General features: G+C 40.3%; 52 protein-coding genes, 1 rRNA gene and 1 pseudogene. 39 read left to right on the plus strand and 15 right to left on the minus strand.

Annotated features, from left to right (window positions below; translation table 11 throughout):
• The 7 genes from rrf to AACQ38_RS09825 form a co-directional block, all read left to right on the plus strand.
• Window positions 1-83, plus strand: a 5S ribosomal RNA gene (gene rrf, locus AACQ38_RS24075); the annotation flags it as partial.
• Window positions 84-298: 215 nt separating this feature from the next.
• Window positions 299-484 carry a hypothetical protein gene (locus AACQ38_RS09800; RefSeq protein WP_158538255.1) on the plus strand — a complete coding sequence of 62 codons (186 nt, stop codon included), beginning with the start codon at window positions 299-301 and terminating at the stop codon, window positions 482-484.
• Window positions 485-1,045: 561 nt separating this feature from the next.
• Complete coding sequence (gene metA, locus AACQ38_RS09805; protein ID WP_011148487.1) at window positions 1,046-1,975, plus strand: homoserine O-acetyltransferase MetA; 930 nt, start codon at window positions 1,046-1,048, stop codon at window positions 1,973-1,975.
• A 299-nt stretch (window positions 1,976-2,274) separates the two neighbouring features.
• Window positions 2,275-3,873 (plus strand): malate synthase A, encoded by a 1,599-nt coding sequence (gene aceB / locus AACQ38_RS09810; RefSeq protein WP_165578010.1) that lies wholly within the window; start codon window positions 2,275-2,277, stop codon window positions 3,871-3,873.
• A 96-nt stretch (window positions 3,874-3,969) separates the two neighbouring features.
• Window positions 3,970-5,277, plus strand: coding sequence for an isocitrate lyase (gene aceA / locus AACQ38_RS09815; protein WP_011148485.1), 1,308 nt, complete (start codon window positions 3,970-3,972; stop codon window positions 5,275-5,277).
• Window positions 5,278-5,328: 51 nt separating this feature from the next.
• The gene (gene aceK / locus AACQ38_RS09820) at window positions 5,329-7,086 is read left to right on the plus strand and encodes a bifunctional isocitrate dehydrogenase kinase/phosphatase (RefSeq protein ID WP_109791874.1); all 1,758 of its coding nucleotides are present in this window, start codon (window positions 5,329-5,331) and stop codon (window positions 7,084-7,086) included.
• Window positions 7,087-7,507: 421 nt separating this feature from the next.
• Complete coding sequence (locus AACQ38_RS09825) at window positions 7,508-8,074, plus strand: hypothetical protein (protein ID WP_011148483.1); 567 nt, start codon at window positions 7,508-7,510, stop codon at window positions 8,072-8,074.
• Window positions 8,075-8,360: 286 nt separating this feature from the next.
• On the opposite strand, the gene iclR is transcribed toward AACQ38_RS09825, so the two are convergent.
• Window positions 8,361-9,191, minus strand: coding sequence for a glyoxylate bypass operon transcriptional repressor IclR (gene iclR / locus AACQ38_RS09830; RefSeq protein ID WP_011148482.1), 831 nt, complete (start codon window positions 9,189-9,191; stop codon window positions 8,361-8,363).
• Window positions 9,192-9,301: 110 nt separating this feature from the next.
• Complete coding sequence (locus tag AACQ38_RS09835; protein ID WP_165578011.1) at window positions 9,302-9,499, minus strand: hypothetical protein; 198 nt, start codon at window positions 9,497-9,499, stop codon at window positions 9,302-9,304.
• Window positions 9,500-9,955: 456 nt separating this feature from the next.
• On the opposite strand from AACQ38_RS09835, the gene AACQ38_RS09840 reads away from it, so the two are divergent.
• The 7 genes from AACQ38_RS09840 to AACQ38_RS09870 all read left to right on the plus strand — a co-directional run bounded on the left by AACQ38_RS09840 (window position 9,956) and on the right by AACQ38_RS09870 (window position 19,189).
• The gene (locus tag AACQ38_RS09840; RefSeq protein WP_058588606.1) at window positions 9,956-11,455 is read left to right on the plus strand and encodes a M28 family metallopeptidase; all 1,500 of its coding nucleotides are present in this window, start codon (window positions 9,956-9,958) and stop codon (window positions 11,453-11,455) included.
• An 801-nt stretch (window positions 11,456-12,256) separates the two neighbouring features.
• Window positions 12,257-13,093, plus strand: coding sequence for an alpha/beta fold hydrolase (locus AACQ38_RS09845; RefSeq protein ID WP_011148480.1), 837 nt, complete (start codon window positions 12,257-12,259; stop codon window positions 13,091-13,093).
• Window positions 13,086-13,469: a membrane protein gene (locus AACQ38_RS09850; protein ID WP_011148479.1), complete on the plus strand. Its 384-nt coding sequence runs from the start codon at window positions 13,086-13,088 to the stop codon at window positions 13,467-13,469. The genes AACQ38_RS09845 and AACQ38_RS09850 overlap by 8 nt, the downstream gene beginning before the upstream one ends.
• 47 nt (window positions 13,470-13,516) lie before the next feature.
• On the plus strand, window positions 13,517-14,413 hold the full coding sequence (locus AACQ38_RS09855; protein WP_165578012.1) for a hypothetical protein: 897 nt from the start codon (window positions 13,517-13,519) through the stop codon (window positions 14,411-14,413).
• Window positions 14,414-14,461: 48 nt separating this feature from the next.
• Window positions 14,462-15,508, plus strand: a complete 1,047-nt coding sequence (locus AACQ38_RS09860) for an acyl-CoA/acyl-ACP dehydrogenase (RefSeq protein ID WP_165578013.1) — start codon at window positions 14,462-14,464, stop codon at window positions 15,506-15,508.
• A gap of 92 nt (window positions 15,509-15,600) precedes the next feature.
• Entirely contained in the window at window positions 15,601-18,168 is a 2,568-nt protein-coding gene (locus tag AACQ38_RS09865) for an aminotransferase class III-fold pyridoxal phosphate-dependent enzyme (RefSeq protein ID WP_011148476.1), read from the plus strand.
• The gene (locus AACQ38_RS09870) at window positions 18,152-19,189 is read left to right on the plus strand and encodes a bifunctional lysylphosphatidylglycerol flippase/synthetase MprF (RefSeq protein ID WP_165578014.1); all 1,038 of its coding nucleotides are present in this window, start codon (window positions 18,152-18,154) and stop codon (window positions 19,187-19,189) included. The genes AACQ38_RS09865 and AACQ38_RS09870 overlap by 17 nt, the downstream gene beginning before the upstream one ends.
• A 39-nt stretch (window positions 19,190-19,228) precedes the next feature.
• Here the strand turns inward: AACQ38_RS09870 and AACQ38_RS09875 are convergent, their stop codons facing one another.
• Window positions 19,229-19,378 (minus strand): hypothetical protein, encoded by a 150-nt coding sequence (locus AACQ38_RS09875; protein WP_165578015.1) that lies wholly within the window; start codon window positions 19,376-19,378, stop codon window positions 19,229-19,231.
• A gap of 575 nt (window positions 19,379-19,953) precedes the next feature.
• Window positions 19,954-21,333: a lysine-sensitive aspartokinase 3 gene (gene lysC / locus AACQ38_RS09880; protein WP_165578016.1), complete on the minus strand. Its 1,380-nt coding sequence runs from the start codon at window positions 21,331-21,333 to the stop codon at window positions 19,954-19,956.
• Window positions 21,334-21,631: 298 nt separating this feature from the next.
• On the opposite strand from lysC, the gene pgi reads away from it, so the two are divergent.
• The 3 genes from pgi to ubiA all read left to right on the plus strand — a co-directional run bounded on the left by pgi (window position 21,632) and on the right by ubiA (window position 24,862).
• Window positions 21,632-23,278, plus strand: a complete 1,647-nt coding sequence (gene pgi, locus AACQ38_RS09885) for a glucose-6-phosphate isomerase (protein WP_165578017.1) — start codon at window positions 21,632-21,634, stop codon at window positions 23,276-23,278.
• A gap of 188 nt (window positions 23,279-23,466) precedes the next feature.
• Window positions 23,467-23,973, plus strand: a complete 507-nt coding sequence (gene ubiC, locus AACQ38_RS09890; RefSeq protein ID WP_011148468.1) for a chorismate lyase — start codon at window positions 23,467-23,469, stop codon at window positions 23,971-23,973.
• A 34-nt stretch (window positions 23,974-24,007) separates the two neighbouring features.
• Window positions 24,008-24,862, plus strand: a complete 855-nt coding sequence (gene ubiA / locus AACQ38_RS09895; protein ID WP_041380401.1) for a 4-hydroxybenzoate octaprenyltransferase — start codon at window positions 24,008-24,010, stop codon at window positions 24,860-24,862.
• Between the two features lie 43 nt (window positions 24,863-24,905).
• On the opposite strand, the gene plsB is transcribed toward ubiA, so the two are convergent.
• Window positions 24,906-27,362 carry a glycerol-3-phosphate 1-O-acyltransferase PlsB gene (plsB, locus tag AACQ38_RS09900; RefSeq protein ID WP_011148466.1) on the minus strand — a complete coding sequence of 819 codons (2,457 nt, stop codon included), beginning with the start codon at window positions 27,360-27,362 and terminating at the stop codon, window positions 24,906-24,908.
• Window positions 27,363-27,491: 129 nt separating this feature from the next.
• On the opposite strand from plsB, the gene AACQ38_RS09905 reads away from it, so the two are divergent.
• Both AACQ38_RS09905 and lexA read left to right on the plus strand, forming a co-directional pair.
• Complete coding sequence (locus tag AACQ38_RS09905; RefSeq protein WP_011148465.1) at window positions 27,492-27,863, plus strand: diacylglycerol kinase; 372 nt, start codon at window positions 27,492-27,494, stop codon at window positions 27,861-27,863.
• 119 nt (window positions 27,864-27,982) lie between these two features.
• Complete coding sequence (gene lexA, locus AACQ38_RS09910; protein ID WP_011148464.1) at window positions 27,983-28,588, plus strand: transcriptional repressor LexA; 606 nt, start codon at window positions 27,983-27,985, stop codon at window positions 28,586-28,588.
• A gap of 159 nt (window positions 28,589-28,747) precedes the next feature.
• On the opposite strand, the gene zur is transcribed toward lexA, so the two are convergent.
• Window positions 28,748-29,260 carry a zinc uptake transcriptional repressor Zur gene (gene zur / locus AACQ38_RS09915; protein WP_011148463.1) on the minus strand — a complete coding sequence of 171 codons (513 nt, stop codon included), beginning with the start codon at window positions 29,258-29,260 and terminating at the stop codon, window positions 28,748-28,750.
• Between the two features lie 219 nt (window positions 29,261-29,479).
• Here zur and AACQ38_RS09920 point away from each other — a divergent pair, with 219 nt between their 5' ends.
• A complete protein-coding gene (locus AACQ38_RS09920) occupies window positions 29,480-30,622 on the plus strand; it encodes a DUF1266 domain-containing protein (RefSeq protein ID WP_011148462.1) in 1,143 nt (380 codons plus the stop codon).
• Here AACQ38_RS09920 and AACQ38_RS09925 read toward each other — a convergent pair.
• Window positions 30,619-30,927 carry a hypothetical protein gene (locus AACQ38_RS09925; RefSeq protein ID WP_165578018.1) on the minus strand — a complete coding sequence of 103 codons (309 nt, stop codon included), beginning with the start codon at window positions 30,925-30,927 and terminating at the stop codon, window positions 30,619-30,621. The genes AACQ38_RS09920 and AACQ38_RS09925 overlap by 4 nt on opposite strands.
• Window positions 30,928-30,965: 38 nt before the next feature.
• On the minus strand, window positions 30,966-32,156 hold the full coding sequence (locus AACQ38_RS09930) for a lactate oxidase (RefSeq protein ID WP_082302926.1): 1,191 nt from the start codon (window positions 32,154-32,156) through the stop codon (window positions 30,966-30,968).
• 499 nt (window positions 32,157-32,655) lie between these two features.
• Between AACQ38_RS09930 and AACQ38_RS09935 the strand changes: the two genes are divergently transcribed.
• The 4 genes from AACQ38_RS09935 (at window position 32,656) to nadS (ending at window position 35,165) form a co-directional block, all read left to right on the plus strand.
• Window positions 32,656-33,492, plus strand: a complete 837-nt coding sequence (locus tag AACQ38_RS09935) for a gp53-like domain-containing protein (protein WP_011148460.1) — start codon at window positions 32,656-32,658, stop codon at window positions 33,490-33,492.
• 2 nt (window positions 33,493-33,494) lie between these two features.
• The gene (locus AACQ38_RS09940; protein WP_041380400.1) at window positions 33,495-33,920 is read left to right on the plus strand and encodes a tail fiber assembly protein; all 426 of its coding nucleotides are present in this window, start codon (window positions 33,495-33,497) and stop codon (window positions 33,918-33,920) included.
• A 167-nt stretch (window positions 33,921-34,087) separates the two neighbouring features.
• Complete coding sequence (locus AACQ38_RS09945) at window positions 34,088-34,666, plus strand: VOC family protein (RefSeq protein ID WP_041380399.1); 579 nt, start codon at window positions 34,088-34,090, stop codon at window positions 34,664-34,666.
• Window positions 34,667-34,868: 202 nt separating this feature from the next.
• Complete coding sequence (gene nadS, locus AACQ38_RS09950; RefSeq protein WP_058589441.1) at window positions 34,869-35,165, plus strand: NadS family protein; 297 nt, start codon at window positions 34,869-34,871, stop codon at window positions 35,163-35,165.
• A gap of 101 nt (window positions 35,166-35,266) precedes the next feature.
• Here the strand turns inward: nadS and AACQ38_RS09955 are convergent.
• Window positions 35,267-35,420: pseudogene (locus AACQ38_RS09955) on the minus strand (helix-turn-helix domain-containing protein); the annotation flags it as partial.
• Between AACQ38_RS09955 and AACQ38_RS09960 the strand changes: the two are divergent.
• The 8 genes from AACQ38_RS09960 (at window position 35,418) to AACQ38_RS09995 (ending at window position 39,589) form a co-directional block, all read left to right on the plus strand.
• Entirely contained in the window at window positions 35,418-35,564 is a 147-nt protein-coding gene (locus tag AACQ38_RS09960) for a type II toxin-antitoxin system RelE/ParE family toxin (RefSeq protein WP_165578019.1), read from the plus strand. The pseudogene AACQ38_RS09955 and the gene AACQ38_RS09960 sit on opposite strands and share 3 nt — an antisense overlap.
• Window positions 35,561-35,845 carry a helix-turn-helix domain-containing protein gene (locus AACQ38_RS09965; RefSeq protein ID WP_065389959.1) on the plus strand — a complete coding sequence of 95 codons (285 nt, stop codon included), beginning with the start codon at window positions 35,561-35,563 and terminating at the stop codon, window positions 35,843-35,845. Before AACQ38_RS09960 ends, AACQ38_RS09965 begins: the two co-directional genes overlap by 4 nt.
• A gap of 125 nt (window positions 35,846-35,970) precedes the next feature.
• Window positions 35,971-36,174, plus strand: coding sequence for a hypothetical protein (locus AACQ38_RS09970; protein WP_158538252.1), 204 nt, complete (start codon window positions 35,971-35,973; stop codon window positions 36,172-36,174).
• Window positions 36,175-36,261: 87 nt separating this feature from the next.
• On the plus strand, window positions 36,262-37,299 hold the full coding sequence (gene dusA, locus AACQ38_RS09975; protein WP_165578020.1) for a tRNA dihydrouridine(20/20a) synthase DusA: 1,038 nt from the start codon (window positions 36,262-36,264) through the stop codon (window positions 37,297-37,299).
• 407 nt (window positions 37,300-37,706) lie between these two features.
• Complete coding sequence (locus AACQ38_RS09980) at window positions 37,707-37,835, plus strand: hypothetical protein (protein ID WP_278249238.1); 129 nt, start codon at window positions 37,707-37,709, stop codon at window positions 37,833-37,835.
• A 175-nt stretch (window positions 37,836-38,010) separates the two neighbouring features.
• Complete coding sequence (locus AACQ38_RS09985) at window positions 38,011-39,066, plus strand: N-acetyltransferase (RefSeq protein ID WP_165578021.1); 1,056 nt, start codon at window positions 38,011-38,013, stop codon at window positions 39,064-39,066.
• Window positions 39,044-39,421, plus strand: coding sequence for an ASCH domain-containing protein (locus AACQ38_RS09990; RefSeq protein ID WP_036778100.1), 378 nt, complete (start codon window positions 39,044-39,046; stop codon window positions 39,419-39,421). Before AACQ38_RS09985 ends, AACQ38_RS09990 begins: the two co-directional genes overlap by 23 nt.
• Before the next feature lie 3 nt (window positions 39,422-39,424).
• Window positions 39,425-39,589 carry a hypothetical protein gene (locus AACQ38_RS09995; RefSeq protein WP_165578022.1) on the plus strand — a complete coding sequence of 55 codons (165 nt, stop codon included), beginning with the start codon at window positions 39,425-39,427 and terminating at the stop codon, window positions 39,587-39,589.
• Window positions 39,590-39,638: 49 nt separating this feature from the next.
• Here AACQ38_RS09995 and AACQ38_RS10000 read toward each other — a convergent pair whose 3' ends face one another.
• Window positions 39,639-40,622 carry a quinone oxidoreductase gene (locus tag AACQ38_RS10000; RefSeq protein ID WP_011148450.1) on the minus strand — a complete coding sequence of 328 codons (984 nt, stop codon included), beginning with the start codon at window positions 40,620-40,622 and terminating at the stop codon, window positions 39,639-39,641.
• Between the two features lie 170 nt (window positions 40,623-40,792).
• Between AACQ38_RS10000 and dnaB the strand changes: the two genes are divergently transcribed.
• The 4 genes from dnaB to AACQ38_RS10020 all read left to right on the plus strand — a co-directional run bounded on the left by dnaB (window position 40,793) and on the right by AACQ38_RS10020 (window position 45,128).
• A complete protein-coding gene (dnaB, locus tag AACQ38_RS10005) occupies window positions 40,793-42,202 on the plus strand; it encodes a replicative DNA helicase (RefSeq protein ID WP_011148449.1) in 1,410 nt (469 codons plus the stop codon).
• 39 nt (window positions 42,203-42,241) lie between these two features.
• The gene (gene alr, locus AACQ38_RS10010; protein ID WP_165578023.1) at window positions 42,242-43,321 is read left to right on the plus strand and encodes an alanine racemase; all 1,080 of its coding nucleotides are present in this window, start codon (window positions 42,242-42,244) and stop codon (window positions 43,319-43,321) included.
• Between the two features lie 49 nt (window positions 43,322-43,370).
• The gene (locus tag AACQ38_RS10015) at window positions 43,371-44,570 is read left to right on the plus strand and encodes an amino acid aminotransferase (protein WP_165578024.1); all 1,200 of its coding nucleotides are present in this window, start codon (window positions 43,371-43,373) and stop codon (window positions 44,568-44,570) included.
• Window positions 44,571-44,873: 303 nt separating this feature from the next.
• Window positions 44,874-45,128, plus strand: a complete 255-nt coding sequence (locus AACQ38_RS10020) for a cloacin immunity family protein (RefSeq protein WP_165578025.1) — start codon at window positions 44,874-44,876, stop codon at window positions 45,126-45,128.
• Between the two features lie 71 nt (window positions 45,129-45,199).
• Here the strand turns inward: AACQ38_RS10020 and AACQ38_RS10025 are convergent, their stop codons facing one another.
• Together AACQ38_RS10025 and AACQ38_RS10030 are read right to left on the minus strand one after the other, a co-directional pair.
• Window positions 45,200-45,607 (minus strand): type II toxin-antitoxin system HicB family antitoxin, encoded by a 408-nt coding sequence (locus AACQ38_RS10025; RefSeq protein ID WP_041380398.1) that lies wholly within the window; start codon window positions 45,605-45,607, stop codon window positions 45,200-45,202.
• Between the two features lie 51 nt (window positions 45,608-45,658).
• Complete coding sequence (locus AACQ38_RS10030; protein ID WP_165578026.1) at window positions 45,659-45,835, minus strand: type II toxin-antitoxin system HicA family toxin; 177 nt, start codon at window positions 45,833-45,835, stop codon at window positions 45,659-45,661.
• Between the two features lie 688 nt (window positions 45,836-46,523).
• Between AACQ38_RS10030 and AACQ38_RS10035 the strand changes: the two genes are divergently transcribed.
• Window positions 46,524-47,609 carry a PfkB family carbohydrate kinase gene (locus AACQ38_RS10035; protein ID WP_165578027.1) on the plus strand — a complete coding sequence of 362 codons (1,086 nt, stop codon included), beginning with the start codon at window positions 46,524-46,526 and terminating at the stop codon, window positions 47,607-47,609.
• Between the two features lie 2 nt (window positions 47,610-47,611).
• Entirely contained in the window at window positions 47,612-48,550 is a 939-nt protein-coding gene (locus AACQ38_RS10040; protein ID WP_165578028.1) for a pseudouridine-5'-phosphate glycosidase, read from the plus strand.
• 60 nt (window positions 48,551-48,610) lie between these two features.
• Here the strand turns inward: AACQ38_RS10040 and uvrA are convergent, their stop codons facing one another.
• Complete coding sequence (gene uvrA / locus AACQ38_RS10045) at window positions 48,611-51,445, minus strand: excinuclease ABC subunit UvrA (protein ID WP_165578029.1); 2,835 nt, start codon at window positions 51,443-51,445, stop codon at window positions 48,611-48,613.
• A 358-nt stretch (window positions 51,446-51,803) separates the two neighbouring features.
• On the opposite strand from uvrA, the gene AACQ38_RS10050 reads away from it, so the two are divergent.
• A complete protein-coding gene (locus AACQ38_RS10050) occupies window positions 51,804-52,340 on the plus strand; it encodes a single-stranded DNA-binding protein (protein ID WP_011148439.1) in 537 nt (178 codons plus the stop codon).
• 286 nt (window positions 52,341-52,626) lie between these two features.
• On the opposite strand, the gene herA is transcribed toward AACQ38_RS10050, so the two are convergent.
• Window positions 52,627-54,342 (minus strand): anti-phage-associated helicase HerA, encoded by a 1,716-nt coding sequence (herA, locus tag AACQ38_RS10055; RefSeq protein WP_165578030.1) that lies wholly within the window; start codon window positions 54,340-54,342, stop codon window positions 52,627-52,629.
• Entirely contained in the window at window positions 54,343-55,530 is a 1,188-nt protein-coding gene (locus AACQ38_RS10060; RefSeq protein WP_165578031.1) for a DUF4297 family anti-phage-associated protein, read from the minus strand.
• Window positions 55,531-57,671 lie beyond the last annotated feature (2,141 nt).

The raw sequence follows: 57,671 nt of genomic DNA on the forward strand, positions 1-57,671 counted from the left end.
CCCATGCCGAACTCAGCAGTGAAACGCCGTAGCGCCGATGGTAGTGTGGGGTCTCCCCATGTGAGAGTAGGACACTGCCAGGCTTTAAATACCGTAGAAACCCTCAGCGAAAGCTGGGGGTTTTTGCGTTTTAAGGTATTATTTATTTACTTATTCCCTTTAAGAAACAGATAGTTTGTTTATCAGTCTTGAATAATTAAAATATATTATAGTAATAGCAGGCATAAAAAATAATTTAAATAACTTTTTGAACTGATGGGAAAGAAAATGAGTCATGTTATCCTAAGCTTAGCCGAGCATGACAAAAATTTCTCTCTATACCCTATGGATTTCAAGTTGCATCGTGACGGCAAGGGAGCGAATCCCCGGGAGCATAGATAACGATATGACCGGGGTAAACGAGCGCAGCCAACAAAGAGGCAACTTGAAAGATAACGGGTATATATTCATAAATATTATCGAGCCAGTTATTAACAGATCTTAATGAGTTCGAATATCTGTTTTGAGTCTGTAAGTTAAATTTAGACTGTAATTTAAATTGTGTAATTGCCTATTTTTTCTCTTTCCATACTTAATATTAGCATTTGATTCAAATTAGCTTATTATTATAAGAAAAGTGCATATTCTAGTATTGAAGATAAATCTTATAACTCAATATTAATAATAAGAATATTTTATCAATTAGTCTTGTTACTTTCTTAGAGTGTATTGTTTTTAATATCGATAGCTTGTAATTTGACTTCTTATAATGTTGCCTTTTTGTTTTGGTCTTTCTCATTTCTACTGAAAATATCATTGATTTTTAATATGTTTATTCCATTTTTAATTTGACTTATTATTTTTTTATATAAAAATATAATTTAAAGTATTTTCTGTTATAAACACTGAAAATTTATTAACTATTATCATGTTGAACATTGTGTGAGACCAAAAATGAAATAATTTCAGCTTACTTGTAAATCCTCGACATTTTGTTAATACTTAGTTAGATTTAGCTATCTAGAAGTCTAAACGTGCAAATGGATAAAAAAATCGAGGTTATAGCATGCCAATTTGTATACCGGATGAATTACCCGCAGTGAATTTTTTACAAAACGAGAATGTGTTTGTGATGACATCTACTCGTGCAAATATTCAAAATATACGTCCACTAAAGGTATTGCTGCTTAACCTGATGCCAAAGAAGATTGAGACTGAAAATCAATTTTTAAGATTACTATCCAATACGCCTTTACAGGTAGATATCCAGCTATTGAGAATAGATAACCGAAAGTGCAGGAATACGCCTGCTGAACATTTGAATAACTTTTATTGTGATTTCGAGCAGATAAAACACCAAAACTTTGATGGCTTAATTGTCACTGGTGCGCCATTGGGATTAGTTGAATTCGAAGATGTGGCATATTGGAAACAGATTGAAAGAATAATTAGTTGGGCAAAGGAACATGTCACTTCTACTCTATTTATTTGTTGGGCTGTACAAGCCGCGTTGAATATTTTGTATGGTTTGCCGAAGTTTACCAGAGAAGTAAAACTATCAGGTGTTTATTATCACTCTACTCTGAACCCTCTAGCATTATTAACTCGTGGCTTTGATGAATCTTTTTTTGCTCCCCATTCTCGTTATGCAGATTTTCCTGAACAGGTTGTTCGTGAACATACTGATCTGGATATTCTTTCCAGTTCTGAAGATGCGGGAGTGTATTTACTGGCGAGTAAAGATAAACGTATGGTATTTGTCACTGGTCATCCGGAATATGATGCTGGAACGTTGGCTAGTGAATATTTACGCGATTTAGCAGCAGGTTTGGCTCCAAAGATCCCAATAAATTATTTTCCAGATAATAATCCAGAAAGAAAACCACTGGCATCATGGCGCAGTCACGGGCATTTATTGTTTTCCAACTGGTTGAATTATTATGTGTACCAAATCACACCATATGATCTCACCTACATGAATCCAACACTGGATTAATATCTTTATAAATGGCTGAAATTCAGCCATTTAACCCTTCTGATTTTTTCTACTCTCCTGTTATTAACACCTGTCAAAATATCGCACTTTTTGTAGTTTATCTTATATAACAAAAACTTAACCAAATTATCTTATGATCTATGGAATCAATTTCTCTAATTTAAAATAGGTAATATTGTGTATAACTTGTTGTTTTTTATTGAGTAAAAATAAATTTATAAAAAAATGGAAATCGTTTTTGATTTATTTTAAATATCTATTACTCTTATTCAGGTGTGCTTTAAAATGAGGATAGATGAATGACGCAGCAAACTTTAGCGACTGAATTATCGTTTATTAAACGATTTGGAGCAGCAGAGCAGGAGGTTTTGATACCTGAAGCGGTAGATTTTCTGAAAGATCTGGTTGTTCGGTTTACTGATGCACGGAAAAAATTGTTAGTCGAGCGGGATATTTGGCAGAAGAAAATTGATGATGGTGAATTGCCTGATTTTATTTCGGAAACCGGTTCCATTCGTGAAAGTGAATGGGAAATTCAAAATATTCCAGCGGATCTCCGTGATCGCAGAGTAGAAATCACTGGACCAGTAGAACGGAAAATGGTTATCAACGCTTTGAATGCTAACGTAAAAGTTTTCATGGCGGATTTCGAAGATTCCTTAGCACCAGCTTGGGATAAGGTGATTGAGGGGCAAATCAACCTGCGTGATGCGGTTAATGGCACAATTTCTTACGTTAATGAGCAGGGTAAACAGTACCAATTGCAACCAGACCCGGCTGTTCTGATCGCACGGGTAAGAGGGCTTCATTTACCGGAAAAACATGTTCTCTATCAGAATGAGCCAATCGCCGGTGGATTGTTTGATTTTGCGCTCTATTTTTACCACAACCATAAACAATTGCTGGCAAAGGGGAGCGGCCCCTATTTCTACTTACCAAAAATTCAGTCTTATCACGAAGCTCAGTGGTGGAGTGATGTATTCAGCTTTGCAGAAGATCGTTTTGATCTGCCGAGAGGCACAATCAAAGCAACGGTATTGATTGAAACTCTGCCTGCTGTATTTCAGATGGATGAGATTCTTTACCATCTTCGGCACCATATCGTTGGCCTTAATTGTGGCCGCTGGGATTATATTTTCAGCTACATTAAAACACTGAAAAATCATAGTGATCGGGTTCTGCCTGATCGTCAGTCTGTCACGATGGATCAACCTTTCCTCAATGCTTATTCCCGTTTGCTGATCAAAACCTGCCATAAGCGCGGAGCATTTGCGATGGGGGGAATGGCAGCTTTTATCCCCAGTAAAGATATTGAGCGCAACAATTGGGTACTAGATAAAGTCCGGGCGGATAAAGAGCTGGAAGCACGCAATGGTCATGATGGTACATGGATTGCCCACCCAGGTCTTGCCGACACGGTAATGGACGTTTTCGATAGGGTCTTGGCAGAGCGGCAAAACCAGTTAGATATTTTCCGTGAAGAAGATGCACCGATTACCGCAGCTCAATTACTGGAACCTTGCCCAGGCGATCGTACTGAAGAAGGTATGCGGGCCAATATTCGTGTAGCGGTTCAATACATTGAAGCGTGGATTTCAGGAAATGGGTGCGTTCCTATTTATGGTTTGATGGAAGATGCTGCGACAGCCGAAATTTCCCGGACATCTATTTGGCAATGGATTCATCACGAAAAATCATTATCTAACGGTAAAAAAGTGACAAAAAGTTTGTTCAAGCAGATGTTGGCAGAGGAAATGGAGGTTATTAAGCAGGAAGTGGGAGAAACACGTTTCAGTCAAGGGCGATTTAGCGATGCGGCCAAGTTGATGGAGCGCATTACAACTCAGGACGAGCTGATAGATTTCCTGACGTTGCCGGGATATCAATTGCTTGATTAGAGCTCATCCCATTAGGGCTACTGAGAGAAGTTTGAGCAACGAATAATAACAAAACACCATATCCGATTAATTTAACAAAGATAGGAAGTAGAAGTTATGACAATCTCCAGAACTCAACAAATCGCTCAACTGGAACAAGAATGGAAAAGTGACCGTTGGAATGGGATTATTCGCCCGTACAGTGCGGAAGATGTGGTTAAATTGCGTGGTTCGGTTAATCCAGAACATACATTGGCACAGCTTGGTGCTAAAAAACTGTGGGAACTACTGCATGGCATGGCAAAGAAAGGCTATGTCAACTCATTAGGTGCATTGACGGGTGGGCAGGCATTACAGCAGGCAAAAGCGGGTATTGAGGCGGTTTATCTTTCTGGTTGGCAGGTTGCGGCTGATGCTAACACTGCATCCAGTATGTATCCTGATCAGTCCCTGTATCCGGTGGATTCCGTCCCGGCGGTGGTAAAACGTATTAATAACAGTTTCCGTCGTGCAGATCAGATTCAGTGGGCAAATGGTATTGGTACTGATCATCAGGAATATATCGATTATTTTCTGCCAATTGTGGCGGATGCGGAAGCCGGATTTGGTGGTGTTCTGAATGCTTTTGAATTGATGAAAGCTATGATTGAAGCGGGTGCTGCGGCTGTTCACTTTGAAGATCAACTGGCTGCGGTGAAAAAATGTGGTCATATGGGCGGTAAAGTTCTGGTTCCGACACAAGAGGCGATTCAAAAATTGGTCGCTGCGCGTTTGGCGGCGGATGTTTCTGGCGTACCGACGCTGTTGATTGCTCGTACAGATGCTGATGCAGCCGATCTGTTAACCTCTGACAGTGACGCATATGACAGTGAATTTATTACCGGAGAACGGACTTTTGAGGGGTTCTTCCGTACCAGAGCGGGTATCGATCAAGCAATTAGTCGTGGTTTGGCTTATGCGCCGTATGCTGACTTGATATGGTGTGAAACATCAACACCTGATATTGAAATGGCCCGTCGTTTTGCTGAGGCGATTCATGCTAAATATCCCGGTAAATTGTTAGCTTACAACTGTTCTCCATCGTTCAATTGGAAAAAGAATCTGGATGATAAGACTATTGCGCGTTTCCAGGATGAACTGTCAGCAATGGGTTATAAATTCCAATTTATTACTCTGGCGGGTATCCACAGTATGTGGTTCAACATGTTCGACTTGGCACATGCTTACGCGCAGGGTGAAGGCATGAAACATTATGTGGAGAAGGTCCAGGAAAGAGAGTTTGAATCCATTAACCGTGGTTATACCTTCTCTTCTCATCAGCAGGAAGTTGGCACAGGTTATTTCGATAAAGTCACAACGATTATTCAAGGGGGAACATCGTCAGTAACCGCATTGACAGGTTCCACAGAAGAGCAGCAGTTCTGATTGTTTCTATTCAGCCTGCTTATTGCAGGCTGAATATATTGAGGAGTTGCGATGGGGATAGATTCAGCACATTTGATAGCACAAACCATTTTACAAGGATTCGATGCACAATATGGTCGCTTTCTGGAAGTGACTTCGGGTGCACAACAACGCTTTGAACAGGCCGACTGGCACGCTGTTCAGCAAGCGATGAAAAAGCGTATTAATCTTTATGATCATCATGTTGGGCTGGTGGTTGAGCAGCTTAAATGTATACATAGTGCTTTCGGATATGATGAAGAGTACATTGCCAAGGTAAAGGTTGTTTATACCGGTTTATTACCGGATTATCCCCGGTTTGAAATTGCCGAGAGTTTTTTTAATTCTGTTTATTGCCGTCTGTTTGAGCATCGTAATTTGACACCGGATAAATTATTTATTTTTACCTCGCAGCCTGCGCGCAGATTTCGGGATATTCCTCGGCCGTTATCGCGTGACTTTTTCCCTAATGATAATCTTGCGTTAATGTTACGGACAATTCTTAATGATCTGCCGCTGCGTTTACCTTGGGAAAATCTGGAAAGAGATATTTATTATATTACTGACTATCTACAACAGACATTTCCAGTCGGAGAATTATTACAGGCAACTTTTCAGATAGCTAATGAACTGTTTTATCGCAACAAAGCCGCTTGGTTAGTCGGTAAGATTCGCATTGGCGGTCAGGTTTATCCTTTCTTATTGCCGATCCATCATAACGAATCTGGTGGGATTTTTATCGATACCTGCCTGACTGATTATGCTGATGCTAGCATTGTATTTGGCTTCGCCCGTTCCTATTTTATGGTTTATGCGCCTTTGCCTGCGGCTTTGGTTGAATGGCTGAGAGAAATTCTGCCCGCCAAATCAACGTCTGAACTTTATATGGCAATCGGCTGCCAGAAGCATGGTAAGACAGAATATTACCGGGAATATCTGGCGTTTATTACCTTCTCTAAAGAGCAACTGATAATTGCTCCCGGTGTTAAAGGGATGGTGATGTTGGTATTTACTTCCCCTTCATTTGATCGCGTCTTCAAGGTAATTAAAGATCAATTTGCGCCGCAGAAAGAGGTGACTCAGGAGCGGGTACAGGAATGTTACCGTCTGGTCAAGGAGCATGATCGTGTGGGGAGGATGGCCGACACACAGGAGTTTGAAAATTTTGTTATTGATAAAGCCCGCATCAGTCCTGAACTAATGGAAGAGTTGCAGAAAGAAGTGCCAGAAAAGCTGGAGGATTTGGGTGATAAAATCCTGATTAAACATCTCTATATGGAACGGCGCATGACCCCGCTGAATATCTATATGGAACAGGTGGAAGAACGGAAGTTGAAAGATGTCATTGAAGAGTACGGTAATGCGATTAAACAACTTGCTGCGGCGAATATTTTTCCTGGAGATATGTTGTTTAAAAACTTTGGTGTGACACGGCATGGACGTGTAGTGTTCTACGACTACGATGAAATCTGTTATATGACAGAGGTTAATTTTCGAGACATACCGCCGCCGCGTTACCCAGAAGATGAGCTTGCCGGCGAACCGTGGTACAGCGTGGCACCAAATGATGTTTTTCCTGAAGAATTCCGACATTTTCTTTGCACTGACAGTCGTATTCGTCGCTATTTTGAAGAGATGCATAGTGATTTATTTAAAGCAGACTACTGGCGGGCGTTACAGGAGCGGATTAGAAGTGGTCATGTGGAAGATGTGTTTGCATATCGCTGCAAACAGCGGTTTAGTCAACGTACTGAGATAGAAACTTATTCTATTGCTAAAGTTTCAGCCTGATTTTATTAGGAATTGGCGATTACTGTCAGCAATCGCCATTTTCACCAATAGCTAATATTATTATCCTCATTAAATTATTTCTCTAAATTAAATACAAATTAATTTCTATTTGTTTTTATTGTGTGAGGTATGAATATTCCTAATAAAAATAAATTTTGGATTCCATATAATATATATTTATTATTAGGAAGGCATAATTGGAATGTGAGTTAAAAACATATATTTAATGGTTTCTTTAAGAAATAAAAATAGATCCACTTATTTGTGGAGGTTCTATAATTTTATAGAGTTTGGTAGTCAAGGATTTTTAGCCATGACTAGTGGTTGTAAAAATAATTGATATTTTTGACTCGTAATTAACTACATGAAAATTCTCATATAACACATATATAACTGCGTAAAAGTATTTAAGGAAACAATAATGGCTAGTGTAATTTTATACGGCGATAACATTTATATTAGAAATAACTACCTTGGAAATGGCGGCTATCTGGATACTAATGGTTATGCAACCGCACAAGGTGCAAAATATAACGTATACACGGCTAATTCGCCGACCCGAGCTCCGGGTACAGGTACGGGTACGTGGCAAATTTTGTCTGCGAGCGGAAAAGCCATAGGGACACAGATTTACAGTGGTGATATAGTCTTTCTTTTCAATCTTTACCAGAATAATGGCGGATATCTCGGCACAAATGGTTATGCGCCATCACCTGAACTCTATAATGTTTATACGGCGGATAAAGCAGCACGTCCGGTTGAGACCCTGACATGGTACATTTTTTCAGATACAACCAGTGGATATGATGGTAAAGTTCGTGAAAGTGATGTTATCCGTTTTCTGAATGGTTATGATAGCGTACGTGGAGGATTTCTCGATACTTGTTTCAATGCTACTGTTCCTAACGAATTATATAATGTATATACTTCACGTCTTTCTAATCGAGGCAATGGCACAGGCACTTGGAATTTATCAAAAGTGATTTAATCAGGATGATATTTATCGATTAGTGTTCCATTAACTCATCCTTCTATAAATCCTTCTATATATGTAGAGTCTGGAAATATAATTATTTCCGGACTCTTTATCTCATTTTCCATTGATATTATTTCTAAACGGGTTAAATAATTTCGTTATTATTCTATTCTATTCTATTCTATTGCCGATAATATTTTTAGCGGGATGATAAATTAAGTTAAATTTATTAGTCTGAAAAGGCAGGGCACGAAAAAATCAATGCCCTGAGAAGAATATGATAATTTATGAAAGAGAATTAACGAATCCCGCCATATTCTTTACTGATCTCTTTGGCTGCCCGGATCACTAAAGCACCAAGTTCGGTGATACGATCATCAGTGATGCGTGAGACTGGGCCGGAAATGGAAATAGCGGCAAAGGCTTGGTGATGCTCATCATAAATACAGGCAGCAATACAGCGCAGACCTAAAGCATGTTCTTCATCATCGAACGAATACCCTTGTTTACGTGCTTGCTCCAGATTTTCTTTTAAATTCGAAGGGGTTGTCTTGGTATGTTGTGTGTAAGAATGAAGCCCTTTCTTATGCAGTAATTGAACCAGTTGGTTATCTGATAATGTTGAAAGGAATGCTTTACCAGCCCCGGAAGCATGCATAGGCAATTTACCCCCGATAGGGGCGGACATTCTCATCAATGCATTACACTGTACCTGATCGACAATAACCGCTTCATATTCACTGTGATCAAGAATAGCTAAATTCACGGTTTCACCGGAATCTTCCATCAAACGGCGGAGGATCGGGTGAATGAGTGCCAATAAATTTCGGCTCTGTAAGAAACTGCTGCCGACAATAAAAGTGTGTGAACCGATAACCCATAACCCTAAATCGCCAATCTGACGGATAAAACCGTGCTGTTGCAAAGTGGTCAAAAGGCGGTGAGTGGTGGAATTTGGTAATCCGGCTTGTTGGGCTAAATCAGTCAGGGCGATACCACCGGGTGACTCGGAAATATATTCCAAAAGTGTCAGGCCGCGACTTAATGACTGTACTTGCCCATTAGCAACAGCATTATTCGCCGTAATCTTGGTTTTTTTTGTTTTTTTACTGGTAACGGCAGTGCTCATCGAAATACCCTCTGAATAATAAGATGGAAGTCATTTTCATTTCTCATTATGGACGATAAACCTGAAAAACACTCATCCGATGTGTGGAAAATGCTACCTGCCATTGGGATTTAAGGAAATCTCAAGGTTAGGTCTCGAATCATCATGATAGTTAACTCACTATAAATGCACAAGATTATTAAGATGGAAATGGTTTCCTGTCTATGGATATAAAGAGGCAACATTTTTGATTCAGCACGATATAAGCCAATATACCCGTCATCTTTCAAGTTGCTTCTTTGTTGGCTGCACTCTCTCACCCCGGTCACATCGTTATCTATGCTCCCGGGGATTCGCTCCCTTGCTGCTGCGATGCATCTTGAAATCCATAGGGTATAAACTTGCTAGTACTTTTTGTGTGTAAATTGGACTCGTCTTATTAAAGTCATCTTCCTAGAATATGAATACTTTTAGGAATTGACTCATTGTATTAATAGTATTCTAGTGGAAATAATTTATAAATAACATCTCTAAATGATATGTATTAAATAATACCTTGAGGAATTTATAGGAAATAGAGTTTTTATCTAATTATTTTTTGATTATATAATTACAAAAGAGCGTCTGTTATTGTTACAAATAATGTTTTATATTGTTTTAAATTAGTCTAAATTATTTGGATTAATTTTTTATATTTTCATTTTAATTATAAAAATATGAAAAAATATTATTAATTATATCAAAGATAATATTTTGTTACTATTTTATCGGAATGGGAGAGTTTAATGAAACGCATTTTTTTGATTATCTGTTTTTTAGCATCTGTAATTGTCGCGATTATTCAGGGTATCGGTTTGGTACTTCCTGATAAAGTCCCGGTTGAATATTTCAAAGAAAGTGGATTCAAGAATGTGATGAGAACGCTTGGTGTTATTGCCGCGGAACCCCATCCTGCGGCTTCAACACAGCAAGCGTTAGTTCGGGCTTACCTGATTAACGAAATGAATGATATGGGATATAGCGTCACTGAACAGACATTTTATTACACGGCGGCTGATTTGGCCGCTCGGCAGAAGAGAATATATTCAAACTTCAATAGTCAACAACGCCGAGCTTTTGATAAAGAGTTTGCCAGGATAAATACAGGCAACTTTGCAAAACAAGTGGAGGAACAATCGGAATTAACTGGAACGAATCTTATCGCAAAATTGGAGGTTCCTGCGCCAGAAGGAACTTTATTATTCGTTTCACATTATGACAGTGTTAGAACTGCGCCAGGAGCCAGTGATAATGGTATAGCCGTCGCCTCGGTACTCCAATTAATGCGGGATCTTGCTGAAAGAACGGATATAAAAAATAACGTTATATTCTTATTCTCTGATGCTGAAGAGTTGGGATTACTCGGCGCGCATCACTTTGTTAAGAATATTAATGAGATCGCGACTCAACCAATAGATGTTGTTTTTAATTTTGATGCTCGGGGAAATAATGGCGTGCCACTCTTATTTGAGACATCAGCAAAAAATCTTGCTCTTGTTTCAGAATGGAATCGGAATGCTTATAAGCCGGTAGCTTTTTCATTTAGTCCCATCGTGTATCAAATGTTGCGGAATAACACAGATTTTAGTGTCTTTCTGGATAGAGGGTTTACCGGGATGAATTTTGCTACGATCTTGGGTTACGAGCATTACCACCGTATGAGTGATACTGTTGAGAATCTTAACCTTGGAACTTTGTGGCGATATCAGCGAACGATTCGGGATTTGGGAGCGCATTTCGCGGTAAAAGATGAGATTAACTTGTTTAAAGAAAGTGTAGATGCAGTTTACTTTCCTGTTCCCTATATTGGGCTTATTATCATATCTATATTTTCCGCTTTCGTTATAGGTATTTTAACATTTTTACTCTCTATCTCATTAGCGATAAGAAATATATGGTTTTCATCTTCACTCCGAACTGTATCAAATATCCAGAGCATTTTAAGGATACTTGCTGGATTATTTAGCCTTGTCGCAGCATTAGTTGTACCCACAGCATCTTATCTTATTACATTACCTGTTTTGTTGTTTTTATTAACGGATTTGATGTTGCGGGAGTTCAATAAATTTAGCGTTGCGTTGATTTTATTAATTATCTGTACTTACATTACATCTATTCTCTATGTTCCAATTATATACCTTGTTTCTATCGGATTACATGCTCCTGTAGTGGGGGGTGTACTCGCTATTCTGCCAATGCTTATTTTAGGATTTGGTATAGCCGGTTTTTGGAAACGAGTGATTTAATTCTATACCCGTTATCTTTCAAGTTGCCTTTTTGTTGGCTGCACTCGTTCACCCCGGTCACATAGTTATCTATGCTCCCGGGGATTCTCTCCCTTGCCGTCGTGATGCATCTTGAAATCCATAAGGTATATAAAATTAGTCGTTATAATTAAAACTAATATAAAACTAGTCATAAAGTAAGATAACAGAATGGCTGGTTCATTTCATAAACTAAATAGTAGTAATGATATAATTCATGAAGATTAATAATTTTGCCATGTAAAGTATATAAGGAAGTAATATAAACGGATTTGTGAAAATAATGTTAGGAAATAATTTTTTGAATATATTTTCAAATTGACTCATGAATAAATTTCATTTTTTTTATGTGTCATTTAAACTAAGATTATCTCTTGTTACTATTAACTGTTTGTTGTTTTATATGGTTATAATTTTCTATCAATATTTTTTCATATAAATTAAATACATTTAAAATTGATATTTTATTATTGATTTATAACTTATCCATTAATATTTTAATGATATAATTTACATTTGAAATTAAATTTTTCTAATGTGTAAAATAATTTTTCCAGCAAATAATTTATAAAATAATATATATTCCTTGCTTTATCTATAGCCTGTTACTAAGAAAGTATAAGGGGCTTTTATATTGGTTAATAACAAATTAGAAAATCACTAATAACCCGGCGATATGGACAAGTATTTGACACCTATCGCACTGAAAATAAAATTTTTTTGGCGGATTTATCGCCAATGCCAGTCACTGGAGCGTGATGTAGTTGTTGGGAGCATATAGATATGAAAAATAATATTAACGGTAATCATTTTAAAGTGGCTGGCAATTTCCTCTGTAATTATAAAGTTTATCAGGGAGATAGTAATGGCAGAGTTGTTATATTGTTACCTGCTATTGGTGTGGAAATCAGGAAATATGACGCTTTAATACAACAACTGGTGAAAGAGGGTTTTCAGGTTGTCACTGCTGATATGCCAGGTTATGGCGACAATCAACCTAAACCAAGTCGAAAAAATGACTATAACTATTCCGATCTGTTGCAGGATTATCTTCCGGCCTTGCTAGATAAGGCTGTTAAATTAAATAGCAATAAAATTCCTATTGTCTTTGGGCACAGTCTTGGGGGGCATATTGCGACGCTCTTTGCCAGCTCAACTGACAGGCCATTTTCTCTGTTTTGTGTGGCAACCGGGAACGTATGGTATAAGAATTGGCAGGGAATGGGGAGGGTACAGATAATAACAGCAGCTATTATTTTTAACATTCTGACTGCGTTATATGGTTATCTCCCTGGGAAAAAGATTGGTTTTGGCATAAGAGAAGCTAAGGGATTAATGCGGGACTGGTCCAGAACTGCTTATACGGGAAATTATTATCATGTTCGTGCTTATAAGGGGAAGGAGAATAAGCATTTATCCAAGGCTGTTTATATCTGTGTTAAAGAAGATAATTGGGCTCCGTTGAAGTCTACTCAAGTATTAGCAAGTCTTATACCTAATGCAGAAGTTAGGGAAATAACATTATCTTTCAAAGGTAATCCTCATAGCGCCTGGATTAAACAGCCAGGAGATATTATTGAAATCATGAAAAAAGAAATGATGGAGAATAGCGATGATTAATACATTTAAAATTCTGCGTTGGGAATTTTTGGGATTGTTTTTTATCACTTTATTTCTGACTTGGCAGCTTGAGAGTTATATAAATTGGTGGCAGTTTATTGTGTTATTTTTTCTGATTGATATTATTGGTTATTACCCAGGGCGGATCTGGAGTTTACTGAATAAAAAAGAAACTCCTCCTCCAGCTTTTTACACCATTTATAATATTTGCCACAATTTATTTACACTCAGTGTGATTAGTTTGCTCTGGATCTGGTTCTTTAAGGACAATTACAGCGTTATTGCACTATTTGTCCATATCTGCCTGGATCGAGGTGTACTGGGAAATTTTCCTAAGTTATCTATTAATATATTTAAACAGCCTACTGTTCATTGAAAAAAATTATTATAGAGAGATAGCTTATTTGAAGAGGAATTTATATTATGAATTTAATTAAACAGGCATCGGAAGTAGAAATGCGGGCAAAAGATTGGGGCTTGGATGAATGGTTCACTGAACAGATAAGTGTTGAACAAAGCAAAAGAACCCATTATGCCAATGATCCTAAATTAACCTATTTGCCGGGTGATTTACGGGAGTCTCTGATCAGGGAACTTTCTTTTAAATCGATTTCGGAATATGAGGCAACGAAAGCATTATTGTTACTTGCAGATAAGGCTCCTGACAATATCAACTTTGATTATATGCTGACTCAGATATTTGATGAAGGTAGACATGCTAAATTATTCAGAGAACATCTGGTCAGAATAGGCTTTGCGGATATCGACAATGTGGCCGGAAAAATGGAAAGCCTCTTACGAGGAAAAATGACCAATATGTTGGAAACATTGAGAACTTATTTCGATAAGTGGGTGGTGTTGAAAAATGACTACATTGCAGGCGTGTTAATCATTACGGTTGTTCTGGAAGGTGTGCTTGCGCCAACGTCAGAGCTCAGCGAAATCAAGTGGCGCCCTTTCGATATTGTTGCCGCCGAGACACAAGCCAGAGCCAATGCTGATGAATTAAGACATCTGACAGTGTGTGCAAATATCGTCAAGATGGCGCTCGAAAATGAGAGTTCTTTAAAGCAATCGGCTCTTGAGTGTATAGAAGAAGGGCTGGCGTTATGGAACCAAGTATCTGTTGATGATTTGTTTGTGGAGCGTGAAATGTTCTATCAACGGGGTATGCAGAACTATTTGCGCTTTATTGAAGGTTATGAATTAACTCCTGGGATGTTGTTGTCCGATTCTACGGTGGAATCTCGCCTTGAGCTCTCTCATTCCTTGGTTGAACAGATGCAGCAGTCACGCCTTAAGTACATGGGTTTAGTGTAGATATGGCCTTATTCAGCAGGTTGTTTGAATAGGCTAAGGAGAATTAAAATGACAAATATTGTTGAAGAACTCAGGAAGAATAGCGGGAAATACCAACATTTGACACCAGATAGATTGAAAAGATTGTTATTGGGTTCTGAGGCTGCTTCACAATGCCTACGTTTGATGGCTCAATCCAATATGGATGGGCTTCATCAAGTCGGTAATACTATCCGTGAAGCCTCTGCATGGCTTCCCGCTGTTGGTATTGCTCTAACAATGCATAATCATATTGTACTGGCTTGCAGTAAATTTCCCGATATATTCGAAGACAGCAACGTATTATTGAATGAAGTTATGACATCAAAAGCGTTGGTTGCTTCCGCTTTTGCGGAGGGACTACCTGGAACGAATATTTTTATACCATCGCTTAAAATGCATTCTAAAGAGGGAAAGTTGTTTGTTAATGGTTCGAAGAAACCTTGTTCCTTATCTTCGGTTGCTGACTATTATGTGTTATCGGTCTGCGATACTGATAATAATAATGATATGAGGATAGTATTGGTTTCTAAATCAGATCAGAACTTTAAAGTTATTCCTTTCTGGCGACTGGGGATTATGGCTGAAAGTGATAATCAAGAAGTTAAATTTTCGGATACCGAAATTTCATTAACACGACTTTCTCATTATAAAGGGCTGGAGCAGCAAATAATTCTTTCCTATGGTTTATCGCTATTTAATTACTTTGCTGCTAATACATACTCAGGTATTCTTGATGGGCTGACTCGTTTTATTCCTGAGAAAGTAGTAGAACAGCAAACAATTAAATATACTCTGACCCAAGCTGATTATAAGATTAATGTTATTCTCGGTCAGATGTTGATTATTGCCTTTTATGCTAGCCAGGATGAAAACGCCGTCCATAAGATTCTCGCGTTACGTTATACTTTGGAAAAGATCCTTGAGGAAACTGCCAGTTTCATATTCCGATGTTGTGGTGGGATTAAGGTAATGACAACACCAGAAATTATGAATTTCTATTTGGCAGTACAGTTATTTAAATTTCATCCGATAGGAGAATTCCAAATGATTAACCAGATCATGCAGCAAGCTTGATTACTTTTAGAATCACCTATTTATAACTCAAGGATTTTCCCATGCTGTTTACAGCATGATTTTATGCACCTAAAAAAAAGAGAGAGAGAACTATGTTTGTTAATCAATATCGTGAGAGTTTATTAAACTCTGTGGGCCTTGAACTGGATATCAAGTCTGCTCAAGATAACCAGCTTACATTATCGGATGGCCGGGTTGTTAAGGATTTTTTGGCTCAATATGGTGCCCTGCCATTTGGGCATAATCCTGATTTCGCTATCGCTGAAATTGACAGATTCACTAAAGATAAAGAGCCTATCTTCTTTCAGCCCAATATTCACAAAAAGGTACGGCTATTGGCTGAAATGCTTGCGGAGCAAATAGATAAGGAAAAATATACCCACTGTACTTTTACTAACAGTGGTGCTGAAACCGTAGAAGCTGCGATTAAATTTACCCGCCTGTTTACTGGTAGAAAGCGTATTTTGAGTTTGCATCGCAGTTTTCACGGAAAAACCTATTCGGCATTATCCGCTACGGGATCAAACCGGTTTAAAGCTGATTTCATTTACGATGATAAATTATATGAGCAGGTTGATAGTGAAGATTTAGATGAAATAAAAAGAAAGCTGGAGAGCCGGGAATTTGCCGCATTTATCATTGAACCGGTGCAAGGAGAAGGTGGAATGAAAGTGATTCCACCAGATACCTTGTCCAATATTTTGGCACTGTGTAAAGACAATGGCACATTGTCAGTCTTTGACGAAGTTCAGACGGGTATCGGTAGGCTTGGGGCATTTTGTGCGGCCACGCTCTACGCTTTGAAACCGGATGTTATCCTGTTTTCTAAAGCGCTGGGGGCAGGTATCTCGCCGATTGGTGCGATGTTATATTCAGATGAGTTTTATTTATCCGAGTTCGACAGGAAACATAGCTCCACTTTTGCCAATAACGTTCTAGCCGCAACGATGGGGATTGCTGTTATCGAGCATCTGACTAAAGAGGAGGGTAAGGCGTTAACCCACGTTCAAGAAGTCAGCCGTTATGTTGATGAATGTCTTGAACAATTGTCTGCTAAATATCCGCAGCATTTTTACTGGCAAGGGGCTGGGTTGATGCGTGGCCTTGAAATACAGGACAGCAAAGCGGCTTCCAACATATTTATCAATTTTAGTCAAAGAAGCGGTGGCCTGGCTTATATCATTTGTAGTTTCTTATTGAAACATTATGGTCTTTTCACCATGCCGTTAATGTCTCGTCCTTGTTCTGTACGTTTTGAGCCACCGCTTAACGTTTCCAAAGAGGATATTAAGACGTTTTTCACCGCTTTTGATGAGGTATGCCAACTAGTTGAAAATGGACGATATGACATTCTTTTTTCACACTTGATAGATGTACCTGTTGCGGATCTCCCACCTGCTTCGGTGAGTTATCCAATTTCAAAAAATAACAACTTGGCTCAGATTAAAGCGCCTATCCCTGGATTAATTGAGGGTAAGAAATTCGCTTTCTTGATTCATACCACTTCGGTTAATGAGCTCGCTCACTCTTATTGCGTGTCAATAAAGGAGAATTACACGCAGGAGCAGCAGAAACAGCTCGGTAATTGGATCACGCAGGTTTCTTCAATTGATTTTAATCCTGATATCGCCGTTGAGTTTGGTGTCGAAAGTTCAACGGCATATGCTAATGGTATGCTCCTTTTCTCACCCATTAGTCCCGAAGATATGATGGCATTGTCAGCGAAAGAACGGGCGGTATTGATGAAGGAATATCTCGATGTGGCAGAGAAAAATGGCGCTGAAATCGTTGGCTTAGGGGCTTATACCTCGGTTATTACTAATGGTGGTACTAGCTTGGTGAATAATCGGCAGGGTCGGATATTGACTAATGGCAACTCTCTGACAGCGGTGGCGGTGATTGAGGGAATACGCTCAATGTTGGTTGAGAATGCATCCCGGCAAACATTGGCGGTAGTGGGTGCCAGAGGCTCCGTAGGCAGACTTTCAGTTATTGGCTTAGCTCATAACTTTGGCCGGATTATCTTGGTTAGCCGCCCTAATAAAGCACGCATATTACTCTCTGAACTGACCAAGGCGCTGCTTTCCGCAGTGTTAAGGACTCATGATGTTATCCAGCCAGATTCGGTCATGGATAAGATGAGAAAATGGCTTTTTAAACAAAATCCGGGTGTGACAGATGCACAAACATTACATCAGCAAGTTCTTGACGTTGTTGATACCTTTGGTTTGGAAGCGATAGAGAGTTATGAATATTCTTTGAGTCAGGCTGATTTTATTGTTTCGGCAACCAGTGAAGGTAAGCCTTTCTTGAATACAAATTATTTGAAAGATTCCGCCATCGTTTTTGATGCGGCCAGACCTTTCGATTTCATTCGTGATGGCAACCATCAAATTTACGAGGGGGGATTAGTCTATCAGCCTGAGAAAGTGACCTATAGCGATTGCAACGTGATCGATGTACCTGCGGGGGTAAATCTCGCCTGTTTATCAGAAACTGTCGCTGTGGCGCTTGAAGGGGTGAGTGTTCATCAAAGCATCGGTAAATCTATTGATTATAACGATGCATTGGCGATTCGGGATATTGCCAGGAAGCATGGGTTCATCCCTGTCCAGTATTCCCGAAATAATCAAGGTGAGCGTTATGAGCATGTTGCTTGATGCTCCCCAGATTATTGCCACCGGGAACGCTCAAGATGTTCTTGGCAACAGTCACCTCAGAAACGTGCTTTGCTATTCAAAGCACCCGTTGAGTAGCCTGTTGTTCAATAGTGAAACATATTGGTTTACTAATCAAAAGGGGGCGATTGGTTTCTTTCAGGACAAAAATCTGCATATGTGTGTAGGCGGTATTTTGGCTCCTGGCGAAGAACGTGCTGCACTTTTGCACTCTTTTCTCAACTTCACCAGAGAAAAGCGGGCTTTCCCGGTTTTTCTGCACGGTGATGAGAGCGATTTTGTATTGTTGAAAAATAGCGGCTTTTCTGTGAACCAGCTTGGTGCAAGTTATTCATTGAGCCTTGATGGATATGACATGAAAGGCAAACGGTTTCAGCAGCTTAGAAATAAAATCAATAAATCTAAAAGAGCGGGGATTTCTGTTCGAGAGATCTGCTCACAAGAGGAATATTATCGATTTAAACCACAACTAGAACAGATTAATCAGCTTTGGCTGAAAGAAAAACATGCGAAGGCCCTGAAAAAATTGGTGATTGATTTCAATACCGTGGAAGTGAATTCAGGCCAGCACAGAGTCTATATTGCAACTCAGGGAGAACAAATTCAGGCATATATTGTTTATAGCTACACTTGGGGGGAAACATCGGGATGGTTTCATAATCTATCTCGAAAAAAACCGGATATACCCGACGGCACGATGCAGTTTATTAATGAAACGGCGATTAATGACTTCCTGAAAGAGGGGGTAGTTTCCTACCTTCATTTGGGCTTCACGCCTTTGGTGGAGTTCGGCGAGGAGGGATACATTAATGACTCGGCAATCTTTTATAAAGTTGCCAAATGGTTGTCATCAAAAGGCGGCATTGTTTATCCTGCTGCTTCGCAACGTCAATATAAAATGAGCTGGCGGCCGTCGTTGATTGAACCGGAATATATTGCTTTCCCCAGAGGAAAGGCCATGAAGGCATTATGGTCAACATTGCGAACGACTAATAGTATCTAAGTTATAAAAAGTCTTCTCTTAATGTTAGATAGCAGGTGATCAGTCGGGGCTAAAAATACTGGGCTGATCACCTATCATGGTTAATAATTGACTGTGTATTGATATGTTTTCTATGGTAAATCTATTTTCACTGTATCCGTCATCTTTCAAGTTGCCTCTTTGTTGGCTGATCTCGCTCACCCCGGTCACATAGTTATCTATACCCGTCATCTTTCAAGTTGCTTCTTTGTTGGCTGCACTCACTCACCCCGGTCACATAGTTTTCTATGCTCCCGGGGATTCGCTCCCTTGCCGTCGCGATGCATCTTGAAATCTATTGGGTATACATATGTTATTAGACAGTATGGAATATTAATGCTTTAGTTTTAATCTTCATGCATACTAATTGATAGCCCTTTTTTTATCAAGATCATATAATTGTTCTACGTATAATTTCCCTAATAAATGAGAAAATAATGTTTTTTTAAAATCTCCCTGTGATTATCCATCCCTCAATATAATTAAATGTGTAAGTGAAAATGCTAACTAATGCACACAAAGATTTACAACATAAACTATTTAAAAAGAGATAGAAAAATTAAAATAAATTTTTCATGATTCTGCCGGTGAATCTGCATTTCCGTACTAAAGAAAATGAAGAAAGAGGGAGTATTACTATTATGAGGATCCATTTAGGCTGGCTGTAGCAGCTATTTTTTATTGTAGTATAAGATTCCGCTCAGTCTTTTGGCTGAGCGAAATATCAAATACCTGAAAAATTATACTTATTCAAACAAACGTTGATGAAGCGTTTGAACAATTTGCTCTGCATCTTTGCCTTGAACAAGCAAGCATAGGTTATGGTTACTGGCACCATGACTGATCATACGAAGATTGAATTTTTCCAGCACACTAAAAACCTTTTTTCCTAATCCGTTGGTTTGAGAAAGCTGATTACCAATAATTGCCACCAGCGCCAGATCTTCTTCCACTTCAACCCGACACAGCGTCGAAAGCTCTGTCATCAGTGCATTGGTCAGCAGGCTGCCATTTGTGCTAGTGGAGCCAGTGGTGTCGAGTGTTAATGCCACATTGACTTCAGAGGTGGTGATCAAATCCACTGAGATATTATGACGTGACAGAATGGTAAATATTTCAGCCAAAAATCCCTGTGCGTGCAGCATTTTCAGGCTGTGTAGTGTCAGTAACGTCTGTTTCTGGCGCAGGGCGATAGCGCGGAACTGTGGTGGAGCTTCTGTGGTATCACAGACCAGCGTACCGCCAGCCTGTGGGTTTTTACTGGAGCCGACGAATACTGGAATGCCACAGCGAATAGCGGGAAACAGCGTTGCCGGATGTAGGATTTTGGCACCAAATGTTGCCATCTCCGCTGCTTCATCAAAGGCAATCTTATCAATTCGTTGGGCGGCTGGAACGACGCGTGGGTCAGTGGTGTAAATGCCCGGAACATCAGTCCAGATATCAACGCGTTTCAGGCCAAGGGCTTCTCCTAAGAGTGCCGCAGTATAATCGCTGCCACCGCGTCCCAGTGTAGTGGTACGGCCGTTCTCTTCACGACCGATAAAACCTTGGGTGACAATCAGGCTATTTTTTAGATGTGGTAAGAGATGTTCCGTTGCCAACGATTGAAGTTGTTCATAGTTTGGTTCTGCACGGCCAAAACTCTCGTCGGTATACATCACTTTGCGTATATCAAACCATTCGGCATCTTTACCGCGTTGGCGAAGCAATTCGGTAAACAATCGTGTGGACATCAATTCACCGTGGCTGACTAGTTCATCTGTCAGAGCCGCTGAGGTTGCCAGAGATGCGGCTTTAGCCAGGGTTTTAATATTTTCCAGTAGACGATCAATCTCTTGACGAATCGTATCGGATTCATCCAAACGATCAATAATTGCGTATTGAATGGAGTGGATCTGTTTCAAGTAGTCAGCCCGCTTATCTGCATCACAGCCTGCCGCTAATGCAACTAATAAGTTGGTTATACCGGCAGAAGCAGACAATACAACCACACGTACTGCTTTATTTGCCAGTACGATATCTGCACTGTTATTCATGGCATCGAAATTTGCCACGCTGGTACCACCAAATTTTGCGACTACATGCCCGCCAATTTCTGGGCATTGGGATGAAACAGCACTCATTGCAATAACCTTCTGTTAACTGGATAGTCTTTTAGAAATATCGGGTTAATGGGTTTGAGTCAACGGAGTGAAGAGTGACATCAATATCTTTCATGACGCGATGAGAATCATAAAATAAATTGAGGATAGTAGAGAGAGGTGACTGTTTTTTGTATGACCCGGCAAATAGAACTAGAAAAACTTAATCGTTTTGACCAATATCAGCGATTAAAGGAAAAGAGACTCGAATCATAGAATTACAGGTTACAATCTTTCTTTACCCCCAATTACTTACAGCCAGTTGATAGAGAGCATAGCTATGAAAAATATCAATCCTAGTCAAACCTCAGCTTGGAAAGCGTTAGAACAACATTTTGCACAGATAAAGGATATTCACCTACGTGAATTGTTTGAACAGGACCCAGATCGTTTTGCTAAGTTCTCAGCGACATTCGATGACCAGATCTTGGTGGATTTTTCAAAAAATCGCATCACAACTGAGACATTAAAAAAGTTACAGGCACTTGCTAAAGAGACGGATGTTGCCGGGGCTATGCGCAGTATGTTTTCGGGTGAGAAAATTAATTGTACTGAAAATCGTGCTGTACTGCATATTGCGCTGCGTAATCGCAGCAACACCCCGATGATGGTTGATGGGGAAGATGTTATGCAGCAGGTCAACGCGGTGTTGGCAAAAATGAAAGATTTCAGTGAGCGTGTGATTCATGGTGAGTGGAAAGGTTATACCGGTAAGGGGATTACTGATGTTGTGAATATCGGTATTGGTGGTTCAGATCTTGGCCCTTATATGGTGACAGAAGCGCTGAAACCTTATAAGAATCACTTGAATATGCATTTTGTTTCTAATGTTGATGGAACCCATATTGCGGAGACTCTGAAAGCACTTAACCCGGAAACGACACTGTTTCTTATTGCTTCCAAGACGTTCACTACTCAGGAAACGATGACCAATGCTCACTCTGCCCGTGACTGGTTCCTAAAAAGTGCCGGTGATGAAGGGCATATTGCAAAGCATTTTGCGGCGCTTTCCACAAATGGACAGGAAGTTAAGCAATTTGGTATTGATACCAAAAATATGTTTGAGTTTTGGGATTGGGTTGGTGGCCGTTATTCGTTGTGGTCAGCGATTGGTTTGTCTATTGCACTCTCTATTGGGTTTGAAAATTTTGAACAATTGCTTAGTGGTGCACATGCAATGGATCAGCATGTTGCCAATACCCCATTTGAGCAAAATATTCCTGTATTGCTGGCGTTAATCGGTATTTGGTACAACAACTTTTTTGGCGCAGAAACGGAAGCGATTCTGCCATATGATCAGTACATGCATCGTTTTGCGGCCTATTTTCAGCAAGGCAATATGGAATCCAATGGTAAATATATCGATCGCAATGGTCATCCCGTGGATTACCAAACCGGCCCAATCATCTGGGGAGAGCCTGGAACGAATGGTCAGCATGCGTTCTATCAGCTTATTCATCAGGGAACTAAACTGATCCCCTGCGATTTTATTGCACCAGCCATCAGCCATAACCCATTGAGTGACCATCACAGTAAATTGTTATCCAACTTTTTTGCTCAGACAGAAGCATTAGCCTTTGGTAAATCTCGTGAGCAGGTGGATGCTGAATTTGCCACCAGTGGTAAAACGGCGGTTGAAGTTGAACATGTTGCACCTTTTAAAGTGTTTGAAGGAAATCGTCCGACTAATTCTATTCTGTTACGTGAAATTACCCCATTTAGCTTGGGGGCGTTGATTGCCATGTATGAACATAAAATATTTGTGCAAGGGGCGATTCTCAACATCTTTACTTTTGACCAGTGGGGAGTTGAATTGGGTAAGCAATTGGCTAACCGTATTTTGCCAGAACTTAAGGATGACAATAGGGTTGTCAGCCACGATAGCTCGACAAATGGGTTGATTAACCGTTTTAAAGCATGGCGTTAGTCACTTCTTCTGAATCAGAAACTTAATTGATATGAGCGAATTATGTTCATCATAATTCGCTTATTTTTGGTCAACAATATTTATAGAATTTGTTATAACTTTTTATTCTGTATACCTGCAACGTGGTATTCTCTGCGGTGATCAATTGTACTGTCGGATGAAAGAAATTTGTCCTAATGGAAAAGCGTATGTCAACTGACTCAATATTAACAACGGTGCCTATTCAGTGGCTTTCGGTGGATTCACCCGTTTTGCCTGATGAGGTTTTAGACTGGTTGATGGAATTGGGCTCAATGACCCGCCGTTTTGAGCAATACTGCAACAGTGTTCGTATCATACCATTCAGAGAATGTTTTATTACCGAAGAACAACTTTCTGATGAAAATGAGCGTTTGCTAACGGGTCAACGATATTGGCTGCGTGAGATCGTACTGTGCGGTGATAATATCCCTTGGCTATTGGGGCGGACGTTAATCCCTGAAACAACATTAACCGGTCCTGATGAAAGTTTGGTTGATTTAGGAACAGTCCCACTGGGGCGATATCTTTTTAGTGGTAATAAATTGACGCGGGACTATATTCATGTAGGGCAGCAGGGGAACCGTTGGGCAAGACGATCATTGCTGAGGTTATCAGGCAAGCCATTATTATTAACCGAAGTCTTTTTACCTGAATCACCGGTGTATAAAAGGTAAAATTTAAAAGAGGGAAGCAGAAGTGGCGGGAAGTATGGCGCAAAGTAAATGGCTGGCCTATTGCCGTTTAATGCGTATTAACAAACCTATAGGTGCATTATTGTTGTTGTGGCCGACTTTCTGGGCTTTGTGGATGGCCGGTAAAGGTATCCCGGATATGCATATATTATTGGTCTTTACTGCGGGTGTATTTCTGATGCGTGCAGCAGGGTGTGCAATCAATGATTTTGCTGACAGAAAATTTGATGGTTATGTTGAACGTACAAAAACACGTCCCCTGCCGAGTGGTGCTATTAGTGAGAAAGAGAGCAAGATCCTATTTGTCGTACTGGCGCTGATTTCTTTTGGTCTGGTTTTAACCCTGAATAAAATGGCTATCTGGCTGTCAGCCGTTGGGTTGGCTCTGGCTTGGCTTTACCCCTTTGTTAAACGGTTTAGCCATTTTCCTCAGTTTGTACTGGGGGCCGCTTACGGTTGGGCTATTCCGATGGGATTTGCGGCAGTTAGTGAGTCCTTACCACTAGAGTGTTGGTTGTTATTTCTGGTTAATATCTTCTGGTCGGTTATTTATGATACACAGTATGCGATGGTTGATCGAAATGATGATCTAAAAATTGGCGTGAAGTCTACCGCCATTCTGTTTGGTCGTTTCGACAAGTTGATTATTGGGTTATTGCAACTCGCTATGCTATTGCTGCTGGTGCTGGTGGGGTATCTGATAAATCTGGGCGGTATCTACTACTGGTCACTGTTGCTTACGGGCACTTTATTTATTTATCAGCAGAAACTGATCGCTGGTCGGGAAAGAGAGCTTTGTTTTCAGGCATTCCTCAATAATAACTACGTTGGTCTGGTGCTATTTCTTGGTATCTTTTTCAGCTATGTCTGAAATATCTGGTGATAACAACCATTATCACCAGAATTTAAGAAGCTTATCCTTCCCTGGCACTCTCTTCGGTATCGTTATGCTCTGGTGGCAAACTGACGCTCTCGATAGTAAGACGAATCTCAGGTGACATTAGTTCACCTAATACCTGATACAGCTCTTGGGTATTTGCTGTAATCGCATTACCACTGTCACTGATATAACCTTCTTCACGCAGTGTATTGACCGACGTAGTAAATACCGCCTTATCAAAGAATTCAGGTGCGTTGATACCATGCAATACCGACAAACGTTGCGCTAACATCCGACTCTCTTTTTCCAGCACTCCCCGGCTGATTACTGGGTTGGCGTTCAGTAAAGAGAGTGTGATGGCATAACGTTGCAGTGTTTCACGGATGCCGGCTGCCAGCAATTGCAGGGGGCGGATACGTGCTGGATTCAGCACCAGCATGCCATGCTCCTTGTTGCAGATAAGGCACTGGCGAGTCAGTTCGTTGATCAGCGTATTAACCACTTCTGGCAGCTCTGTTTTGCTATAACGCATAAACAGCTCGGCTTTAAGGAGTGGATAAATGATTGCGACCTGGCTTAACAGCGCTTCGCGGCTGATACGGCGATGATGAATAACGATGCAGGCAATCAGTGATGGCAGTACTAAGAGATGTTGAATATTGTTGCGGTAGTAGGTCATCAAAACTGCACGATCACGTGGCAGAATGATAATGTCACCCATACTGTCTTTGTCTACCTCGAACTTATCCATTTGCAGAGCGTGTTCTAGCAACTCCTCCGCGGTTTTCTTTGGTACGGTGACATCAGTAGCGTAGGGCGCATTGCGCATGAGCTGTATATAACAATCCAGTTGCTCAAGCAGTTGCTCACGAGTGAGTGCTCGCTGACGCGATGCAAGCAGGGCCGTTGAACACAAGTTAATTGCGTTAGCCGCCGCCGTGTTGTTGATGTTTACCATAATCTTCTCAGACAGTTGATTGACTGTCGGATTGAACCATTCGGGGCGATGGAATTCTATTGGATCAATAGAATCGCGCCAGCTAGGAACATGGTTGTTAAGGTATTGGATCAACGGGATGGGTTCGCCAAAGTTGACGTAGCCTTGCCCCAGATTACGAAGTTTGCGCAAACCACGTATCATCTGGAAAAAGCCCTCTTTCTCTTTGGTTGCCCCACGCAGCTCTTTGGCATAGGTGGCAACTTCCATCACATGCTCGTAGCCGATATAAATCGGAATAATGGTAATTGGGCGTGATTCGCCTCTCAACAGCGCCTGTAACGTCATGGAGAGAGTACCCGTTTTGGGATCGAGTAAACGACCTGTCCTGGAGCGCCCGCCTTCCATAAAGTATTCAACAGAATAACCTCGGGCAAATAATTCACCTAGATATTCCCGGAATATCGTGGCGTAGAGTTTATTACCCTTAAACGTGCGGCGGATGAAAAATGCACCAAGGCGGCGGAATATTGGCCCTGCTGGCCAAAAATTCAGGTTGATGCCCGCGGCGATATGGGGCGGTACCAAGCCTTGATGGTAGAGCACATAAGAGAGCAGTAAATAATCCATGTGGCTACGGTGGCAGGGCGCATAAACCAGTTCGTGGCCATCCTGTGCCAAACGGCGGATGCGTTCAGCATTGTGAACATTGATCCCTTGATACAGGCGGTTCCAGGTCCAACCCAGTACACGGCCTGACAGTCGTACCGTTTCATAAGAGAAATTCGCCGCAATCTCTTCCATCATGTTAATGGCATTCTGTCGGGCTTTCTCATGTGAGATTTTCTTGGTACGGGCCTCATCAGAGACTGCCTTTTCTATTGCTTTTGAAGCCAGCAACTTGTTAAACAGCTCCTGACGAACCGGCAGGCGTGGTCCGACGGCGGCTAGGCGTTGACGTGAATAGTGCATTCGTGCCACACGAGCCAGCTTATGGGCAATAGTCTTGTCAGTGCCATGCTCAGTTGCCATATAGCGCAGAGATACTGTGTTTGAAAAGCGCACGAAACTATCTCGGCCTAGCCAGAGAATGGCAAAGAATTTTTGGATACCATTGAGTAGCCGTAAATGTGGAGCGTTCTGCCCTTCGCGTCCGGGGGAACGGCCGAACATGACAGAAACTGGCAGCAGTTGAATATCCAGATTGGGATTATTGCGATGTAGATCCAGATAAGCATGGAAAATTTTTACGGATTCTTGCTTTGGTGCGCAATAGCGGAATACACGTGGGCCATTATCGATAAATACATAACTGGGAAGTTCAGTGTCACCGATCTCCAGTAAATTTAATGGGTCCGGCAGATCCTGCTCAAGACATTGCTGACGTAATGCCAGTAAGTCTGCTTTAGAGTGATACGGTAGCACGTACAGAATCGGGCGTGTCGTATCGAGCCGCAATTCAGTGATCGGATCTGTAGGGATAAGTTTGCTCTTTACCAGTATTTTTAGTGGTAAATTCAATAATTTATAATATATTTTACGCCAACTTGACATAAATATCTTGAAGCCTCTTGTTAGCAACACGTTGCCAGCATATCAGAAACGGGGGTTGAGATCTGTTGCGTTAAGACAATAATAAGAGTGGAAAGTGTCAAATAACCTCATATTTGGTGTGAATAATTTATGGCGAATCAATCCAAGGGCTTAGCCCGTATCATTAAAGCAATCGTATATTCAGTGAAGGGTATTAGGGCGACATGGCAAAATGAAGCGGCTTTCCGTCAGGAAATAATTTTAGCGATATTGGCTATGATGGTTGCATTTTATCTGGATATCGGCGCTATTGAACGCATTTTACTGATTGGTTCAGTGATGCTGGTGTTGATTATGGAAATCCTGAATAGTGCTATTGAAGCAATTGTTGATCGTATTGGCAGTGAGTTCCATGAATTGTCCGGTCGCGCGAAAGATATGGGATCGGCGGCGGTCTTTCTGACGATGATGTTGTCATTAATTGTCTGGGGAACCATCCTTTGGCACTATTTTATGGCCTAATTTGGTTTAATAATTAGGTATTATATTATAATAGGCTGATTTTCTGCCTTAGTAGGTTCCCAATCGTTATTTAGCTGTATATACTTACATATTGACTGTATAAACAAACAGGGGACGAAATGAAAGCACTTACCGCAAGGCAGCAGCAAGTTTATGACTTGGTGCGTGACCATATTTCGCAAACAGGTATGCCGCCAACGCGTGCTGAAATTGCAGCCCGTCTTGGCTTTCGTTCACCTAACGCGGCTGAAGAGCATTTAAAAGCATTGGCTCGTAAAGGGGTGATAGAGATTGTTGCTGGGGCATCCAGGGGTATCCGTTTGCTGTTGGAAGAATCTGGTTTACCGTTAATTGGCCGTGTCGCCGCAGGTGAACCACTGTTGGCACAGGAGCATATTGAAAGTCATTATCAGGTTGATCCTGCATTGTTTAAGCCAAGTGCAGATTTCCTGCTGCGGGTCAGCGGAATGTCTATGAAAGATGTTGGGATTATGGATGGTGATCTGCTGGCTGTGCATAAAACACAAAATGTTCGTAATGGGCAGATTATTGTTGCTCGCATTGAAGATGAAGTGACGGTAAAACGTTTTAAACAGACCGGAAATAAAGTTGAATTGTTGGCAGAAAACCCCGAATTTAAGCCAATTGAGGTGGATTTGCGTGAACAGGGCCTGACAATTGAAGGATTGGCGGTTGGGGTGATTCGTAACGGCAACTGGTCCTGATAGTAAAATATCAAATTGTTGTTTTTGGAATGGTTAAAGAATTGCAATATTACGGCAGAATCATGTTGTTGAATTTATCGTTGTGATTATCTTAAACGTGATTCTGCGGTTGTTTATTTCAGTCTGACTCTGCACCAAAAGTAAGTATTTACTTGCTATCTACTTCTTTTTACTTCCTTCAATTCTGTGGTCATGCTGGCATTCATCTCGTTTAATACAGGATTCTATCTCTTCACAAGGTGAACATAAGCCATGCGCTTCGATGACTGTATGGCGTAAACTGAACCCGGCTGTTTTTGCTAACTGTTGGATGGCGGATTCAATGGTTCCACCATCTCGCTCGGTAACAGAACCACAACGATCACAAATAAACATTGCTGAAGTGTGGCTTGGCTGTTCAATATGGTGACATAGGACATAACTGTTGGTGGATTCTATTTTATGAATAAACCCCTGTTCCAACAGAAATTCCAGTGCCCGGTATATGGTCGGCGGTTTAGCCTGTGGTTCTGCTTCCCGTAGCAAATCCAGTAAATCATAAGCACTGATTGCCCCTGGCTGCTCTGAAATGAGACGCAAAACCTCAAGCCGCTGAGGAGTAAAGCGGACTCCACGAGCCTGGCAAATAACTTCGGCCTGTTCCAGTAATTTTTTTTGATTAATCAATTTCATTGCGCCTCTTACAACCAGTACGATGATAATATTGTGATGTTATCATGTTTCTTCAATAGAAAATATTATCCAGAAAAGTTCATTGTGATTGTCCCCTGATGGAGTTAATTTGGCTAAATTGGTACTCAGTAGCAAAAATAATGTTTTCTTGAAGTTTATGATAATACAGACAAGAATTATCGTATATGACAGATAATTTTCGGAAAGGAAGCATTTGTGATGAAAGAGCTTTTACAAAATCAGCCTCATTATAGACAGTTCCCCGTTAAAGGCTATCAGGTAATGAAGCATATTATCTCTGAAAAAAGAAAGTTACCTTTTCTAAGTGCATTATATGCGTTGATTAATATTTTATTTGTAATTGCGGTATGTATGGGTATTGTATTATCTGTAGCAATTGTTTTATTTATAATAGGTAATGTATCTGTCCCTGATACGGACTATTTACTTCTGGCACAAGTAGGCGGTGTAGCATTATTTGGCGTAATGTTACTCTTGGTTATTATTTATCGCATTGTTAAGCGTCCTGAATGGGAACAACGGCGTTATTATCAACAAGCAGGTTTATCTCTTTTACCCGAAGATAAGCGTCAGGTATTACGACTCAATATTGTTGGTGACTATTGGCTAGGTTTTTGGAGTGAAACTCTAGAGCATTATCCTCTACAGTCACGGGTTGCCCATGATAGCTATCGTTACTGTCTGCTGCCATTATCTCCGACTCAGGAACATCAATCCCAATTATACAGCGACTGGGGAATTATTGATGAAGAAGGGTATATGAAAATGCTAACGGGTTTGTGGGAGGGGGTACATTCAAAACATTTTGCTATTGATGCTGCTCTTAGTGATGGGAAAATGTTTAAAGTGCTTGCCAAATTAGTTGAAGTAACACCCGACTATATTCATAAATGTGCTAAACCTATTAATAAGCGCCCTCCTGCATTAGTGTGGGGATTTGATTTGTGGCTTGCAATCGTTTTAAGTCGCAACTGTTTTTGTGCCGGTTATATTAGTGAAGAAATGGCATGGAAAAATATGCTGAAAACCGCTGATTATATTTATGAAATCTTCGGTAGTTTTGATGAGTTTTATACAAACTTTCGGCTAGGCAATGCTTACTGGAGTAATGATTTTGATCGGTCTAAAGAGCGGCTGGAACAATTTAATTATTATAAGTCACATTGTGACTGGCCAATTGCTAGTTTGCCGTGGCCTGAACCAAAAGGCATTATTATGGAAAGGCAGATGATGACAGGTTTTTCTGCATTAGTAGAAGATGTTTTACGCAGTAACATGGAAGAACAACAAAGTTATGAATTTGATATTACTGAGCTGTCAGCGTCTCGTGTACTCCATTAATATTTATACCCGTTATCTTTCAAGTTGCCTCTTTGTTGGCTGTACTCACTCACCCCGGTCACATAGTTTGCTATGCTCCCGGGGATTCGCTCCCTTGCCGTCGCGATGCATCTTGAAATCCGTAGGGTATATATGAAACATTTCCCCTTGAAGAATATTTCAAGGGGAAGCAAATAATTAATAATAGGAAATATTAATAATAGGAAATAATGCTGTAAAGTGAGAGAACGGATTTTTTCAGTATGGTATCTATTATTTCTAAAGGTAACATAATTTACCCCGTTTCCTGAAATCACCTGTTTCAAATGAAACGGGGCCAATATTTGCTTTATTAGTTAATGGGTTAAATCAAACTAATAAATTTTCTCTCTATATCCTTAATGGCTGCACATCCTGCCAGTTTCATGCTAAGTTTCAGCTCATCCTTAAGTAGGTTTAAAATGGAAGTTACTCCTGGTGCTCCACCTAATGCCAGCGCATACAAAATGGGCCTACCGATAGCGACAGCTTTGGCACCCAATGCGAGTGCTTTAAACACATGGGTACCGCGGCGGATGCCTCCGTCTAGATAGACTGGAATTTTAGATCCAACAGCTTCAACAATGTGCGGTAATGAGGCAATTGCTGCCGGGACAGTATCTAACTGCCGACCACCGTGATTAGAAACTTGAATCGCTGCGGCACCGTGGTTAACACACTCTTTAGCATTTTCGGCAGATTGAATGCCTTTCACGATGATTGGGAGGCCCGATTCTTTGGCGAGGAACTCCAAATCACTGAAATTAAGATCCCGTTTAAATAGCTCTGTAATTTCTGATAAGGTTGCTCCTACCGGAGCGCCAGGGATATTAGGGAATGGCAGTGAGTGTGGGAAAATAAATTTATTACGTTTATCTGCTTCTCTGTTACCACTCCACTCTAAATCGACTGTAAAGACGATGGCAGTTGCTCCCATCGCTTTGGCCCGGCGTATCAGTTCACGGTTAATACCCATATCTTTGGTTAAATAAATTTGAAACCATTTGGGTCCGTTACTCACTTTTGCTATCTCTTCAAGAGATGAATTAGACAGAGTTTGTGCAGTAAACAGGGTACCGGCAGAGGCAGCGCCTCTCGCTGTTCCCAATTCAGCGGTAGTATGAGCCAGCCCATGTGCGGCTATTGGAGGAATAAAAATAGGCATATCCACGTTACTGCCGAGCAATTCGGTTGTTGTGTCAGGCTCTTTTACTCCTGCGAGATAGCGGGGAATAATTTGGAAATCGTCAAAGGCTCTGGTGTTTTCACGTAGAGTCCATTCATCACCTGAACCGCCGCTGATATAGTCAAATTGGGGCGTTGGAATCAATTTACGTGCTTCTTCTTCCAAGTCATAAAGATTAATGATATCGAGGGATTTTTCTGCACTATTTGTTTTATAGGCTCCTGTCAGTTTTATGTTAGCAGTTGCAGCGTTGGCTGAGGACACAGCGGATAGCGTACCGGCAGCAGCAAGACTTAATCCTCCAACTATGACGTCTCTTCTTGATGGCATATAATTTTCCCTTACTTAGTAGGTTTAATAAGTATTGACAATAGAATTTGTCCACATATTAAGAATAGACCTATTCTGAATAATTCAAGCTAATAAATCCTCAATAATGTTTTTATAAGCTGATCAATCCTATTGGAACTGGCGGTTTTTTATTGTGAGAGGCGCATCACAAAACTCAGATTAAAATATGGTAGCTTATTTTATTTGCTTACCTGAATTTTGGGGAATAGTTCAAATAGAGGGACTTTCGGATGCTGAATGTAAATGAATAGCTTAGGTATAAATTTGGCTTCAGGCATTGATATATTAACGGCATCAACTATAAGAAAATAATTAATTTCTCTAAGTTATAAAAATATTTCATCACTCCTTATCAAAAAAGGGCTATTATTGAAATGCGATCTGAAAATTATATACGATGATCAAGTGGATATTTTTATTTTCATTAATTCAAAGTTTTATTTAATGAAAACATAAGTTTTTTCCTTAAGGAGAACTCATGAGTAATAAAAATGACTTTAAAGCTTTTTCTGTTAGTCAGGATGCTAATGTTGTTTCTCAAGGAGAATATGAAAAAAGTCAGGAATTGAATACGGGAATTCCCCCTAATATTATTTCCATTGGTTTATTAAATAAGGTTTTGCGTCAATCGTCAACGATATCATCGGTGGTGGCTAATTTTATCTCTACACAATGTAGTGATGATGTTTTGGATGATGGCGATATAGATAAGCTTACCGCTCAATTAAATATCGCTTTAGAGCAAAAAGCTGTAACAGAGATTCCAAGTGCTTCATTAACACAAAAAGGTGTTATTCAACTTACCGATGTGCTGGGTGATAGTAATACGTTGGCCGTCACGCAAAAGCTTGTCCAAGAAATGATAACTTTGTTAAGTGAAAGTATTAATAGCAGAGTACCTAATATTCGGCAGGTGAATGGTAAGGAGTTGTCTGAGAATATTGATCTGGATGCCGTGGATATTGGGGTATACACAAAAGAAGAAGTAGACAATGAAGTTAATGCCAAAGGTAATCGGAATAGTGCCAGTAAAGCGATTAATGGTTGGTGGAGATGTGGAGATACAGGCGTTATCTATCAATGGGGGCGTACTAAGGTCATTGATGCTGGCTATATAGAACGTATTCAATTACCAATTAGTTTTTCCAATACACATTACGCTGTCAATATTAATGCTATTCAAAGTAAAATGGGTTTTATGGGGGCATCTGTTGGCTATGTAAATGTAATTAATAATTCATCTTTCGATTTATTAAATTCTTGGGTAAATGCCAAATGGGATAGCCCATTCTTTTGGATAGCGATAGGATATTAATTATGTATTATTATAGTGCGAAAACAAATGCTTTCTATCCGGTAGAATTGAAACGAAATTATATTGCTGCTGGTTCACTGCCGGATGATATTATAGCAGTCAGTAATGATATTTATCAGGAATATGCTGCTAATAATGCGCCAGAAGGAAAACACCGTGTAGCAAATAAAAACGGTTTGCCGGAATGGGCAGATATTCCTCCGCCAACGAAAGATGAATTACGGCAATATGCTGAGCTCCAAAAACAACAGCTCATCGCTGAGGCAACCAATCAAATTGTACCATTGCAAGATGCTGTTGATTTAGGTATTGCGACTGAGGAAGAGAAAATAGCTTTATTGGCATGGAAAGAATACAGGGTAATACTGAATCGGATAGATGTTTCACAGGCAATGGATATTGATTGGCCTGAACAGCCACGGGGATAAATAGATGTAGTTTTTTTAATCCGCCCCCCCCAAATTGACTTGTTTGATTTTGGGGGGATATCCGGTTTCAAGCTTAAATCTTATTTTTTGATTATCTGCTGTAATCTAGTTTTATTATTTGTTATTTTAGATGAGATTATATCCTATATAAACTAATGGAGAAAATAATGATAGACTTTAAAGGATTAGGCCATATTAATATTGTTGTAGATGATATGACGGCGGCAATAGATTTTTATAAAAATCTATTTGGGGCAATACCAAGACAATTCTTTCCTCATTTTAAAAATAAAGGTTTTGCAAAGTCAGCGGGTTTTATTGATAACCCTGAACAGGTTGATGTATCAATGGCATTTTTGGAAATTCCTGGAGCGAGGGTTTTTATTGAGTTAATGGAATATCACAGCCCAATTGGAATAAAAAGGGTTGAAATAAAAGAAGTTAATGATATTGGTGGTATTGGGCATATTTGCCTGAGAGTACAAAACATAGATAGTGTATTTGAGCATATAAAAAATTCTCCTGATGTCAGATTGATAAATTCATCACCATTATATAAGCCATATAAAATAGATGAAATTACCCGTGATGAATTTATGTTCTTTAACGAGGAGGATGAAAAAAACTCTGTTTTAAAACAAGAAACTTGCGAGATTATGGGCAAGATAAGATATTTTTATTTTATCGACAAATATAATATTCAATGGGAATTTGAAGAAGGGCATGATGATATTGGCACTGATTAATTACTGCTTAATAATTATTTGTCGATTTGCTGGCTGGAACAGTAGATAGTGTCGTTACAAGTGTAGTGAGGCATCTGAGTTAATAAAAGTGTACTTGGTACACCAAGGTAACTTGATTTATGTACACAGTACATTCGGATAGGCTGAATTAGTTGCGTTATTTATGAGAGTAACTCCCACGCCTAAAGAGCGGAGAAATCGCATGAAAGATGAAATAGTTGCCGATCTGCTGGCCAGTGTAGAAGAAATGGTGAAAATCGAGAAGGGTGAGCTGACACCGAAACCGGAACATGTTCATACTTTCACCGAAATTGATGTTAAAGCAATACGCGAAGCTACCGGCTTGAAGCAGCAAGATTTTGCTGTGGCGGTCGGGGTAAGTTATGACTTGGTGAAAAGTTGGGAAAGCCAACGCCGTTATCCCACTGGCGCATCAAGAAAACTGTTGTTGTTGCTTCAGGCTAACCCTTTTATTATCAACCAGCTTAAAATGATTTAAAGGTTCGGTACTAGTCAGATCTGTTGACAAGAACTGAGCTTGAGTATCTTCACGATAGATAAACAAATAGCCCAGAAGATTGGGCTATTATGAAAGTTGTATTAAGAAAAAACGACTTTAAGGTTACCGGGTGTCCGGCGTGGTTTCCCGATCACAATCTGAACGTCACGCCCTAGTCGATTCAGGCAATCTAGCATTTTTGCCTCGCTGATCCCTTGGAACTTGCCCACGTAGCATGTTAGATAAACGGGGTTGAAGATTAAAGACATTGCCCGGTCACTGTATGCGTATGCAAGAGGTCAGAATATCTATCTGCTACATGCATTCGTGAAGAAGACTGAGAAAACCCCGGCAGCAGCCATCAAGACAGCCCATGCGAGGCTTAAGGAGTTCAAATGAAACCAATATCACTGAACGAATTGAAGGAGTTGATGTTGAATGACGCGGAGTCTATCGCTGCGTATAAGGAAGCCGACAAGGAATTGGAACTGATACAGATATTGTTTGAGATGCGTGAGCGTTCTGGCATGTCAAAGACTGAGCTGGCAGATAAAATCGGTATCAAACCATCAGGTATCAATCGGCTTGAAAAAAATCCTCTTGGCGCAAGTATGAAGACTTTGGAACGCTATGCAGCAGCGTGTGGCGCGGTTATTAACTTCAACGTTCAATATCAGTAAAAGAAATGGGGCCTTGGTCCCGTTTATCCTTTTAAGCCGAAATAATTATACTGTAGTATACCCAATGGATTTCAAGATGCATCGCGGCGGCAAGGGAGCGAATCCCCGGGAGCATAGAGAACGATGTGACCGGGGTGAGAGAGCGCAGCCAACAAAGAGGCAACTTGAAAGATAACGGGTATAAACGTACTCCGCGCTTTCCCCAAAATATTCCTGATAGCAAACTGTACGATTCTCTACATTTAAATCACCTGCGATACCTCTTAAACGTCAATTGTCAACGATACCTAATAGTGTCATCAGTACGGAGACGTTTCTCTATGCTATAGTAGGCCATAATTTAATATCATTCTCTGCGTTATATCCCCCTATTTGTGGGATGCTGAGAATGCCAAAATAATCTAAAAAGTATAGCAATGCACCAAAGTAAAGAAATTGAAAAAACGTTTAAATTCAGCGAGAAAGACAAAGAAACGGTTAAATATAGCCTTAACCGTTTCTCCGTTGCCCCAATGTTGGACTGGACAGATCGTCATTGCCGTTATTTTCATCGTTTATTAAGCCAGCAAACGCTGTTATATACCGAAATGGTGACAACCGGCGCGATTATTCATGGTAAAGGCGATTATCTGGCATACAGCGAACAAGAGCATCCGATAGCATTACAACTGGGTGGCAGTGATCCGCAGGCGTTGGCGCATTGTGCGAAGATTGCTCAGGAACGGGGCTATGACGAAATTAACCTAAACGTCGGCTGCCCTTCTGACCGGGTACAAAACGGTCGTTTTGGTGCTTGTCTGATGGGGGAAGCTGAACTGGTCGCTGATTGCGTTAAAGCCATGCAGGATGTGGTTAATGTGCCGGTGACAGTTAAAACCCGTATCGGTATTGATGAACAGGACAGTTACCAATTCCTATGTGATTTTATTGATATTGTTGTGCAGCGCAGTGGCTGCAATATATTTACCATGCATGCCCGTAAAGCGTGGCTTTCTGGTTTGAGTCCAAAAGAGAACCGTGAAATTCCACCGCTGGATTACCCACGAGTTTATCAATTGAAAAAGGATTTTCCTCAATTAACGATTGCTATTAATGGCGGTATTAAATCGTTGGAAGAAGCGAAACAGCATCTACAACATGTGGATGGAATTATGATTGGGCGTGAGGCTTATCAGAACCCGTCTATTCTGGCACAGGTTGATCATGAATTATTTGATGCTTCAATGCCGGTAGTTAATACCGTTGCGGTGGTCAAAGCACTTTATCCTTATATAGAGCAAGAGCTATCAAAAGGAACATATTTGGGACATATTACCCGCCATATTTTAGGTATTTTTCAAGGGATTCCAGGGGCACGTCAGTGGCGTCGTCATCTTAGTGAGAATGCCCACAAACCGGGCGCAGATATTTCTGTTGTGGAACAGGCACTAGCTATGGTGACTGAGCGGATGTAATATCCGCTCATCTTACCGTTGAAGGCATAGTCTATCATGAGACTTAAACATTAAAATATTTATGGATGTCGCGATTTTTTTCCGTGCTTTAATCTGTTTTTTCGGGTTAGCTTTTTATTATCGGACAAAAACAGATATCCATATATCTTTGCGAAATATTGTGATGCTGTTCGAATAAATTAATTTTGTCATATTGAAATCTGGACAACTGTTCCGGGTAATAATATCCCAGTTTACGTGATTCTTGCTGATAGTAAGTACATAGCAACTAGTTTGTTAGGTATTATCCAGAACGGAATGTATGAACATTAGGCATTTCTATTTTTTCGATAATGATATATACCCTATGGATTTCAAGATGCATCGCGACGGCAAGGGAGTGAATCCCCGGGAGCATAGATAACTATGTGACCGGGGTGAGCGAGTGCAGCCAACAAAGAGGCAACTTGAAGGATAACGGGTATATGATGATTATTAACAGTAGACAAGGACTAAGGTATCCAGAAGTTAGTGATTTCTTAATGGATATTAAATAAATATCGAATAGTAAGGTAAGTAACTAATGATAGCTTGTAAAGAAGAGATGTTATTCAAGATAAAACTTTTATGTTTGGATAACATTGGAATACAAACATAAGAGCACTGGTGTTAGTAAAACCACTAGGCTGTTACACCAGAACGAAAAATTACCCTTGTGGAGGCTAGATGTTTATGGATAGTTTAAGATATGAAAAATTCAGCTATTTCAATCATAATGATGCTTTTTTCGACTCATTAAAAGAAAGTTATATTGAATTTCCAGATTGGTTAAATAAGAAAGCTAGAAATAATGAATCAGCTTATGTATTGTATGATACTACTGGTAAAATAGAAGGGTTTCTTTATTTAAAACTTGAGAATAATGTTTCAGATGTTGATCCTCCTTTACCTGGTAATACTCATCTTAAAATAGGTACATTTAAATTTGAATCAAAAGGGACATTACGTGGACAGCGTTTTATAAAGAAGGTATTCGATACAGCAATAGTGATGGAAGTTGATAATATCTATGTGACTGTTTTTGAAAAACATGATTACCTTATTCGCTTATTTGAAAAATATGGTTTCTATAAGCATGGCGAAAAGCGTACAGATAATGGTATAGAGTTTGTATATGTTAGAGACTTAACATTGACAAATGGTGATATTTTTCTTGATTATCCGTTGATAGTTCATAAAACAAAAAATAAATACTTATTATCAATATATCCAGAATTTCATACACGCCTTTTTCCTGACTCTCGGCTTTTAACTGAGTCACCTGATATTGTTCAGGATGTTTCACACACTAATAGTATTCATAAAATATATATATGTGCAATGAAAGATGTTCTTCATATGAAAAGAGGGGATATTATTGTTATATATAGAACGGCTGATAAGCAAGGGCCAGCACGGTATAGATCTGTGATTAGTTCACTTTGCGTTGTTGAAGAAGTCAGGTGTATTAATGAGTTCTCAACGTTAGAAAGCTATATTGATTATTGTAGTAAATTTAGTGTCTTTAGTGAGAATGAATTAATTGAAAAATATAAAATAAGAAAGTACCCGTACATAATAAGATTTACTTATAATATGGCTTTACCCAAAAGAATTATTCGTGATAGACTCATTAATGAAGTTGGTTTAAACAGTAGTGATTATTGGGGTATGATGAAATTAACCGATGATCAATTTAATAAAATCATCAAACTGAGTGAAGTTAATGAAAGTTTTATTATCAATTAAGCCTGAATATGTTGATAGAATACTTGATGGTTCAAAGAAATTTGAATTTAGGAAAGTTGCTTTTAAGAATAATCAAGTTCAATCTGTTGTTATATATGCAACTATGCCGATAGGAATGATTGTCGGTGAGTTTGAAATTAAAGAGATCATTTCTAACTCTCCTTCCGTTGTATGGGAAATGACTCATAAATTTGCAGGTACAACGAAGGATTTTTTTGATAGTTATTTTGAGGGAAGAGAAAAGGCTGTCGCAATTAGTATTGGTAATGTTAAAAAATACGATAAGCCTTTGCCTTTAAATATGCTTGGCCAAGGGATAACAGCGCCTCAATCTTATCGTTACTTATCTGCATGAGGTATGATACCCCTACCAATAGGAGTATTGCTTTGTCTATCTCCTATACCCTATACCCTATGGATTTCAAGATGGATCGCGGCGGCAAGGGGGCGAATCCCCGGGAACATAGATAATTATGTGACCGGGGTGAGTGAGTGCAGCCACAAAAGGCAACTTGAAAGATAACGGGTATATTAGACTTGCTGGCTTAGTGAATAACCCGCTCATCTTACCGTTAAGGGATCAGTAAACTTGATCCTTGCGTTGTCCGACTTTCCAGAATCTGATGTGCCCTTATTGCTTCACTTAGCGAGAACTTCTGATTTTCTGGTACGTCCACATTAATTTTGCCGCTGGCAATCAGATCAAATAATTCTTTGCTTGCCTCATCCAACTCTTCGCGCGTTGAAATATAGCCGGCGATAGAAGGGCGGGTAACAAACAGTGAACCTTTCTGATTTAAAATCCCTAAATCGACACCGGTAACTGGCCCGGATGCATTGCCAAAGCTCACCATCAACCCGTGGCGTTTCAGGCAATCCAGCGAGTGCAGCCAGGTCGATTTACCAACAGAATCATAAACTACACCGACTTTTTCACCGTTGGTGATTTCATAAATTCGTTCGACAATATTTTCACAGTTATAGTTAATAACCTGCCATGCACCAGCATCTTTAGCGCGTTGTACTTTCTCTTCAGAGCCGACTGTTCCAATCAGTTTTGCACCCAAAGCTTTTGCCCATTGGCAGGCAATTAGCCCAACGCCACCAGCGGCGGCATGAAACAAAAAGGGTTCGCCCGACTGGATCTTGTAGGTACGGCGTAGAAGATAATAGACCGTCAGCCCTTTCAGAAAAGAAGCAGCCGCTTGTTCGAAGGAGATGGTATCTGGCAGAACAGCGACTTTGCTTTCCGCAACATTATGTACTTCACTGTAAGCGCCTAAAGTTGATTGTGCATAAACTACACGGTCACCCACTTTTATGGTAGTGACGGCAGAACCCACTTTGGTGACTATGCCTGCGGCCTCAGTGCCCAAGCCGCTGGGTAATTGTGCTGGTGGGTATAGCCCGCTACGAATATAAGTGTCGATGTAATTGATTCCAATCGCTCTATTTTCTACTTGGACTTCGTTGTCAGCAGGAGCTCTGGGTGTGAATTCACAATATTGCAGGACCTCGGGGCCGCCAATAGAGGAAAATTCGATATGTTTTGCCATGACTCAACCTCATCAATGTAAGGGAAATGTGTGCACGTAGTAGTTGAACTCATTGTGAACAGGCTTTAGTGTGTTAGAAATAATTACAAACTATATGTAATTACTCAAGGCACTTCATAGCGTATACTCGTGCGCTGTTGCAGATTTATCAGTGGATTATTGCGGGATTCATGGCGGGAAAAAAATCAACTCACAACAAAATGGCTGAACCGAAAGATCGCCAAATGGAAGGGCTGAAACTTCCGCCACACTCTTTGGAAGCGGAGCAGTCTGTGTTGGGCGGTTTAATGCTAGACAACGAACGGTGGGATAATGTTTCCGAACGTGTTACTAGCAATGATTTTTTCAGTCGTCCACATCGGCGCATTTTTGCTGAAATGCAGCGGTTGCTGGAGATGGGCAACCCCATCGACCTGATTACATTATCGGAATCTCTTGAGCAGAGTGGGGAGCTGAATAATGTAGGGGGTTTTGCTTATCTGGCTGAATTGTCCAAAAATACGCCAAGTGCAGCTAACATTAATGCTTATGCGGATATTGTCCGCGAACGTGCTGTTGTCCGCGAGATGATCGCTGTTGCAAACGAAATTGCAGATGCGGGCTATGATCCTCAAGGCAGGAGCAGCGAAGAATTGTTGGATCTGGCCGAATCTCGCGTGTTCCAGATCGCTGAAAATCGAGCCAGTAAAGATGAAGGGCCGAAAGGAATAGAGCAGATCCTTGAAGAAACCGTCGAGCGGATTGAGCAACTCTATCAGCGCCCTCATGATGGTGTAACCGGTGTTTCAACCGGATATCAGGATCTGGATAAGAAAACCGCAGGCTTACAAAAATCAGATTTGATCATTGTGGCTGCTCGCCCTTCTATGGGTAAAACCACTTTTGCCATGAACCTGTGTGAAAACGCAGCTATGATGCAGGATAAGCCGGTTTTGATTTTTAGTCTTGAGATGCCTGGCAACCAGATCATGATGCGTATGCTGGCATCCCTTTCACGGGTGGATCAAACCCGTATCCGTACCGGTCAGCTTGATGATGAAGATTGGGCGCGGATCTCCAGTACGATGGGGATATTGCTGGAAAAACGCAATATGTATATTGATGATTCGTCTGGCCTGACACCTACCGAAGTCCGTTCCCGGGCTCGGCGCGTCTTCCGCGAAAATGGTGGATTGAGCCTGATCATGATCGACTACTTGCAATTAATGCGGGTTCCGGCCTTATCCGATAATCGTACTTTGGAAATTGCAGAGATTTCCCGTTCACTAAAAGCCTTGGCTAAAGAGCTTCAAGTGCCGGTGGTTGCACTTTCTCAGCTCAACCGTAGCCTTGAACAACGGGCAGATAAGCGCCCGGTTAACTCTGACTTACGTGAATCCGGCTCAATTGAGCAGGATGCCGACCTCATTATGTTTATCTATCGTGACGAGGTTTACCATGAGAATAGCGACATGAAAGGTGTGGCTGAAATCATTCTTGGTAAGCAGCGTAATGGTCCAATCGGTACAGTTCGCCTAACGTTTAATGGTCAGTGGTCGCGGTTTGATAACTATGCCGGGCCAAGTTATGACGACGAATAAGTATTAACGACCAAAGAATCAATAAATTTAAGGAATAGAATGAAAGCGGCAACCGCAGTTATTGACCGCCGCGCGCTGCGACATAACTTGCAACGGGTAAGGGAGATTGCTCCTAAAAGCAATTTGATTGCAGTTGTGAAAGCAAACGCTTATGGCCACGGTTTACTGGAGACAGCACATACGCTGGACGACGCCGATTGTTTCGGTGTCGCGCGAATTGGTGAAGCATTGACGTTGCGTCATGGTGGTATCGTCAAACCGATTCTGTTACTGGAAGGATGCTTTGATGCGGCTGACCTGCCAGTACTGGTTGCTAACCATATTGAAACTGTGGTTCACAGTGTTGAACAGTTGGAAGCTCTAGAACAAGCTAAGTTATCTCATCCGGTAAAAGTATGGATGAAATTGGATAGCGGGATGCATCGCTTAGGTGTAAGGCCGGAAGATGCGGAAGAATTTTATCAACGGCTGAGTCGTTGTAAAAATGTACAGCAGCCTGTCAATATTGTCAGCCATTTTGGCCGGGCTGATGAACCAACGGTAGACACCACTTGCCAGCAGATAGCCTGTTTTCAGGCTTTCTGTGCTGACAAACCGGGAGAAAAATCTATTGATGCATCGGGAGGTATCCTGTTGTGGCCGGAAGTCCATCAAGATTGGGTTCGTCCCGGGCTGATGATGTATGGTGTATCGCCATTGTCTGATAAAACGGCCGTGGATTTTAACCTGATCCCAGCGATGACTCTAAAATCGAGCTTAATTGCTGTTCGTAAGCATAAAGCTGGCGAATCGGTTGGCTATGGTGGGATCTGGGTCAGTGAACGTGATACTTATCTTGGGGTTGTGGCTATTGGTTATGGTGATGGTTATCCGCGGAGTGCGCCTTCAGGAACGCCAATACATATTAATGGTCGTGAAGTGCCGATTGCTGGCCGTGTTTCAATGGATATGATCTCTGTTGATTTGGGGCCAGAGGCGACAGATAAAGTGGGTGATGAAGTGGTGCTCTGGGGAGATGTACTGCCAGTGGAACGGGTTGCTAAGCACACTGGTATCATTACTTATGAGCTGGTGACCAAACTCACTTCCAGAGTGGTGATGGAATACTTGGACGAATAATGTTGTAAGTTATATTGTTTATTAACTAACTGATAAGGAGTAGAGCCTGATGTTCCAGAATGTTGATGCTTATGCTGGTGATCCGATTCTTTCGCTGGCTGAAGAATTTAAAAAAGATCCTCGTGCGGAAAAAATTAATCTGAGCATCGGGCTTTATTACGATGAGCAGGGAGTGACTCCGCAATTGCAGGCAGTGGCTACCGCAGAAGAACAACTTAGAGCGTTGTCACAGACTGCTTCTCTTTATCTGCCAATGGAGGGATTGGAATCCTATCGTCTTGCGGTTCAGGAACTGTTATTTGGTAAAGATCATCCGGTGTTGAAACAGCGGGTGGTGGCAACGATTCAATCATTAGGTGGTTCTGGCGCTCTTAAAATTGGTGCTGACTTTTTGCATCGCTATTTCCCTGATTCAGAAGTGTGGTGCAGTGATCCAACTTGGGAAAACCACGCAGCTATTTTTGCGGGGGCAGGTATTAAGGTGAACTATTACCCTTATTTTGATACACAGACCAAAGGGGTAAAATTCAGTGAAATGCTGGAAACATTCAGGAAACTGCCAGCAAAAAGCATTATTGTGATGCACCCTTGTTGCCATAACCCAACCGGATCGGATCTGACCTATGATCAATGGGATCAAGTTGTTCAAATTGTTAAAGAGAGAGAGCTCCTGCCATTCCTTGATATTGCTTATCAGGGGCTTGCGGATGGGATGGAAAAAGATGCTTATGCCATTCGTGCTATGGCGACAGTCGGTTTGCCTTGTCTGGTGAGCAACTCTTTCTCCAAGATATTTTCTATGTATGGTGAGCGTGTGGGTGGCTTGTCTGTTATTTGTGATGATGAACAGACCAAAGAACGGGTATTGGGGCAGTTGAAAGCAGGTGTGCGTCGCGTTTACTCTAGTCCACCGAGTTTTGGTGCACAGGTTGTGGCGAAAGTACTGACTGATCCTGCTTTGAAGGCACAATGGTTAACAGAAGTTGAGCATATGCGCTTGCGTATTTTGGAAATGCGCACGGTGCTGGTGGATGCTCTGAAAACGGCATTACCAGAGAAAAACTTTGAGTATTTTCTGAAACAGCGCGGGATGTTCAGCTATACCGGTTTTAGCCAGAAACAGGTGGATCGCTTGCGCCAAGAATTTGCTGTTTATCTGGTCGGTAATGGCCGAGTCTGTATGGCGGGTGTCAACCATCGTAATGTTGCACGTATTGCTGAAACATTTGCGGCGGTAAATAAGTCATAAATTTTAATGTAAATGATTTGCTATCGATGATAATGATCGACAATTTTGTAGAATAGCAGTAAACATCTCCTTAAAGCGCGCTATTTATGGTGCGCTTATTCTCTTTCCTAATATTAATTTAATATGTCGAATTTATAGTAACTTCATTCACATATTCTTTTCAGTCTTCCATTCTATACTGAGTTAGTAACGAGTATTATTAATCTTAATTGGTGTTTATTTTATATAAATAATGATAATCATTATTGTTTGAGATCAATTTTTTTCTACCTTAATTGTCTGTGTTTATATATGAGGTGAATTATGGGGTTAAAGTTAAATATTGCGTGGTTTGATAAAAAAACGGCAGAGTTTATTGGTGAGGAATATTCTGGAGATCTGGGAGATGATGGTTCAGTAATAGAAAAATTAGGGCTTCCTATTGAAGATAATATTAATAATGGTGCATTCGATGTAAAAAAAGAATGGGTGCCAACACTTGAATCATGTTTTAAAAATAAAATTGAAACAGATAAATATTGGTATCAAATATCATTTGACTATCGAGATAAATGGTAATGAAGCTGTAATTTAAATTTATTTACTTAAACCTTGCCACGGCAAGGTTTAAGACTATTTAATGGTGATGTTTAAATGGCAACAAGTTCCAGATGTTTACCCAAGGCATTTAACGCATTCGCGATAGTGTCAATTTTAGTGCTATGACTTAATGACACTATACGTTGAATTTCTTGCGGTCGAGTTCCCAGTAACCGTGCAAGTTCTGCGTTGCTTGTTCTTGTTTGAAGCATCGTATTCAACAGTAAAACCTTAGCCGCTATACTGGCTGGTACTTCGACAAAAGCTTCACCTTTAGTCGATGGTGTTGGTATTTCGCGCCGGTCTTCAAAGTAGAAATCAAACGCAGTAACCAGAGCATCCTGCGCCATAGCTAATGCTTCTTCTCTGGTATCTCCGCCTGTTAAGGCTTCTGGGATATCTGGGAACATCACAGCCCAACCTGTTTCGTCATGTTCGAATTTTACTGGATATCGCATATTTTTACTCAGTGAATTTATGCGAGTAACCCGCCCCTTGGGGCCGGTCTGTCATTTGATGCCTGGCTGTTTTAATATTAATTTCCTCAGTGGTTCTGGGATTTCTTTACTAGGGTGCCTTGGCATCGTGGTTTGCTTACCGTTCAGGAAAACTTTCAAGTGGTTAGTCTCATCTTTGAATTCTGCTCCCTGAGCTTTAAGCCACCGGCGAAACTCGCTTTGCTTCACTGCCTCCTCCTGTTTGTTTAACTTGAAAATAAACATAAACATTTTTGTTTATATCATCAAGAGGTTTATAAGCATTTTTGTTTATAAGCGTAATAGCGTTATGAACATTTAGATTTATTCTTTATAGGATGAAATCTGACGTGAAAATTATTCTATATCCGTCATCTTTCAAGTTGCCTCTTTGTTGGCTGCACTCGCTCACCCCGGTCACATAGTTTGCTATGCTCCCGGGGATTCACTCCCTTGCCGTCGCGATGCATCTTGAAATCCATAGGGTATAATCGCAGCGTATATAATTTGTTCATGGATATTTTCGGCTATGAAGTATGTTTTTTAATGTGAAGCAGATCAATTTTTCATGAAACATGTTTCAGATGGTGAAAAATAATTCTCACCATTTCAAGGTATATCCAAACATTTGTTAGCTTTCGATAGGGGTTTACTTAGATCTTTGTTTTGTTGAATTTATTTCTAGCGTAAAACACGGGTTGATTATTAATATACAGCAAAAAGGAGTTTTCAACAGGATTTAACTTGATGGTTATCACATAAAATAGGGCTGATAGTCCAGTCATGGGCTCTTACGATCGTTCTTCCAACTTCGTTGTAAAATAAAAAATCCCACTTTACTGTTTTGCTTTTAACACATAAAACAAACGTGTGTTTAAGAACAAACAAGTGTCCAAAAATGACGAATCGGGAAAAACAAATATTGCAGCTTCTGAGACGAGATCCGTTAATTCCACAGCAGGAAATGGCCGATATTTTAGGTATAAGTCGCTCCGGTGTTGCTGGTCATATTATGAATTTAATGAATAAGGGATATATAAAAGGCAAAGGTTATATTTTATCTGATCACCATTATGTGGTGGTGGTTGGTTCTATTAATATGGATGTTTACGGTTATTCATCGAATAAACTCATTTATCAGGACTCTAACCCAGGAAAAATAAAATGTACCCCCGGTGGTGTAGGCAGAAATATTGCCCAAAATATCACTTTATTAGGTAAAGAATGTCATCTTATTTCTGTTGTTGGCGATGATTTCTATGGTAGCACTTTACTGGATCAGGCCAGATGCGCAGGTGTTAATGTCGACTATTGCTATAAGCTTTATGGTGAAAGTACCTCGACATATATCTCTTTATTAGATGACGGCGGTGAGATGCTGGTTGCCATCAACGACATGCATATTTTGGAAAAACTGACACCATCGTTGTTAGCGAATCATTGTGATCTTATTCAGCACGCTGGCGTGCTAGTTATTGATTGCAATTTATCTGAAGAAGCTTTGGTTTGGTTGTTGACTAATGCCGGAACGGTGCCGGTATTTGTGGATACAGTATCCGCATTTAAAGCACCTAAGATTAAAAACTGGCTTTCCTATATCCACACCTTAAAACCTAATTGTCTGGAGGCAGAAGCGCTTAGTGGAATGAAAATTACCCAACCTACCGATGTTCCGGCAGTGGCGCGGTGGTTTCACGATCAAGGTGTGCAGCGGTTAGTACTCAGCATGGGCGTAGAGGGTGTCTACTTTAGTGAAAGCGATGGTGTGGCAGGCTGGTCACTTCCCATCAGTATCAAGATTGTCAATGTAACAGGTGCCGGAGATGCCATGATGGCCGGATTGGTGAACTGCTGGCTAGAAAATATGACATTAGCTGAAAGTGTTCGTTTTGCTCAAGGGTGTTCCGCGCTCACGCTCTCTTGCGAATTGACCAATAATCCAAATCTGTCAAATGGCAGTGTCCAAAAACTGTTGGAATTATAATCATGAAAAATCATGCTATTAGCAATAAATATTTGGATATTTCCCCAGAAGTTACAGAGGCTTTAGAGAATAACCGACCGGTTGTGGCGTTAGAATCGACCATTATTGCTCATGGAATGCCTTATCCGCAAAATGTAAAGACTGCGCTACAAGTTGAGCAGAAAATCAGGGAAAATGGTGCTGTTCCTGCAACAATTGCTGTTATCAATGGGATGATGAAAGCAGGTCTGTCGCATGAAGAAATAGCGTTTTTGGCTAGAAAAGGTAATGAAATAACTAAAGTCAGCCGTCGTGATTTACCCTTTGTTATCGCGGCTGGAAAAAATGGCGCGACGACGGTTGCTTCTACCATGATTATTGCGGCAATGGCCGGGATTAGAATCTTCGCTACCGGCGGTATTGGCGGTGTGCACCGTGGGGCGGAACAGACTTTTGATATTTCTGCCGATTTACAGGAATTAGCGAAAACCAGTGTTGCGGTAGTCTGTGCTGGTGCTAAATCCATTTTGGATCTTGGCTTGACAACAGAATATCTTGAAACTCACGGTGTGCCACTGATTGGCTATCAGACCCACGCTTTACCGGCGTTTTTCTGTCGTACCAGTCCATTCTCCGTCAATATTCGTCTGGATTCCCCAGAACAGATAGCTCAGGCGATGGCAGTAAAATGGGATACTGGATTACAGGGCGGTTTGGTAGTTGCTAATCCGATTCCTGAGCCATACGCCATGCCGGAAGCGGAGATCAATGCTGCTATCGAACAGGCAGTACGCGAATCCATAGAACAGAGAGTAAATGGAAAAGCGTGTACGCCGTTTTTGTTAGCAAGAGTCTCTGAGTTAACCGGGGGCAATAGCCTATCTTCCAATATTCAGTTAGTGCTCAATAACGCTGAACTGGCAGCGAAAATTGCTTGTTGTTATTGGGAGCGCCGCATGTGAAACCCGTTTCAAAAAGTTGCGGCTAGAAAATAAGGGGCTAACTGAGCCCCTATCTATAAATTATGCTTCTTTCTTCAATATAGGTTTTAAGAAACGTGCGGTATGTGATTTTTCACATTCCGCGACCTCTTCTGGAGTACCAGAAATCAGAATCTCACCGCCGCCGCTACCTCCTTCTGGGCCAAGATCCACGATCCAGTCAGCGGTTTTAATCACATCAAGGTTATGTTCAATAACCACAATGGTATTCCCTTGATCGCGTAACTGATGCAGAACTGTTAATAGCTGTTGAATATCAGCAAAATGCAAACCTGTTGTTGGCTCATCAAGAATATATAACGTCTGCCCAGTTCCGCGTTTGGATAGTTCACGCGCCAGTTTTACTCGCTGCGCTTCACCGCCTGATAACGTGGTTGCTGATTGGCCCAGACGGATGTAAGAAAGTCCAACGTCCATGAGGGTTTGCAGTTTACGGGCTAGAGCAGGAACCGCATCAAAGAATTCACGCGCTTCTTCGATCGTCATATCCAATACTTCATTGATATTTTTGCCCTTATATTTGACTTCCAGTGTTTCACGGTTATAACGCTTACCTTTGCACTGATCACAAGGGACATAAATATCAGGCAAGAAGTGCATTTCTACCTTAATAACGCCATCACCTTGGCAAGCTTCACAGCGTCCACCTTTAACGTTAAAACTGAATCGTCCAGGTGTATAACCACGGGTGCGTGATTCAGGTACGCCTGCGAATAATTCACGGACTGGTGTAAATACGCCGGTATAAGTTGCTGGGTTAGAGCGGGGAGTTCGGCCAATCGGGCTCTGGTCAATATCAATCACTTTATCGAAATGCTCTAGCCCTTGAATATCAATATAAGGTGCAGGGGTGATATTGGTCGCGCCATTTAACTGGCGTTGGGCAATCGGGAACAGAGTATCATTGATTAGCGTCGATTTACCGGAACCAGAAACCCCGGTAATACAAGTAAATAACCCAACTGGCAGATTGAACGTCACATTTTTCAGGTTATTACCTTTCGCTCCGATCAGTTTCAGCACCTTTTTCGGATCTGCCGAGATACGCTTCTCTGGGATGGCAATTTCACGCTCTCCACTCAGGAATTGACCTGTTAGTGAATCTTTGCTCACCATAATATCTTTAACTGAGCCTTCCGCGACGATTTCACCGCCATGTACACCTGCACCGGGGCCGATATCAATGATATGGTCGGCAGCCCGGATGGCATCCTCATCATGCTCAACCACAATCACGGTATTTCCCAGATTGCGCAAGTGGATTAGTGTTTCCAGCAGGCGTTCATTATCCCGCTGATGCAACCCGATAGAAGGTTCATCAAGTACATACATCACTCCCACTAAACCCGCACCAATCTGGCTGGCAAGGCGGATACGTTGAGCTTCGCCGCCGGACAGGGTTTCGGCGGAACGGGAGAGCGTCAGATAATTCAGACCAACATTAACCAAGAATTTCAGGCGGTCGCGGATCTCTTTCAGTACTTTTTCAGCAATTTGCGCACGTTGACCGCTGAGTTTAATGTTTTGGAAAAAATCCATCGCATGGCCGATACTGAAATCTGAGATCTCTGGCAGGGTGGTATTCTCAATAAATACGTAACGGGCTTCTTTACGTAAGCGAGTTCCGTGGCAGGAAATACATGAACGATTACTAATATATTTCGCCAGTTCCTCCCGAACGGCTGTGGATTCCGTCTCTTTATAGCGGCGTTCCATATTATGCAGTACACCTTCGAACGGATGGTTACGCACTGTGGTATCGCCACGGTCATTGGTGTATTTAAATTCGATGGATTGTTTACCGGAGCCGTACAACACCACTTGCTGAATATTGGCGCTGAGGGAATTGAAGGGGGCTTCGATATCGAATTTATAATGCTCTGCTAATGAACGTAACATCTGAAAATAGTAGAAATTACGGCGATCCCAACCACGAATTGCACCGCCGGCAAGGGAGATATCACCATTTTGAATGACTCTATCAGGATCAAAAAATTGCTGAATGCCTAAACCATCACAAGTTGGGCAAGCACCGGCTGGGTTATTAAAAGAGAATAGGCGAGGTTCCAACTCACTCATGCTGTAGCCACATGTAGGACACGCGAAGTTAGCAGAGAAAATCAGCTCTTCGGCGGTATTATCATCTATATTGGCGACAATAGCGGTACCGCCTGAAAGTTCCAGCGCTGTTTCAAAAGATTCAGCGAGACGTTGTGCCAGATCGGCGCGAACTTTAAAGCGATCAATGACCACTTCGATGGTGTGTTTTTTCTGTAATTCTAATTTCGGCGGATCGGATAGATCACAGACTTCACCATCAATGCGTGCGCGGATATAACCTTGTGCTGCCAGATTATCCAATAATTTAGTATGCTCGCCTTTTCGCTCTTTGACGATCGGTGCCAGCAACATCAGACGATGACCTTCTGGCAGTGTTAGCACATTATCTACCATCTGGCTAACAGTCTGTGCGGTTAATGGAATATCGTGATCTGGGCAACGAGGTTCCCCTACACGGGCAAACAACAAACGTAGATAATCATGAATTTCAGTAATAGTCCCCACGGTTGAACGTGGATTATGGGAAGTCGATTTCTGCTCAATAGAAATGGCCGGGGATAATCCTTCAATATGGTCAACATCGGGTTTCTCCATCAGTGACAGAAACTGGCGCGCATAAGCTGAAAGCGATTCCACATAACGGCGCTGACCCTCGGCATAAAGCGTATCAAATGCCAGAGAAGACTTACCTGAGCCGGACAAGCCCGTGATAACGATCAGCTTGTCTCGGGGAATTATCAGATTGATATTTTTGAGATTGTGGGTACGTGCGCCCCGAACTTCGATGTTATCCATGAATCATTTCCCGGATTATTCATACGTGCATATACCCGTTATCTTTCAAGTTGCCTCTTTGTTGGCTGCACTCGCTCACCCCGGTCACATAGTTTGCTATGCTCCCGGGGATTCACTCCCTTGCCGCCGCGATACATCTTGAAATCCATAGGGTATATAATAATAAGTGAGTTATTATTACACAGAGTTGACTGATTAGATATACAGTATTTAAGTGAAATAATGTAATAAGTACAGTATAAAAATACGGTGAGCTTCGCAAAGTTCGTTCTAAAGCGGCTGCGTTTCATTTTTAGTGTCGCATGTTAAACTGTGTTGCTTAATAATTGTAGAAATTCATTTCATCAGGAGTATTTCCATGGCCAGCAGAGGCATAAACAAAGTTATTTTAATCGGTAACCTGGGGCAAGACCCGGAAGTCCGCTATATGCCAAACGGCGGTGCAGTGACTAACATTACTCTGGCGACTTCTGAAAGCTGGCGCGATAAACAGACCGGCGAGATGAAAGAGAAGACTGAATGGCACCGGGTTGTTTTGTTTGGCAAACTGGCGGAAGTCGCGGGTGAATACCTGCGTAAAGGTTCACAGGTTTATATTGAAGGTTCTCTGCAAACCCGTAAATGGCAGGATCAGAACGGTCAAGAGCGTTACACCACGGAAGTAGTGGTAAACATGGGCGGTACCATGCAAATGTTGGGTGGTCGTGCTGGTGGTGGTAGTTTCCAGGATAGCCAACAATCACAAGGCGGAGGTTGGGGACAGCCACAGCAGCCACAACCACAGCAACAATCTCAGCAGTTCAGCGGTGGTGGCGCTCCTTCGCGTCCAGCTCAATCTTCCGCTCCACAAAGCAATGAGCCGCCAATGGATTTTGATGATGATATTCCGTTTTAGGATTTACCTCAGACAATAAATGTAAAAATAAGCATCAAAATAAAACATAACCCAGCATTTTGGCTGGGTTTTTTATTGTCACCCTTGAACTACTCTTAGGGAGATGGTGATTGTCCCTGTGAGGCTCTAGCCTGAAGGAAATCCATGTTGGAATATACCAGCTTACTCACCACAAGCAAGAAGGAAGTCACCATCACGGGCCTCTAGTAGGAGTTCATCACATGTATTTGGGTGTTGCAAATATCACTTTGTCTGGGTGCTAAAAGACGGAGATCTCACATATAATTTAATGTTTACTCCATTGTTCTATAATTTCGTCAAATTGAGTCTCAACCCATTGGTTTTTCCACTCATCAAGATATTTGATATCGATTGATGATGGTGGAGTTGAGCACCTATCTATTTTTACTATCGACGGAATGGAAATAGAGTCACCCATAATCAATGCTTCACCTTCTTTTAAGGAAGGCAGAAGATTAGTGATATCACCTACTGTATCAGGTAATAGACGCTTAACATAATTTTGATCGTCAGGATTGGTTAATCTCATTGATATGAATGTGTTGCACTGAGAAAATATACTTTCTGATATTTCGGACGGCCTTTGACTTGCAAGAAGAAGAGTTACGCCATATTTTCTTCCTTCTTTGGCTATTCTTTCAATAGCTTCTTTTGATGTTCTGTATTTGCTGAGTTCACTTTTAGGAGCATATTTATGAGCTTCTTCATATACTATTAAAATTGGAATATTTTGTTCCTTATTTTGTTTATTTTTATGTTTTTTTGAATAGTATCCAAATTCAAATATTAATCTCGATATTAATGACACACAGATGCTTAATACTTCAAAAGGAACACCACTAACATCGAGAATAGTTATGTTTGACTTTTCCTCTCCGTAACTGAGAAGTGTTTCTAATGTTTTTTTAAATGAAACAGATTTACTTTTCTCACCGAGGATAAAATTTAATCTTTTATCAGACAGTTTACTTTGAATTCTGTCTAAAAAATTCAATAGCTTACCATTTAACGCTCCTGCGGAAGTTCCATCAGCTTTTAAGTCTGGTTTAAAAAGTTTATGGGCGTTTTCATTGTTAAATGTGAATTCGTAATTATTGTCAACCCATATATGCTCGTTTTCTTTATTTTTTCTTTCATTATTTCTGTTATTTATGTAATTCATTACTTCATTAATGTCAAAATAATATGGTGAGTGAAAACTTATAATTTCTTTTGTTTCATTATCACCTTTGAAGTGAATTTTCTTGTTAAGAGTAACAGCTTGTCTAAAGACATTTCTCTGATTATGGTCATTGGCATCAGTATCAAGGAATAGTTCTTCTAACTCATCGCCATTTAGTAACCAATATGGCAAGTTTAGATTGTCAATATTCAATGAATTAGCATTCTTGAATGCATTTTTATACTCGGAATGGATATCAAAAATTATGATGTGTGAGTTATTTAATCCCTTATAATTTGTGTTTTTAACTTCTATTGCTTCTTGAAGTATCTTAGCTACAGTATGCGATTTACCTGAGCCTGTGGAACCAACTATTGCAATGTGTTTATTAAAGAATCTATTACCATTAACAGGCACTGGAATTTCTGAATTCAGTGATAATGTAGAAAATGTGAATTGTTCTTTCTCATTAACACTGTCAGCATAGATAGAAATTATCTCCTGTATTTTTGCTGGCTCGACCTTTTTCGGTGGTAAAGCCAAAGAATCACCTCCACGATAAAATTTACCATCTTTTATAAGCCCAATAGGACTGGCTTCAATCATATACTTTTGTTTTTGGCTTTCTCTGGCTTCAATAGAGAAATTGTCTATGATTGCAAGAAGTGCTACATCATCATTATCAGATACTCTGAGATAGGAGCCAACTCCAAGCTTTTCTTCTGCGACTTTGAATTCCTCCAGGTCGTCAACAGAAATTTTTAGTTTGTTAGGTGATACAGATACAACCTCTGCGTTGATAAGTTGTTCATCTTGCATTTATATAATCTCCATAATGTCTGAGAAATCATTAACCTGTATATTAACCGCACTGTATTTTGTGGGGAGTTCTAATGCTTTTTCAATATAGAACTGATATATCTCAATTCTATTCTTAATTCCATATTCTAATATGGCCTCTAAATCATCATCACAATCTATAAACTGAAATTTCATTTCTCTATTTGCCATATTACTGGTAATTAGACTTTGCTGAAATTCGCTTCCTTTAAAAGGATATCCATCACAAAATACTAAACCTTCGTCAAATAGTTCTGTTTTTACTTTAGTCAAGGTATTTTTATTAATGCCTGTTATTAAAATGAAGGGAGAGAAAGGTTTATTCGTTCTTGTAGAAAGATTTGACCAATTTTTTTGTATTTTGTATATGCAATTTTTTATATCGTTGATGGTATCATATTTTTTTGCTTCTAAAATAAAGAAGCGTGCGTGAGGTGGGGTATTTATATCTCTTTTGAAAAAATTTTGTTTTATTTTTCTTAAATATGCTGTTCTTCCTTCATGTTTATAAATCCAAATGTTAAAAAGAATTTTTGATTTGTTTATGGAGTCAATGAATTCTCTTTTGGTTATCTTTCTATTTTCTTTATTACAAGCAAGAATATTTATTATTTTAAAGGCATTAGAGTAATAATAGTGTTCTGCTTCATATTTTTTACATTGGAAATATGAGGAAAGCTTTTCAAAAATTTCTTTCTTTTGCTCTGAAAAGGATTTTGCATTGATGTTGATTGTTAATCTCAGTAAGAATGATTCAAGTTCAATATCTGTAATATTTAATTCTGTGTGATATTCGTGATATATTTTATTTTCAGTATAAGTAAGAAAATTATTTTTTAATATTTCCACAGTTAAAGGAAGAGTAAGTTTTTCATGCCCTTCTTTGTAATGCCCAAAAAGGTAGTATTCACCGCTATGATTGTGGTTATTTTTGTAGTGGCTTAACATTAAACGAATTGGTTTCGCTATAACAGAGTGATTATAGACAGTGCTTTCATAATATTTGCATTGAATGGCTTTCAGATGACCATCTTGGTAAACATCGATATCCTCAATGGATTCTACTTCAATGTAATCATCTAACTCGTTAAGAGAGATTGCCTCAAGAATTGTTTTGTCGAATTGATAACAATATCCACGGATTGTATCGACTGCATTTCTGTACATATCCTTATCTTATCCTTAACTATGGTTAAAAGTTGCTGTGAAAGGTGATCTGAGTGTCAGGTTTTATGATGTAGAAAATTTCAGCAAAAGGCAATAGCGAAAGTTATGTAGGTTAATGAGAACGGTCTAAAATTTTAAGTACTGTAAGATGATTGAGTGTCATGCTATAACTAATGAAATTAAAATATTGAATGAAGGCTATTGTAGTGGTGAACCGATATTATGGTTAAACTTTTAAAATAAATCTATTACATTTTTTTGTTTATCTGTATTAGAGTTAACTCTAGCCGTTCTAAATGAGCTGAAAAAATATCTTGCAGGTGAGATTTTTACTACATTAATTGGTTATCCTGACTGCATAGTGATAGCGTAGATGTGGAAGTTGACAGAAACATGAGAGCAAAGCCAGATAGATGTATCCCCAAGCTTGGAACGTGAGAGAGTGTAAGTATGAACTACATCTCAAATATTGGACATCAATCCGTACATAGGAGGAATGGTTAATGAGATATTCGTTAGAATTTAAATTGCCTCTGTCTGCCATTATCAGATGGTAGAGAGAAAACTACAGCTAGAAAATTTTGGGTAGGGATATAACCTACCTCCGTCATTGGGTGGCTGCATATGAGGTCTGAGCTAATACATCTGATACCAGCTTACTAGAGAAAGAGCTTTGTAGTATATCCTCTAAAGTTTCTAAATTGAGTGAAGTAATTGTTGAACTTGACAGTGATATAAGAAAACTCGGGAATGAAATAAAATTAAGAGTTGATTCTTTCTTCAATACAGAATTGATAAATAAGATATACAGCAGCATTGATCCATATCCTGAGTATAAAAAAATTGTTTTTACTTGTCTGTCTGATGAGTATCTCTCTTGCGAGAACCTTGTCTTTAAAGGACAACGAAGGCAATCCTGTTATTGCATACTGATAGATGATCCTGTTCAGTCAATTGATGCAATCAATACTTTGGGTTTGATCGATACTCTTTGAATGCTTTCTATTATGTTCAATAAGCAAATTATAGTGACAATTCATGATGAGAATTTTCATGAGTTGCTCAAGAAAAAGATGCCAAGTGATCTATTTTCTTCTAACTTTTTGAGATTAAGCTCTTTTGGAAAAGTAAGTTCCGATGCATAGGTGTAACTTATGCATAGTTTAACTCATAGTCATTTTCTGCTTAGTCCTCTCATCTTATTGAATTAGATGAGAGGAAAACTGCTCAAGTGCGAAAATGTTCGGAAGATGTTGAGTCATTCACTTTACTTCCTTTATTGAACCTAAAAATGGGGTAAGGAATGATTTTAAACTTACATATATCGTAGAGTTAGATGGTAATTAAGAACTGTGCTTTGCTGGTTGATTATTCGTTCCAACTTAGCATTGGAAAGGAAGCAATGTATTCCAAGGTTCGGTAGGAATGAAAAATTAAGACAATCTATATATTATTATCCTTCTTGACCGATGAAATAATTTCGACCAACTCTGTGTTAAGCACAAGAGCTTCATGCGGTTTGACTACTTATTTTGTAAAGATTGTTCCTTAAGATGATAAAAGTTAACGAAAACTTTAACGTTTTTGTTATATTTTTCTTTAATTGATTTTTAAAACAATGTGTTATGGTGGTAGGCCAGTCATTAAGGTCATCATAACCGTTTTGAGTGTAAAGTTTTTACTTTTAAAACAAATGGTTATCTCGGAATGTCGTGATAATCATAGTCCGTTGGAGTACCTATTGCGAGCCTGACTAATCCTTACCCAGTAATGTGTTTGAACCTCAAAAGAGGGAGGGGAGTGCATCAGGTCAGGAAAAGGCTGGTTGCGGGGAAATAATTTACTTTGCGCCAGCCATTGCAAGTCCTATAAGGTTAAGCCTGATTGGTTGAATCATAGTTCATAGTGGGTTTCGGGATATCTTTGACTCACGATAGTTTAGGAGTCTTACCAAAGTTTATGACAATTATAGCTAGAAGGTTGTCATATCCAACAACTTTGGCACCTGCTCGGTGAGAGTGGAAATTGGACGTAAGTGGAACCTAAGTAGGACGCATCTTGACTACAGAGAAATGCGGGATCATCTAAGTTGGTTTAAACTAAACAACCAATATGATGACAGAGTTTCCATAGTACCCAAT

This window comes from Photorhabdus sp. RW14-46 (assembly GCF_963887965.1).
GTDB lineage: Bacteria > Pseudomonadota > Gammaproteobacteria > Enterobacterales > Enterobacteriaceae > Photorhabdus > Photorhabdus laumondii.

Excerpts from the sequence above, each read along its gene's own strand:
- AACQ38_RS09800 (WP_158538255.1), top strand. The coding sequence starts at position 299 with ATGACAAAAATTTCTCTCTATACCCTATGGATTTCAAGTTGCATCGTG.
- metA (WP_011148487.1), top strand. The coding sequence starts at position 1,046 with ATGCCAATTTGTATACCGGATGAATTACCCGCAGTGAATTTTTTACAA.
- aceB (WP_165578010.1), top strand. The coding sequence starts at position 2,275 with ATGACGCAGCAAACTTTAGCGACTGAATTATCGTTTATTAAACGATTT.
- aceA (WP_011148485.1), top strand. The coding sequence starts at position 3,970 with ATGACAATCTCCAGAACTCAACAAATCGCTCAACTGGAACAAGAATGG.
- aceK (WP_109791874.1), top strand. The coding sequence starts at position 5,329 with ATGGGGATAGATTCAGCACATTTGATAGCACAAACCATTTTACAAGGA.
- AACQ38_RS09825 (WP_011148483.1), top strand. The coding sequence starts at position 7,508 with ATGGCTAGTGTAATTTTATACGGCGATAACATTTATATTAGAAATAAC.
- iclR (WP_011148482.1), bottom strand. The coding sequence starts at position 9,191 with ATGAGCACTGCCGTTACCAGTAAAAAAACAAAAAAAACCAAGATTACG.
- AACQ38_RS09840 (WP_058588606.1), top strand. The coding sequence starts at position 9,956 with ATGAAACGCATTTTTTTGATTATCTGTTTTTTAGCATCTGTAATTGTC.
- AACQ38_RS09845 (WP_011148480.1), top strand. The coding sequence starts at position 12,257 with ATGAAAAATAATATTAACGGTAATCATTTTAAAGTGGCTGGCAATTTC.
- AACQ38_RS09850 (WP_011148479.1), top strand. The coding sequence starts at position 13,086 with ATGATTAATACATTTAAAATTCTGCGTTGGGAATTTTTGGGATTGTTT.
- AACQ38_RS09855 (WP_165578012.1), top strand. The coding sequence starts at position 13,517 with ATGAATTTAATTAAACAGGCATCGGAAGTAGAAATGCGGGCAAAAGAT.
- AACQ38_RS09860 (WP_165578013.1), top strand. The coding sequence starts at position 14,462 with ATGACAAATATTGTTGAAGAACTCAGGAAGAATAGCGGGAAATACCAA.
- AACQ38_RS09865 (WP_011148476.1), top strand. The coding sequence starts at position 15,601 with ATGTTTGTTAATCAATATCGTGAGAGTTTATTAAACTCTGTGGGCCTT.
- AACQ38_RS09870 (WP_165578014.1), top strand. The coding sequence starts at position 18,152 with ATGAGCATGTTGCTTGATGCTCCCCAGATTATTGCCACCGGGAACGCT.
- lysC (WP_165578016.1), bottom strand. The coding sequence starts at position 21,333 with ATGAGTGCTGTTTCATCCCAATGCCCAGAAATTGGCGGGCATGTAGTC.
- pgi (WP_165578017.1), top strand. The coding sequence starts at position 21,632 with ATGAAAAATATCAATCCTAGTCAAACCTCAGCTTGGAAAGCGTTAGAA.
- ubiC (WP_011148468.1), top strand. The coding sequence starts at position 23,467 with ATGTCAACTGACTCAATATTAACAACGGTGCCTATTCAGTGGCTTTCG.
- ubiA (WP_041380401.1), top strand. The coding sequence starts at position 24,008 with ATGGCGCAAAGTAAATGGCTGGCCTATTGCCGTTTAATGCGTATTAAC.
- plsB (WP_011148466.1), bottom strand. The coding sequence starts at position 27,362 with ATGTCAAGTTGGCGTAAAATATATTATAAATTATTGAATTTACCACTA.
- AACQ38_RS09905 (WP_011148465.1), top strand. The coding sequence starts at position 27,492 with ATGGCGAATCAATCCAAGGGCTTAGCCCGTATCATTAAAGCAATCGTA.
- lexA (WP_011148464.1), top strand. The coding sequence starts at position 27,983 with ATGAAAGCACTTACCGCAAGGCAGCAGCAAGTTTATGACTTGGTGCGT.
- zur (WP_011148463.1), bottom strand. The coding sequence starts at position 29,260 with ATGAAATTGATTAATCAAAAAAAATTACTGGAACAGGCCGAAGTTATT.
- AACQ38_RS09920 (WP_011148462.1), top strand. The coding sequence starts at position 29,480 with ATGAAAGAGCTTTTACAAAATCAGCCTCATTATAGACAGTTCCCCGTT.
- AACQ38_RS09930 (WP_082302926.1), bottom strand. The coding sequence starts at position 32,156 with ATGCCATCAAGAAGAGACGTCATAGTTGGAGGATTAAGTCTTGCTGCT.
- AACQ38_RS09935 (WP_011148460.1), top strand. The coding sequence starts at position 32,656 with ATGAGTAATAAAAATGACTTTAAAGCTTTTTCTGTTAGTCAGGATGCT.
- AACQ38_RS09940 (WP_041380400.1), top strand. The coding sequence starts at position 33,495 with ATGTATTATTATAGTGCGAAAACAAATGCTTTCTATCCGGTAGAATTG.
- AACQ38_RS09945 (WP_041380399.1), top strand. The coding sequence starts at position 34,088 with ATGATAGACTTTAAAGGATTAGGCCATATTAATATTGTTGTAGATGAT.
- nadS (WP_058589441.1), top strand. The coding sequence starts at position 34,869 with ATGAAAGATGAAATAGTTGCCGATCTGCTGGCCAGTGTAGAAGAAATG.
- AACQ38_RS09965 (WP_065389959.1), top strand. The coding sequence starts at position 35,561 with ATGAAACCAATATCACTGAACGAATTGAAGGAGTTGATGTTGAATGAC.
- dusA (WP_165578020.1), top strand. The coding sequence starts at position 36,262 with ATGCACCAAAGTAAAGAAATTGAAAAAACGTTTAAATTCAGCGAGAAA.
- AACQ38_RS09985 (WP_165578021.1), top strand. The coding sequence starts at position 38,011 with ATGGATAGTTTAAGATATGAAAAATTCAGCTATTTCAATCATAATGAT.
- AACQ38_RS09990 (WP_036778100.1), top strand. The coding sequence starts at position 39,044 with ATGAAAGTTTTATTATCAATTAAGCCTGAATATGTTGATAGAATACTT.
- AACQ38_RS09995 (WP_165578022.1), top strand. The coding sequence starts at position 39,425 with ATGATACCCCTACCAATAGGAGTATTGCTTTGTCTATCTCCTATACCC.
- AACQ38_RS10000 (WP_011148450.1), bottom strand. The coding sequence starts at position 40,622 with ATGGCAAAACATATCGAATTTTCCTCTATTGGCGGCCCCGAGGTCCTG.
- dnaB (WP_011148449.1), top strand. The coding sequence starts at position 40,793 with ATGGCGGGAAAAAAATCAACTCACAACAAAATGGCTGAACCGAAAGAT.
- alr (WP_165578023.1), top strand. The coding sequence starts at position 42,242 with ATGAAAGCGGCAACCGCAGTTATTGACCGCCGCGCGCTGCGACATAAC.
- AACQ38_RS10015 (WP_165578024.1), top strand. The coding sequence starts at position 43,371 with ATGTTCCAGAATGTTGATGCTTATGCTGGTGATCCGATTCTTTCGCTG.
- AACQ38_RS10020 (WP_165578025.1), top strand. The coding sequence starts at position 44,874 with ATGGGGTTAAAGTTAAATATTGCGTGGTTTGATAAAAAAACGGCAGAG.
- AACQ38_RS10025 (WP_041380398.1), bottom strand. The coding sequence starts at position 45,607 with ATGCGATATCCAGTAAAATTCGAACATGACGAAACAGGTTGGGCTGTG.
- AACQ38_RS10035 (WP_165578027.1), top strand. The coding sequence starts at position 46,524 with ATGACGAATCGGGAAAAACAAATATTGCAGCTTCTGAGACGAGATCCG.
- AACQ38_RS10040 (WP_165578028.1), top strand. The coding sequence starts at position 47,612 with ATGAAAAATCATGCTATTAGCAATAAATATTTGGATATTTCCCCAGAA.
- uvrA (WP_165578029.1), bottom strand. The coding sequence starts at position 51,445 with ATGGATAACATCGAAGTTCGGGGCGCACGTACCCACAATCTCAAAAAT.
- AACQ38_RS10050 (WP_011148439.1), top strand. The coding sequence starts at position 51,804 with ATGGCCAGCAGAGGCATAAACAAAGTTATTTTAATCGGTAACCTGGGG.
- herA (WP_165578030.1), bottom strand. The coding sequence starts at position 54,342 with ATGCAAGATGAACAACTTATCAACGCAGAGGTTGTATCTGTATCACCT.
- AACQ38_RS10060 (WP_165578031.1), bottom strand. The coding sequence starts at position 55,530 with ATGTACAGAAATGCAGTCGATACAATCCGTGGATATTGTTATCAATTC.